The 57,671-nt window shown below is 42.9% G+C and carries 39 protein-coding genes and 3 tRNA genes (1 of these 42 running past the window's edge); 21 read left to right on the plus strand and 21 right to left on the minus strand.

Annotation, left to right across the window (positions count from 1 at the left end):
* Nucleotides 1-704: 704 nt before the first annotated feature.
* The 5 genes from BLS65_RS03285 to BLS65_RS03305 all read right to left on the minus strand — a co-directional run bounded on the left by BLS65_RS03285 (nucleotide 705) and on the right by BLS65_RS03305 (nucleotide 4,761).
* Nucleotides 705-1,916 carry a site-specific integrase gene (locus tag BLS65_RS03285; protein WP_092435825.1) on the minus strand — a complete coding sequence of 404 codons (1,212 nt, stop codon included), beginning with the start codon at nucleotides 1,914-1,916 and terminating at the stop codon, nucleotides 705-707.
* Between the two features lie 162 nt (nucleotides 1,917-2,078).
* Nucleotides 2,079-2,149 (minus strand) — tRNA-Gln (locus BLS65_RS03290).
* A 68-nt stretch (nucleotides 2,150-2,217) separates the two neighbouring features.
* A complete protein-coding gene (locus BLS65_RS03295; protein ID WP_092435828.1) occupies nucleotides 2,218-3,837 on the minus strand; it encodes a PspC domain-containing protein in 1,620 nt (539 codons plus the stop codon).
* Between the two features lie 10 nt (nucleotides 3,838-3,847).
* On the minus strand, nucleotides 3,848-4,174 hold the full coding sequence (locus BLS65_RS03300) for a PadR family transcriptional regulator (RefSeq protein WP_092435831.1): 327 nt from the start codon (nucleotides 4,172-4,174) through the stop codon (nucleotides 3,848-3,850).
* Between the two features lie 5 nt (nucleotides 4,175-4,179).
* Nucleotides 4,180-4,761, minus strand: a complete 582-nt coding sequence (locus BLS65_RS03305) for a PspC domain-containing protein (protein ID WP_125869755.1) — start codon at nucleotides 4,759-4,761, stop codon at nucleotides 4,180-4,182.
* 323 nt (nucleotides 4,762-5,084) lie between these two features.
* Between BLS65_RS03305 and BLS65_RS03310 the strand changes: the two genes are divergently transcribed.
* The gene (locus BLS65_RS03310) at nucleotides 5,085-5,900 is read left to right on the plus strand and encodes a DUF2797 domain-containing protein (protein WP_212590495.1); all 816 of its coding nucleotides are present in this window, start codon (nucleotides 5,085-5,087) and stop codon (nucleotides 5,898-5,900) included.
* A gap of 111 nt (nucleotides 5,901-6,011) precedes the next feature.
* On the opposite strand, the gene BLS65_RS03315 is transcribed toward BLS65_RS03310, so the two are convergent.
* The gene (locus BLS65_RS03315) at nucleotides 6,012-8,321 is read right to left on the minus strand and encodes a cache domain-containing protein (protein WP_092435837.1); all 2,310 of its coding nucleotides are present in this window, start codon (nucleotides 8,319-8,321) and stop codon (nucleotides 6,012-6,014) included.
* A gap of 448 nt (nucleotides 8,322-8,769) precedes the next feature.
* Between BLS65_RS03315 and BLS65_RS03320 the strand changes: the two genes are divergently transcribed.
* The 3 genes from BLS65_RS03320 to tsaB all read left to right on the plus strand — a co-directional run bounded on the left by BLS65_RS03320 (nucleotide 8,770) and on the right by tsaB (nucleotide 12,268).
* Nucleotides 8,770-10,164: a TolC family protein gene (locus BLS65_RS03320; RefSeq protein ID WP_092435839.1), complete on the plus strand. Its 1,395-nt coding sequence runs from the start codon at nucleotides 8,770-8,772 to the stop codon at nucleotides 10,162-10,164.
* Nucleotides 10,165-10,225: 61 nt separating this feature from the next.
* Entirely contained in the window at nucleotides 10,226-11,557 is a 1,332-nt protein-coding gene (locus BLS65_RS03325; protein WP_092435841.1) for an efflux RND transporter periplasmic adaptor subunit, read from the plus strand.
* 6 nt (nucleotides 11,558-11,563) lie between these two features.
* Nucleotides 11,564-12,268: a tRNA (adenosine(37)-N6)-threonylcarbamoyltransferase complex dimerization subunit type 1 TsaB gene (gene tsaB, locus BLS65_RS03330; protein WP_092435843.1), complete on the plus strand. Its 705-nt coding sequence runs from the start codon at nucleotides 11,564-11,566 to the stop codon at nucleotides 12,266-12,268.
* Nucleotides 12,269-12,344: 76 nt separating this feature from the next.
* Here the strand turns inward: tsaB and BLS65_RS03335 are convergent, their stop codons facing one another.
* Together BLS65_RS03335 and BLS65_RS03340 are read right to left on the minus strand one after the other, a co-directional pair.
* Nucleotides 12,345-15,125, minus strand: coding sequence for an endonuclease (locus tag BLS65_RS03335; RefSeq protein ID WP_092435844.1), 2,781 nt, complete (start codon nucleotides 15,123-15,125; stop codon nucleotides 12,345-12,347).
* A gap of 96 nt (nucleotides 15,126-15,221) precedes the next feature.
* On the minus strand, nucleotides 15,222-16,298 hold the full coding sequence (locus tag BLS65_RS03340) for an endonuclease (protein ID WP_092435846.1): 1,077 nt from the start codon (nucleotides 16,296-16,298) through the stop codon (nucleotides 15,222-15,224).
* Between the two features lie 359 nt (nucleotides 16,299-16,657).
* Here BLS65_RS03340 and BLS65_RS03345 point away from each other — a divergent pair.
* The 3 genes from BLS65_RS03345 to BLS65_RS03355 all read left to right on the plus strand — a co-directional run bounded on the left by BLS65_RS03345 (nucleotide 16,658) and on the right by BLS65_RS03355 (nucleotide 18,568).
* Nucleotides 16,658-16,729, plus strand: a tRNA-Arg gene (locus tag BLS65_RS03345).
* A 247-nt stretch (nucleotides 16,730-16,976) separates the two neighbouring features.
* A complete protein-coding gene (locus BLS65_RS03350) occupies nucleotides 16,977-17,474 on the plus strand; it encodes an Lrp/AsnC family transcriptional regulator (protein ID WP_092435848.1) in 498 nt (165 codons plus the stop codon).
* A gap of 317 nt (nucleotides 17,475-17,791) precedes the next feature.
* Nucleotides 17,792-18,568: a histidinol-phosphatase HisJ family protein gene (locus BLS65_RS03355; protein WP_170829988.1), complete on the plus strand. Its 777-nt coding sequence runs from the start codon at nucleotides 17,792-17,794 to the stop codon at nucleotides 18,566-18,568.
* Between the two features lie 174 nt (nucleotides 18,569-18,742).
* Here BLS65_RS03355 and BLS65_RS03360 read toward each other — a convergent pair whose 3' ends face one another.
* On the minus strand, nucleotides 18,743-19,552 hold the full coding sequence (locus BLS65_RS03360; protein ID WP_092435853.1) for an alpha/beta fold hydrolase: 810 nt from the start codon (nucleotides 19,550-19,552) through the stop codon (nucleotides 18,743-18,745).
* 255 nt (nucleotides 19,553-19,807) lie between these two features.
* A complete protein-coding gene (locus tag BLS65_RS03365; protein ID WP_092435856.1) occupies nucleotides 19,808-21,199 on the minus strand; it encodes an aminopeptidase P family protein in 1,392 nt (463 codons plus the stop codon).
* A gap of 184 nt (nucleotides 21,200-21,383) precedes the next feature.
* On the opposite strand from BLS65_RS03365, the gene BLS65_RS03370 reads away from it, so the two are divergent.
* The 4 genes from BLS65_RS03370 to BLS65_RS03385 all read left to right on the plus strand — a co-directional run bounded on the left by BLS65_RS03370 (nucleotide 21,384) and on the right by BLS65_RS03385 (nucleotide 26,384).
* Nucleotides 21,384-22,907 carry a GH3 auxin-responsive promoter family protein gene (locus BLS65_RS03370; RefSeq protein ID WP_212590496.1) on the plus strand — a complete coding sequence of 508 codons (1,524 nt, stop codon included), beginning with the start codon at nucleotides 21,384-21,386 and terminating at the stop codon, nucleotides 22,905-22,907.
* A 2-nt stretch (nucleotides 22,908-22,909) separates the two neighbouring features.
* Nucleotides 22,910-23,719 carry a hypothetical protein gene (locus BLS65_RS03375; protein WP_092435858.1) on the plus strand — a complete coding sequence of 270 codons (810 nt, stop codon included), beginning with the start codon at nucleotides 22,910-22,912 and terminating at the stop codon, nucleotides 23,717-23,719.
* 26 nt (nucleotides 23,720-23,745) lie between these two features.
* Nucleotides 23,746-24,360: a deoxynucleoside kinase gene (locus BLS65_RS03380; RefSeq protein WP_092435861.1), complete on the plus strand. Its 615-nt coding sequence runs from the start codon at nucleotides 23,746-23,748 to the stop codon at nucleotides 24,358-24,360.
* Between the two features lie 215 nt (nucleotides 24,361-24,575).
* Nucleotides 24,576-26,384, plus strand: coding sequence for a YfbK domain-containing protein (locus BLS65_RS03385; RefSeq protein WP_092435863.1), 1,809 nt, complete (start codon nucleotides 24,576-24,578; stop codon nucleotides 26,382-26,384).
* Nucleotides 26,385-26,482: 98 nt separating this feature from the next.
* On the opposite strand, the gene BLS65_RS03390 is transcribed toward BLS65_RS03385, so the two are convergent.
* The 7 genes from BLS65_RS03390 to BLS65_RS03420 form a co-directional block, all read right to left on the minus strand.
* Nucleotides 26,483-27,865: an aldehyde dehydrogenase gene (locus BLS65_RS03390; RefSeq protein ID WP_092435943.1), complete on the minus strand. Its 1,383-nt coding sequence runs from the start codon at nucleotides 27,863-27,865 to the stop codon at nucleotides 26,483-26,485.
* A gap of 63 nt (nucleotides 27,866-27,928) precedes the next feature.
* Nucleotides 27,929-28,759 (minus strand): SDR family oxidoreductase, encoded by an 831-nt coding sequence (locus tag BLS65_RS03395; RefSeq protein ID WP_092435865.1) that lies wholly within the window; start codon nucleotides 28,757-28,759, stop codon nucleotides 27,929-27,931.
* A gap of 38 nt (nucleotides 28,760-28,797) precedes the next feature.
* Complete coding sequence (locus tag BLS65_RS03400) at nucleotides 28,798-29,373, minus strand: TetR/AcrR family transcriptional regulator (protein WP_092435868.1); 576 nt, start codon at nucleotides 29,371-29,373, stop codon at nucleotides 28,798-28,800.
* Nucleotides 29,374-29,528: 155 nt separating this feature from the next.
* Complete coding sequence (locus BLS65_RS03405) at nucleotides 29,529-30,011, minus strand: GyrI-like domain-containing protein (protein ID WP_092435870.1); 483 nt, start codon at nucleotides 30,009-30,011, stop codon at nucleotides 29,529-29,531.
* A gap of 83 nt (nucleotides 30,012-30,094) precedes the next feature.
* Entirely contained in the window at nucleotides 30,095-31,630 is a 1,536-nt protein-coding gene (locus BLS65_RS03410; RefSeq protein WP_092435872.1) for a M28 family peptidase, read from the minus strand.
* Between the two features lie 163 nt (nucleotides 31,631-31,793).
* Complete coding sequence (locus tag BLS65_RS03415; protein ID WP_092435875.1) at nucleotides 31,794-33,062, minus strand: PAS domain-containing sensor histidine kinase; 1,269 nt, start codon at nucleotides 33,060-33,062, stop codon at nucleotides 31,794-31,796.
* Between the two features lie 36 nt (nucleotides 33,063-33,098).
* Nucleotides 33,099-33,896, minus strand: coding sequence for a PhzF family phenazine biosynthesis protein (locus BLS65_RS03420; RefSeq protein WP_092435877.1), 798 nt, complete (start codon nucleotides 33,894-33,896; stop codon nucleotides 33,099-33,101).
* 425 nt (nucleotides 33,897-34,321) lie between these two features.
* Between BLS65_RS03420 and BLS65_RS03425 the strand changes: the two genes are divergently transcribed.
* Together BLS65_RS03425 and BLS65_RS03430 are read left to right on the plus strand one after the other, a co-directional pair.
* On the plus strand, nucleotides 34,322-36,640 hold the full coding sequence (locus tag BLS65_RS03425) for a GAF domain-containing protein (RefSeq protein WP_092435879.1): 2,319 nt from the start codon (nucleotides 34,322-34,324) through the stop codon (nucleotides 36,638-36,640).
* Nucleotides 36,618-37,982, plus strand: a complete 1,365-nt coding sequence (locus tag BLS65_RS03430; protein ID WP_212590497.1) for a deoxyguanosinetriphosphate triphosphohydrolase — start codon at nucleotides 36,618-36,620, stop codon at nucleotides 37,980-37,982. The genes BLS65_RS03425 and BLS65_RS03430 overlap by 23 nt, the downstream gene beginning before the upstream one ends.
* Nucleotides 37,983-38,027: 45 nt before the next feature.
* On the opposite strand, the gene BLS65_RS03435 is transcribed toward BLS65_RS03430, so the two are convergent.
* Nucleotides 38,028-39,389: an exonuclease domain-containing protein gene (locus tag BLS65_RS03435; RefSeq protein WP_092435883.1), complete on the minus strand. Its 1,362-nt coding sequence runs from the start codon at nucleotides 39,387-39,389 to the stop codon at nucleotides 38,028-38,030.
* 102 nt (nucleotides 39,390-39,491) lie between these two features.
* The gene (locus tag BLS65_RS03440) at nucleotides 39,492-42,254 is read right to left on the minus strand and encodes a PAS domain-containing protein (RefSeq protein WP_092435884.1); all 2,763 of its coding nucleotides are present in this window, start codon (nucleotides 42,252-42,254) and stop codon (nucleotides 39,492-39,494) included.
* A gap of 306 nt (nucleotides 42,255-42,560) precedes the next feature.
* On the opposite strand from BLS65_RS03440, the gene BLS65_RS03445 reads away from it, so the two are divergent.
* The 3 genes from BLS65_RS03445 (at nucleotide 42,561) to BLS65_RS03455 (ending at nucleotide 47,554) form a co-directional block, all read left to right on the plus strand.
* Entirely contained in the window at nucleotides 42,561-44,699 is a 2,139-nt protein-coding gene (locus BLS65_RS03445) for a tetratricopeptide repeat-containing sensor histidine kinase (RefSeq protein WP_092435886.1), read from the plus strand.
* A gap of 11 nt (nucleotides 44,700-44,710) precedes the next feature.
* The gene (locus tag BLS65_RS03450; RefSeq protein ID WP_092435888.1) at nucleotides 44,711-45,457 is read left to right on the plus strand and encodes a LytR/AlgR family response regulator transcription factor; all 747 of its coding nucleotides are present in this window, start codon (nucleotides 44,711-44,713) and stop codon (nucleotides 45,455-45,457) included.
* Nucleotides 45,458-45,571: 114 nt separating this feature from the next.
* Nucleotides 45,572-47,554, plus strand: coding sequence for a right-handed parallel beta-helix repeat-containing protein (locus BLS65_RS03455; RefSeq protein WP_092435890.1), 1,983 nt, complete (start codon nucleotides 45,572-45,574; stop codon nucleotides 47,552-47,554).
* Between the two features lie 298 nt (nucleotides 47,555-47,852).
* Here BLS65_RS03455 and BLS65_RS03460 read toward each other — a convergent pair.
* A tRNA-Asn gene (locus BLS65_RS03460) sits at nucleotides 47,853-47,926 on the minus strand.
* A 459-nt stretch (nucleotides 47,927-48,385) separates the two neighbouring features.
* On the opposite strand from BLS65_RS03460, the gene BLS65_RS03465 reads away from it, so the two are divergent.
* The 4 genes from BLS65_RS03465 to BLS65_RS03480 all read left to right on the plus strand — a co-directional run bounded on the left by BLS65_RS03465 (nucleotide 48,386) and on the right by BLS65_RS03480 (nucleotide 53,114).
* Nucleotides 48,386-50,290, plus strand: coding sequence for a GAF domain-containing protein (locus BLS65_RS03465; protein WP_092435892.1), 1,905 nt, complete (start codon nucleotides 48,386-48,388; stop codon nucleotides 50,288-50,290).
* A gap of 28 nt (nucleotides 50,291-50,318) precedes the next feature.
* Nucleotides 50,319-50,846 (plus strand): FISUMP domain-containing protein, encoded by a 528-nt coding sequence (locus tag BLS65_RS03470; RefSeq protein ID WP_092435894.1) that lies wholly within the window; start codon nucleotides 50,319-50,321, stop codon nucleotides 50,844-50,846.
* Nucleotides 50,847-51,317: 471 nt separating this feature from the next.
* The gene (locus BLS65_RS03475; protein ID WP_092435896.1) at nucleotides 51,318-51,860 is read left to right on the plus strand and encodes a hypothetical protein; all 543 of its coding nucleotides are present in this window, start codon (nucleotides 51,318-51,320) and stop codon (nucleotides 51,858-51,860) included.
* Between the two features lie 264 nt (nucleotides 51,861-52,124).
* Nucleotides 52,125-53,114, plus strand: a complete 990-nt coding sequence (locus tag BLS65_RS03480) for an adenosine kinase (RefSeq protein WP_092435945.1) — start codon at nucleotides 52,125-52,127, stop codon at nucleotides 53,112-53,114.
* 81 nt (nucleotides 53,115-53,195) lie between these two features.
* Here BLS65_RS03480 and BLS65_RS03485 read toward each other — a convergent pair whose 3' ends face one another.
* Nucleotides 53,196-54,137, minus strand: coding sequence for an NAD(P)-dependent oxidoreductase (locus tag BLS65_RS03485; protein ID WP_092435898.1), 942 nt, complete (start codon nucleotides 54,135-54,137; stop codon nucleotides 53,196-53,198).
* 581 nt (nucleotides 54,138-54,718) lie between these two features.
* On the opposite strand from BLS65_RS03485, the gene BLS65_RS03490 reads away from it, so the two are divergent.
* Nucleotides 54,719-57,671, plus strand: partial view of a PAS domain S-box protein gene (locus BLS65_RS03490; RefSeq protein ID WP_092435900.1) — the 5' portion only. Its footprint extends 590 nt past the window's final position; the window shows 2,953 of its 3,543 coding nt (coding positions 1-2,953); it begins with the start codon at nucleotides 54,719-54,721; the stop codon falls past the right edge of the window.

Raw genomic sequence — 57,671 nt, forward strand, 5'->3', positions numbered from 1 at the left:
CTTTGGCCACATGCTTATAATTTCATAGCAACTTACCACCGTAACAGAAGCCTTTTTGCAGGTTTTTGCCGCTGTATGGGGTCATGATTTAATCGTTGCTCTGTGTTTGTTAGGGTTGCACTTCATCCTCGGGAGATTGTCTCTTTATTCCCTACTCCTCTTATGTGTTCTACTCAAAAAACTATGTGCTCGATGGAATGCGCTGCAAAATAGGTTAATGTGATGTTTCGAACACATAGAACACATGATTTCCGCTATTTTCACTCCCCTCATAAGTCCGAACAATACAGGTTTATCAACGCTTGATTCTGCTGTAATACGTCGTATTGCTTACTATAATTGCGATTAGGCAATTGGATGTTGAGCGTTCATTAATAGCTATATACGGAGGCTATTCAGTTTGTTATCCTATTAGAATATGAGTAAGGTGCAGTAAATGAGCGCTAAGTGAATTTTGGTCTATTTCTTTATCGCTCAATATCAGTAGTTTGCTACATTTTGTGGTGTTATTAATACGCTGATTGTGTTATAATATGCATTAAATGAGCGCATAATATAATTTAACACATTTCATAGCGCTCAATATCAGTGATTTGATATAATTAATTGCATGTTTTTTAGTCTCGCTGTTTTGTAATACTCAGTAAATGAGCGCAAATGGAGTTGTTGGGTTATTCATTGCGTGGATACAGATCACCATACGATTACTTGGATGTATTACTATCTACCTCTTCGAAGCATTTGTTAAGTGCATCAATTGCACTTTCCTTAGATTTTAGTGAGGTTTTGGCATAAATCTGTGTGGTTTTCGAATCGTTGTGACCTAGTAGTTTTCTCACGGTTTCTAGATGAACCCCTGCATCAAGCAATTGCGTTGCAAAAGTATGTCTAGCGCAGTGAAAAGTTATTGTCTTAGTAATGCCAACCAAATCCATTGCCTCTTTAAGATAACGGTTAAGTGGTTGGTTTGTATAAACTTTGAATAGTTTGTCTTCATCGAATGTTTTATTGGGTATAAGTTCAAGAGCCATATTGCTAAGGGGTATTTGAATTGCCTCTTTAGTTTTGTGCATTACAAACTGTAGGTACGACTTGCTTGTTCCATTCTCACTGACGTGAATAATGTGCTTAAAGCGAAGCTCAGATATATCCTTAAATCGGATACCCGTGTAGCATGCAAAAAGAAAGGGAACTAAGGCTGTTTTGATCGTTTTATGCGTATTGGGACTATAGTGAATTGCTTTTAGTTTTAAGACCTCATCGTTTGTTAGGTATTCCCTTGTTCCATCCTGTGCCGAGAATTTGAACTTTCTAAAAATATTGTCAGCGATCAGTTCTTCATTTATTGCCTTGTTTATTACTGCTTTCATAAAGGCGAATATTCTTGCCCTCGACGATTGGCTATTGCCATCCACAATGTTCATGTGTTCTTCAAATCGCTGTAAGAATGCAAGATCAATGCTTGTAAGAGAAATATCACCCTTTGCAAATTGCTTTACCTTGGATATACATGATTTACGAGTTCTATAGGTATCATAAGAACCATTATTTCGATACATTGACTCCACATATTCCGTTGCGTAATCTATAAATGACAAGGTTTTCTGGCTGTGCGGAACTTGATAGGCAACATCGAAAGCATCAAAGGTTAACTGTTTCCGGTTTATTCGGTATTCAAAGAGAATCTCCTCCGCTCGTTTAAGGCATGATTCAAGGGTCAGATTCTTGTTGAAATGGGCTGGGTCGCCCTTTCTTACCTTACCATTCTTTTTGTCCCAGTAGCTGGACTTAACGGAAATACCAAGCGAAAACTTTTTGGTCTTCCGATTAATAGTAATTCTTAGGTAGAGTGGATTTGTTCCGTCTTTTCTCTTAAAATCTTCTCGAGAATAGATTTTTGCTGAGTAGCTTTCCATAGAAATTGTTCTTAGCGATTGGGAAACGATTGGGAAACATTTCGCCAAAAACAATGGAAATAGGCCTTGAAATTCTTAAACCGATAAAAGTAAAAAACCCCTGAAAGGGGCGTTTTTACTAATCTCGTTGAACATCAGTTTTGCAGACTGGAGTTTTAGAAGTTGACCTACCAGGATTCGAACCTGGACTAACTGAACCAAAATCAGTAGTGCTGCCATTACACCATAGGTCAGTGCCGCATTTTATTGCGGTGCAAATGTAATACAAATCCTCTTTTTTGCAAGATGTTTTCAAAAAAAACTACTCTTTTCGAGCGATTTCTCTTAGCCCATTCTCCGTCATTTCGTAGTATTTGCCTGACATATAGCCCGAAACATAGGTGTGGCTATAGGGCGAATTGTCCAATAATTTTTTCGTGTTGGCATCAAAGTAAACAATGCTTCCCTCGGGAAGTGTTAAGTTGATGGTTCCCTTCTGAAACCGCCACTTGTTGGTTTTGGAGAAGGTTATCACGGGGTCGAGGTTGAGGGTGGTTCCATCCTGTGTAACCGAAATGTCCACTGCCTCAGCATTTACAATTGCTTCTGGCTTATTCTCGCCACAGGCAAACCGGTCGAGCCAAGCCGAGATGGGCTGATCTTTCCCGTTCTCTATGTTCAGGTTCGCTAGCCTAAGTAGGGTTTTTCCATCGGAGTAAAGGAAAAATGGTAGATCATCCGAATCGTCATCGTTTCGGGAGTTGAAATCGCAGCAGTCGTCTATCAATGCCATATCGTTGGCACGGATTATTAGGGTGTCTGTTTTTTGGGCTGTTATGCTTTGGTTGGTTTTTACCCAACTGTTCTTCTTAAACTCTTTTATTTCCGAGATGCTGAAGAATGTGCCCACAATTAGCGCTGCAAACCAGAGCCCAAGTGCACTGTAGCCAATAAGTCGGTCGTTGGCTTTGAACCGGAAGGCCAGCCGCAAACCAAGGTAAATGAGCCCCAGTGTTGGTATTAGAATAAGCGCGGTGGCAGGAATAGTAACGCCCCAGAATCCATCGGTTCCCACAAAAATTGCGGCAAGCTCTCTAATGTAAATATCGCAATGGGTAGTCATATTGGTTACTAGACTACCACCTGCATCAACAAACATTAGCATGAATAGCGCAATTACGAGTATTACTCCTACGGTAATAAAAATTAGGGAGAATATGGCAAAAATTACCTTAATGAAAACTTTCAGAACCTTGACGATGGCCATGAGAAGTTCACCTAGGAAAAGTCCCAGTTTTTCCAAGAATCCGCCATGTCCGGTACGGGCTTTCATGCTGCCCGATGCCTCTTTGAACTCCTGTGCTACCGAACTTTTTACACCGTTGATGTCGAATGGCTTACCATTCATCTCCATTAGCTGGCGATGCGATTTTGCCTTTGGAACAACTACCCACAAAATGAGATAGAGCAAAATGCCAAATCCATTAAACCAGTGATGCTTCAGTATTGGGAAAACAAACAGGATAATGAAGGCCACACGGAACAGAATTGGGTCGGTATTGAAGTAGGTGCCAAGTCCGGAACAAACTCCCGCAAATACCCTGTTAGTTCCGTTGCGGTACAATCTTCGGGAATACCGTTCCCTTGGCTCCGCATTCTCTTTAGTTGTGGGTTCATCTCCAAACTCAATTTGGTCAGGAAGGCCAACGCGTTCGATTACTTTTCCAACAATATCAAAGGATATTGGCTTGGTGGAACCATCGTTTAGTTCCACTAATATTTCGGCAATTCGCGCCTCAATATCCTCTGTAATTTCAGAGGCATCTTTCCTTCCGGTTAGGTGCTTTCTAATATCGGATAAATAGGCACTAAGGCTATGGTGAGCGTTTTCTTCGAGTTGAAACGAAACTCCACCAACTGTTGCATGAATTATCTTTTCCATGGTTATGAGTCTATTGTTCGCGTATCTTTTTTACGGTATCCACCAGCTCTGTCCAAGCCTGGTCGAGGTCGGAGAGAAATTCTCGTCCTTTCTCGGTAATAGCGTAGTACTTCCTTGGTGGACCTTGAGTGCTCTCCTCCCAGCGGTAGCTGAGCAATCCCTGGTTCTTCTGCCTGGTGAGCAGCGGGTAGAGCGTTCCTTCCACCACAATCATTTCCGACTCCTTGAGCTGCTGAATGAGGGAGGAGGCATAGGCATCCTGCTTCGAAAGTATGGAGAGTATGCAGTACTCCAGCACGCCCTTTCGCATTTGGGCTTTTACGTTTTCTGCGTTCATGGCTCTTATTTTTTTTGTGAAAAGACTTCGTTGAACTCGTTGGTTACCGCCTTACGGATATTCTCCACGGTTATGGGTTCGCCTCTCATCTCCAGCTTTTGTGCAGGGGTAATCGCTTTCGGTATGGCAATCCAGAGCACGAGGTAAATTAGAATACCGGTTCCAGCAAAGAGAACCCCAAGGACAAATAGCAGTCGGAAAATTATGGGGTCAATTCTCCAGTAAAGCGAAATACCAGAGCATACACCTCCTAGAATACGGTTTTCGGTATCGCGATAGATTCTCCGATACGCTCTGGGTGTAACTACCGTATTCGTATCCGCGAATGTTTCGGCCTCATCGGGTTTTCCCATTATCTTAATAGCACTCTCAACCAACGAAATGGAAACTACCGTGCCAGCAACCTTTATGCTCGCCAGAAAAATTTCTGCAATACGGGACTCCATGTCGTCCAAGATTTCCCGCTTGCCCGGATCCTCAAATAAGTTGGCCTCCCACGACTCAAGGTAGGTTCTTAGAATATGGTATGCATCCTCATCAATTACGAATGCTTGACCACCAATGTTAACGTTCATAGTGTTTTTCATATCTTTTAGAATTAGGTGATGCACTGAATATGGTTATGCAAACATACAATTAAATATTACTACCATGCACAACAAGGTAGTAAAAATGTGACAATATTTTGACGAACGGATGCTTTATTGTTTCAAATTTGGATGGCGCGTTTGGTAGGAACGCATTAAGGTGCTGTAGATGTTGTATATAGTGAAAAGTTGTTTTGTCACTTCTGTTGTGCTGATAATTCGTTCGATCCATTTTATATTGAATTGTAAGGGAAATTTTTTTGGATGTCGGTTAATCGGCAGAGAGTCTTTTTGTTTTTCCTAAATTGCCAAAAATTTGACGTATGAGCAGTGTAGGTGTTTTACGGAAAATGAAGGTGGCGTATGCCGTTGGTGATCCTCAGGTAAACTATACCCTTGTGCTCGACAATGAGGATATTCCCATGAATAGGCTACTTGGAACGGCCATTCGATTGTCGTGGACAAATCGTATTCTGTGCCTGAATTGTGGTAAAACCACAAAGAAGAGTTTTGGCCAAGGCTACTGTTATCCCTGCTTTATTAAGATACCGGAAACGGAGGCTTGTGTTCTTAGGCCGGAGTTGTGTCGTGCTCACCTTGGCGAAGCTCGCAACATGCAATGGGCCGAGCAACATTGTCTTGCCGATCATTATGTTTACCTGGCAGTTTCCGGTGGGCTAAAGGTTGGGGTAACCCGTAAAAGCCAAATACCTATACGGTGGATTGATCAAGGAGCCTCTCGGGCAGTTCGCATTGCGCAACTTCCCAACCGATTTTTGGCCGGATCGTTGGAGGTTGCGCTCAAGGCATACTTTTCCGATAAGACCGATTGGCGCAAGATGCTCCGAGGTGTTGAACCCGAGGAGATTGATTTGGCTGGACAACGAACACTTTCGCGGGAGCTTTTTCCACAGAATCTGCTTGATTATTTTCTTCCTTCCGACGAGATTTATGAGATTAACTATCCCGTGTTGGAGTATCCTACCATCCTTAATTCGGTCAATCTTGAGAAGGTGGGGATAGTTGAGGGCGTTTTAACCGGTATTCGAGGACAATACATTATGCTCGACAAGCAAAGGGTTATGAATATTAGGACATTTAGTGGGTATGAAATAATTTTTGAAAAGGTTGATTTGTAGGTATACCGGTTTTTGAGTTCCTCTTCTTGCGAGTAATAAAATAGACAGATTATATTCAGAAAAAAAGCCACTGGTTTTCCAGTGGCTTTTACTTCGCTATACACAATGTGGTTAATGTTTTTTCTTTTGAGCGTCGGTTACGTCGGTAGCAATTTTAAGAATTGTAGTTATTTCGCCGTGCTCGTTAAAAATAGGAGTGTAGGTTTCGATCAGTGTCAAATCGATGCCGTTAATTTTTAGCTTTGTGGTGTGCTTCTTAATCTTACCAGCAAGTAAGGTATTCCAAAATTCATCGTATGTTTCTTCTTCGTAGGTAGACATGTCCACACCATCGGAATGGTGGGTACCTACAATGTTTTCACGGCTGACACCAAGCAGATCGAGGTAGGAGTCGTTTACGCTTCGAATATATCCACGAATATCGTATTCAATAACGTAGTTGGAAGCGTTAAGGGCATTAATCAATCCTTCCATTTCAGTTCCTTTTCGGGCCGACTCTTCTTGTGTTGCCTGCAGCTCTTCCATGTTCTGACGCATCTCCTCTTCTTGTGCTGCCATGATTTCGGCTTGCTGCTGCGATTGTTCTAGGAGAACCTTAGTTTTTTCGTTAACGCGAACCGAGTGAATTGTTGCCGCAATATTTTGGGCAATTTTCTCGACAAATTCGATTTGGTATTTTTCAAATTTATGAAGGGAGGCGATCTCCATAACACCGAGAATAACCTCTTCTGTTTTAAGTGGAACGAGAAGAAGGACATTAGGATTTGCATCGCCCAGTCCACTGGTTATTTCAATATAATCTTGGGGGATTTCGGTTAGGTATATGGTGTTGCGTTCGGCTCCACATGTACCAACAAGGCCTTCGGCCTCCTCGTATGTTTTTGTAAGGTATTTTTTTCGGTCGTAAGCAAAGGCTGCCACCATTTCGTAGAATACGTTATGCACATCGTCCTCGTTTTTCACAAAGATTCCACCCTGAATTGCATTTAGGTAGCGAACCAAATGCTTTATAATATTGTCGGAAAGGGTTACCATTCCATCGTTGGTTTGGCGTAGTATCTCAGTAAAGGAAGCTAAGCCTTGGTTGGCCCATTGAATTTTTGCCTCTTCCTCCTTGCGGGTTTCCTCTTCGAGTTTTGCTTTTCGTAGGCTGTCGCGCATGTTGAGCAGGGCTTTGCCTAAAATATCCTCATTGCTGAGCAGGTTGATGTCAACGGAGAGGTTCTCTTGGCCGATTGCGGTTGCAAAGTCAGCCTTATCAACCAATCCATCAATGGATATATTGAGCGCCTTGGTCATATCGTCCATTTCATCGCCAGTATGGATATCTTGCTTCATGCTGCGATCAACCTTACCGGTGGCCATCTGAGCCAGACTCTTAGTCACCTTTTCGATGGGAAGGGTGATGCTGTTGGCCAAATATGCAATAACCAAAACGAGTATGAGCAAACCTAAAATTCCGGTAATGATTGAAACATTATAGGCGTGGTTTGCATCCCTCAGCATCGATTTTAGGGGAACGGCAATGCCCAAAGTCCAAGGAGTCAGTGTTTGCCCCACCTGCATAGGTGTATAGGAATAGTAGTATTCTTCTCCATTTTCATTAAAATCGGTAAAAGAAACTTTCTTGCCCTTACGCATCTGTTCGAGAATTTTATACTTCTCGTTCATTTGCTTGCGGAAATCAAATTCTGATTGGTTTTTGCCAACTTTTGCGGTATCCGGGTCCGAAACAATCATTCCATCTCCGGAAAGCATAAAGGCGTAACTTCCCTCAAATGGTTTTATGTTTCGAACGTACTCCTGAAAGCGTGTGAGCAGTAAGTCTACTCCAATAAGGCCAATATATTTCCCTTTTTCGAACATGGGGCATACCAAGGTGGTCATCAATCCTCCTTTTTGGAGAAGAGAGATGTATGGTTCTGCTATGTTTTCAACTCCCGCAGCTTTCATTGCAGCGTAGTGCGGTGGATCGCCAGTAAGGCTTCTTATCTCCGATTTTGTCAAAATTTCACCGCCTTCGCGCCAGCAGAGGTAGAATTCTCTTCCGTAGGGTTTGTTCCATGTGGGATCGAGGTTGCTCAACTCCCAACTATCCCAAATGGCATCCATTTGCGGATTACGTTGAAGAACGTTTAGATACATTCCCGAAAATAATTTTTTCCATTCCTCCCGAGGAAGGTTACGGTATTCCAAGAACGACTGTGAGAAGGTTCTCACCACGGAAAAATCTGCATTCAACTTATCCTGAATGTTTAACGCCGATTCTTGTATTCGAGCATCCGCCAGATCGCGAGCGCTGGAAACGGCTATGTTTCGGGCCGAAATGCTTATGTAGCCTATGGTGGCCACAAAAATAACAATTGATGTGCTGAGGATGAAGAGTTGTATCTTCTGGCGGATTTTCAGTTTGATAACCATAGCGGTATATTTTGGCAAACAAGCAGGGTAAACTTACTACTTTTTTTAAAATGGTCAACGCTATTTTCGCGTATCCTTGCGATTATTGTTACATGTATACTGGTTGATGAGCGTTAGTCGATGGTATATTGTAGTTGTGTTGTTGGGAATTTGTTTTTTTTGTGTGATTACAAATCGTGCCGCAGTCCCTTTTATTTTAGCTGGAATTGTTGAATATCATTATCTTATTTTGATGTAATACCTCAAAACTAAGTGATTTCTACTGTAAAGAAAAACCTGATAACCATGTAAATTGATTAGGTTTGAAAGTATTTGAGCTTATGTTCCAACTTTTTTTTACTTTTATGAGCATCAAATTATCTTTATGCAGATAGTTTTTCAATAGGAAGCTAAACTATTAATTGTTACTATCATCCAATAACCTGATTTTTATCGAAAAAAAATTGCCATGCAATTACAACGTATTCAATTAAAATGGAGTGTTGTGGCATTGATGCTTCTTGTCGGCCACTCTTCTTTTGGACAGACAGAACCGGCCACAGATTCAACCACAAACGGTTGGAGTTTGGAGCAATGCGTTCGCTATGCACTCGAGAATAATCTCAGCATAAAGAGTCAAGATTTGAGCCTAAAGGTTCAGGAGAACACTTATCGAGCCTCGCAATATAGCCTTTTACCCTCGCTTAGCGCTGATGTGTCTCAAAGCACAACAATTGGAAGGGCGGTAGATCCTACCACCTACACTTTTGTGGATAAAACAGTAATGAACGGTAATGGTTCCATCAGCGCAAACGTCGTGCTATTTAATGGCTGGCAAAAACAAAACACCATCAAGAAGAATCGCTACGATTTGCTGGCAACCAGCAGTGAGTTTGAGAAGTTGAAAAACGATATTTCCTTAAATATTACGGCCGCTTACTTGCAGATACTTCTCGATGAGGAACTTTATCGGGTTAGCGAGGATCAGCTAACTCTTACCCAACAACAGGTTGCACAAACCCGCAAATTGGTGGATGCAGGTAAAGTAGTGCTTGGAAACCTTCTCGATATTCAGGCACAGGAGGCCTCTGAGGAGTTGCAATTGGTGAACTCTAAGAACAAACTCGCGCTTTCTAACCTACAGCTTATCCAGCTGCTCGACCTGACCGATACCACGTTCAGAATAGCTCAACCCGCTCTTGATGGCTTTGATATCGCTCTTGTTACTTCCGATTACAATTCGGTTTATCCTATTGCCGAGGGTTACTTGCCCCAGATAAAAACAGCGCAATTTAGGGTGGAAGGTGCCAAAACAGCTATCAGTATTGCTCAGGGAGGTTACTATCCGCAGCTAACGCTTGGAGCATCTTACGGCTCTAGCTATTCCGATAATCGCGATCAGGTAACGGTTGTAAATGGAGTGCCAGTATCCAAGAGTTATCCGTTTTTTGACCAGTTGCAGGATAACAAAAATTTGGGTGTCTACTTCCGGTTGAGTATTCCAATTTTTTCTGGTTTCTCTACGCGCTATAATGTGAGTAATTCAAAAGCGAATTACCATAGGTCGGTAATTGCTCTTCAGGTGGAAAAGAATAACCTTTATAAAGAAATACAGCAGGCTTCGTCCGATGCCGTTGCTTCCTATAATCGATATACTGCCAGCAACAAATCGGTGGAGACCTTAAACCAAGCATTCAAGTATAACGAGAATCGATTCAATGTTGGGCTAATCACCTCATTGGAGTATAATACGGCAAAGAATAAGCTGGCTAAGGCGCAAAGCGACTTGTTGCAAGCACGCTACGAGTATATCTTTAAGACAAAAATTATGGACTTTTACAGGGGGAATCCTATTAAGCTCTAATTTGCGTATAGTTAATGTTTGATTTTACTACAAAAAAAGACGATCGATAAAATTTTTCAAGATGAAAAAGAAAAACAACATTTTAAAATATGCGATATTGGGTGTCGTAATTGTTGCCCTGCTTCTTGTTGTCGGAAAGTCGGCTGGCTGGTTAGGCAAGGAAATTTCTGTAAAGGTGGCCATTGAAAGACCTACTAAGCGGACAATTGTGGAAACGATCACCGCCAACGGTAAAGTCCAACCGGTAAAGGAGGTCAAAATAAGTCCAGATGTATCGGGCGAGATTGTGGAGTTAATGGTTAAGGAGGGTGATAAGGTAAATAAGGGTGATCTTCTTGTGAAGATTAAACCTGACACCTATGTTAGTGGAATGGAGAGAGCTGAGGCTGCTCTTAATTCTTCCAATGCTCGATTGTTACAAACTGAGGCACAACTCCAAATGGCAAAACTTGCCTACGATAGGAACAAGGAGTTGTTTGCTCAGAAAGCAATATCGCAAGCTGATTTCGAAAGTGCCGAGTCGCAATTTAAGGTTGCCAAAGGCGATTATGAAGCGGCTAGGTTTAGCGTTAAGAGTGCCGATGCCACCGTAAAAGAGGCTCGTGAAAGCTTAGCAAAAACTACCATCTATGCTCCTGTGTCGGGAACTATTTCTAAACTCAATGTTGAAAAAGGTGAGCGCGTGGTAGGAACCATGCAAATGGCTGGTACTGAACTAATGCGCTTGGCGAACCTGAACAATATGGAGGTTCGTGTGGATGTAAATGAGAACGACATTGTTCGTGTTAAGTATAACGATACGGCACTAATTGAGGTGGATGCCTACATGGGTAGGAAATTTAAAGGAATTGTTACCCAAATTGCAAACTCGGCTAGTGTTCAGGGTGGTTCGGCCGATCAGGTAACTAGTTTCGAAGTAAGAGTTCTGTTATTGGAGGATTCTTACGCCGATTTAACAAAAAAGGGGATTGCTAACCCGTTTCGTCCGGGTATGTCCGCCACGGTTGATATACAAACTGAGCGCAAGGAAAACGTTATGACCTTACCTATTCAGGCCATCACTATTTTGTCCGATACTACCAAAATGGATATGGAAAAGAAGTCGGGTAGCAAAGAAGAAAAGAAACCAGAGGCTAAAAGCGGCTCGGTGGATGCCAAAAAAAGCGTTAGCGATAAACCGGTTGAGGTTGTCTTTGTTGTGACTAAGACAAATAAGGTAAAGCACTATGCTGTTAAAACGGGTATTCAGGATGATTCCTACATTGAAATTATATCGGGCCTCACCGATTCGATGGAAGTAGTTATTGCTCCTTTTAGTGTAATTTCGCGGCGGTTAAAAGATTCTGTTTTGGTTCAAAAGGTGCCAAAAGATAAACTGTTCGAAAAGGAATAATAGTTAATGGCCTTAGTTTTAACGATTGAAACAAGCACTGATGTGTGCTCGGCTGCCCTCTCTAAAGATGGGCAGCTTTTGTGTTACAGAGAAAATAGCGAAGGATTCTCTCATGCTGCTTTGCTTGCGGTTTTTATAGATGAACTTCTGAAAGAGGCGGCTGTAACACCAAAGCAACTTAGCGCAGTATGTGTGGGCCGAGGTCCTGGTTCTTATACCGGTTTGCGAATAGGCGTTTCTACAGCCAAGGGGATCTGCTATGCGGCCGAATTACCCCTAATTGCAGTAGATAGTTTGCTTTTGATGTGTTACGGTGCAATGGAAATGGCCAAAACCAGATTGGGTGACTCTAACTCCTTTTTGCTTTGTCCTATGATTGATGCTCGTCGCATGGAGGTTTACAGTGCGCTATACGACGAAACTTTTCAATTGGTCGATCCTGTAAAGGCCGTGATTATTGAACCTTCCAGCTTTGCCTCGTTTTTGGAAAAAGGAAAGGTTGTGTTTTTTGGCAATGGCGCGGCTAAGTGTAAGGAGTTTATCGATCATCCGAATGCGATTTTTCTAGAAGGTAATTACGCATCAGCAAAAAATCTTATTACTCCGGCATTAGATGCTTTTAAAAACAGTGATTTTGTGGATGTAGCCTACTTTGAACCCTTCTATCTAAAGGATTTTGTCATAACTACTTCAAAAAAGAAGTACTTTTAAAAACGGTAATACGTGAGATATAAAAAGCAAAGCCCCGGAAATTTCCGGGGCTTTGCTTTTTGGTGTGTGTAATGTATTATCGTGATACCGTAATCTTCTTTGTTATCACTGTGTTTCCTGTTTCAATACGAACCATGTAAATACCGTTGCGAAGTGCAGAGATATCGATAGTTTCGCCTGATGCAACCATCTTCTGGGCAACTTGCTTACCTGTAAGTTCGTAGATTCCGACCTTTGCGCCGCTGTGGTTCGCTAGGGAGATGGCTAACTCGTTGGTTGCAGGGTTCGGATATAGGGTAACTATATCTTTAGCGGTCTGTTCAACTCCGGTTGTGAGATTCACTGTTTGTATTTCGGAGGTGGTCTTTAGACCGAGATTGTCCATAGTCTCCACCTTAAAGAACAATGTGCTAGCTTGTGGTGCCGTTACCGTTGTACTATAGTTGCTTCCTGAAACTAGAATCATTGTAAGTGAATTGATTAAGTTGTCTGCAGAAGTTCCGTGAAGAACATTAACCACAGCAATTGATCCATCACTATCCGTTGCTGTTGCGCCGATGGTAATGGACGCTCCCTGTTGAGGCGTTGAAGGTGTTACCGATATGTTCGATATCGTGGGTGCTTGGTTGGTTGTCGTTGCAGCAGTTACAGTAATAGTAGCCGACGTAGTTGCCAAATTGAGATTGTCGGTAGCTTCTACTTCATAGTAAAGCTTTGTCACGTTAGGGAACTCAACGGTTGCCGAATATGTGTTTCCTGATGTTAGAGTCATTGTTGCACTCTGGTCGAGGCTTGTTGGGTCTTGGCCATAGTTTAGCGAAACGCTACTAATTGACCCATCAGCATCGGTAACGTTGGCCGAATAGGTAACGTTCGTTCCCACTGCAGGACTTGTAGGTGTATGTACTACTGCAGAAATAGTCGGAGCTTGGTTAGTGACCGTTGAAGTTCCTACAAGTAAAATATCATCAACACCCCAAAGTGATGCAGAACCAGCAGTTGTCCCGGAGGAAACATACTTAAATCCAATATAGAACTGTTTTCCTTCGAGTGAAGTGAGGTCAATATTTCCACTGGAAACATATGCATTTGAGTTAGATGCCGGAACGGTATAGGTAAGTTTGTTCCACGTTGCAGTGTTTGGGTTTCCCGTACCGCTGTAGTCGGTCGAATAGCATACGGTCAGGGTGTTAGGGTAGTTTGCGTCCGTGAATTTAGTTTTCACCTTAAAGGAAAGTGCTATGCTCTTGTAGTTTGTAGCATCTACCTTCTTGGTAATAAGCCAATCTTCACTGGCAACATCTCCGCCAAAACCATTGATTTCAAAAGCATTGCTAACACATGCCCAGTTCTTATTTGATGCAACACTGTAGGCCAACCAATCGGAAGGTAGACAGCTAACAAAATCTTCAGAAAGCAGGTTGGTCGGTGCCACACTATTGGCAACAGTATAGCTCTCTGTTGTCGATTTTTCAGTAGCAGGTGTTGTGTTGGTTGCCGAAATGTAGTAGTAAACCTTAGCACTAACGGCCTGTGCGGGGATAGTCGCGGTGTAGATGTCGCCACCAGTAGTGCTCATTGCAATTTCGGTAGTAGGCGTAGCGGTTAATCCCCAGAATAGTGTCACGCTATTTAGCGCAGTTGCCGAGTTCACTTTTGCCGAGATTAAAACCGTGTTGGTTTCATTCGGTGCTGTTGGGGTTGTTGTTAAATTTGAGATTACAAGGCTGTTCCCAACTTTGTAGGTTTTGGTTATCGTCGTTGAACTTCCTCCATCCACATCTTGGGCAAAAACGGAGTAGTAAACGGTTGTGTTAAGTGCCTGTGCAGGAATTGGTGTCGCAGTCTGGTAGGTATCACCGGTTGTTTTGGTCATGGCGATTTCTGTTGACTCCATTGCTGGTGTGTTGCCCCACTTTAGCTTAACCACCGAAATCGTTGTTTTACCGATAACTGTTGCTGACAATGAAACCGTGTTTGTTTCGTTTGGAAATTCTGGCGTTAGTGCCAATGCCGATATTGAAACGCCCGAAGGGGTTTGTCCTCCCCATACATATTCGGCATATTCCGGATGATCGATGTATGGATTACGGTTTTTTTGGATACCGTAAACCGCATTGTTTCTGTCTATCTCCTTTTGGCTAACTGGATCGCTCTGAGCCCACTTCAACAACAGTTGAACGTAAGCCTCCTTATAGGCAGGGTAACTATTGCCTGCAAGTATTTGCTGTGCTTCGGTGGCAATGGATGCCCAACCGGTAATTTTATCTTCGTAGCAGGTGGCCATGTAGAAGTAGGTGCGGGCAAAGTCACCCTTGTAGGTATCGATGGGCTCGAACACGGTTCCTGTTAAATTGGTTGTAGGATCGGCTGTGCCAAGCATGCTTCCATTGGTGGATTGCCAAGTTGCAGAACTTACCTCACCAAAAATGTAGTTGCTGCGTTTTCCGTTTACGTATCCATCCGTTGGGTAGAGGTGAAAGAGATCGGAGTACATTGGAGTCGCTTCGGCAAACCAACTTTTTGGAAAGGAGTGTTCACGGTTGTAGCAATTATTTTCCCCGCTGTAATTCCCGCATTGATCGGTTACAAAGGTGTATTCGTAGGCGGGTGTTCCCCCTGGAATGTCGGAGTACATATCCCAAACTTTACCGTTGGCTTTCTTGTCGGTTGTTTGGAAGTCGGTCCAGAGATTATCGTAACTACGAACAGTATGATTACCAATTATTCCAAAAAGTGCTGTTTTTAGTTCCGCACCCGATTTTCCATCGGCGTTGGTGTAGTAACCTGCCGGCGCTTGTGCCCATATGAGCAGTGGTAGTAGCCAAAATGAAAGGAGGAGTAAATTTTTCTTCATAAAAAAAGTGCATTTAATAGAGGGGCGGAATTCCCTATACCGTCGAATTTACTCGGCAGTACAGGGAATCCTATCCTGTTGTTTAGTTTTGTGTATTTACTTCTGGATGGTAATCTTTTTTACAATAACGGTTTTGTTGCTTGTGATCTTTACAAGGTAAATTCCGCTATTCAGCTCACCAACTTGGATTGTCTCACCGGAGTTGAGGTCGGTTGATCGTTTTACGCATTTTCCGGTGAGATTGAAGATCTCCGCAGTAAATGGTTTCCCGTTTTGCAACTCAATGGTGAATTCGGAAGTTGCCGGATTTGGGTAGATAGATATGGTTGATGCTGTAACTTCGCCAATAGCCGAGGTTGGATTCCAAACTTTTTCAGCGTATTCAGGATGATCGATGTAGGGATTACGGTTGTTTTGGATACCGTAAACAGCATTGTTGCGGGCAATCTCCTTATCGCTAACGGGATCGTTCTTAGCCCAAGTCAACAGCAGTTGAACGTAAACCGCTTTATAGGCAGGGTAGCTGTTGCCTGCAAGTATTTGTTGTGCTTCGGTGGCAATTGATGCCCAACTAGCAATCTTATCCTCGTAGCAGGTGGCCATGTAGAAGTAGGTGCGGGCAAAATCACCCTTGTAGGCATCGATGGGCTCAAACACTGTTCCTGATAATCCGGTAACAGGGTCGGCTGTGCCAAGCATGCTTCCGTTGGTGGAGGTCCAAGAAGCAGAACTTACCTCCCCAAAAATGTAGTTGCTACGTTTTCCGTTAACATATCCATCTGTTGGATAGAGGTGAAAGAGGTCGGTATACATGGGGGTTGCATCATTAAACCAACTCTTGGGAAATGAGTGTTCGCGGTTGTAGCAATTGTTTTCCCCACTGTAATTTCCGCATTGTTGGCTTATAAAGGTGTACTCATAAGCGGGTGTTCCTCCGGGTATGTCGGAGTACATATCCCAAACCTTGCCATTGGCTTTCTTGTCGGTTGATTGCATATCCGTCCACAAGTTGGTGTAGGTGCGCTCGGTATGGGTTTTGATTATTCCAAAGAGTGCAGTCTTTAGATTGGCACCCGATTTCCCTTCGGCGTTGTTGTAATACCCGGCCGGTGCCTGGGCGAGGAGATTTAGTGATACAAGCCAGATGGCTAAGATGAGTAAAAGATTCTTCATACAGCGCGGCGTTAATTATTATTGAATTGTGTTCATTCCGCTTTTCTTCGTGAATATTACATAATCTATTTTTAGAAGAAAAGGAAGCGAATAAACAACTTTTATTTCACCTATTGGTTTTTTTACGCAAAATATTTTTCTTGGTTCATTAATTTGTCTCTTTTCTGCCAGAGCGGATTCGGAATTGTAAGTTCGAATCTATGACTGCACTGTTTTCTGGGTTAACAGTAGTTTGTTTTTAGGCATAGTTTACTAGCGGTTAGTTGCACTATGCTGGCTCTATTTCTGTTTGTGCCGCAAACCATTGGCTGAAATGCCATTTTTAAATATTTTTTCCTAAATTTGCGCACTCAAATAATGGCCCCATAGTTCAAGGGATAGAACGGAAGTTTCCTAAACTTTAGATTCCAGTTCGAGTCTGGGTGGGGCTACTAAAAAAGTGCTCCCTGTAAATTCGACAATTTACAGGGAGCACTTTTGTTTTGGCACGATTTGCATAGTGATAAAGTTTCTGAAATTTATGGATATTTGAGAGGTTTGGAAAGCTAAGCTCATTTAAAATAGTAGGTAAAACTGGCTTTGTACTCATCCTTTTTGTTAATTTGATTATAAATAATAATAAAAAGCCCTAAAAAAATAACAATCTATTACTATATTGCTAATCTAAATTAGATTGCCATGGCCGATAAGTTTGAAGTTGATGAGATTGACAGGAAAATACTCTCTTTTCTGGTTAAGAATGCCCGGATGCCATTTTTGGAAATTGCCCGAGAATGTGGAATTAGCGGCGCTGCCATTCACCAGCGCGTTAAAAAAATGGAAGAGGCCGGAATCATTGCAGGTAGTCGCTTAACTGTTAAGCCAAAGGCATTAGGATTTGATGTTTGCGCATTTGTTGGGGTGCAGCTCTCCCAATCGAATCAGTACGACGGAGTTATTTCGGCCCTTAAGCTCATGCCAGAAGTGGTAGAGTGCCACTTTATAACTGGACCGTATGCCGTTTTGCTGAAACTTTTCTGTCGCGATAACGAGCATCTCATGGAGGTATTGGTTAATACCATCCAGAATATTCCGGGAATTTCCAATACCGAAACCTTCATTTCGCTCAATCAGGCTATTGAACGGCAAGTTTATGTGAAGGATCCAAGCCCAAGCCCTAAAAAGGCAAAAAAATAGTGACCGATTTTTATCGTTAGTTATTGCTAAGCCAAAAGCGGTGGCTTGGTTTATCATGTCCTCTGTATTGTTCAAATCGTTGATTATATTCGTTTTAACTCACTTTATTAAGTTTGGATTGGACTGTTTTCCTAGCGTAAGATTGCCGGTTGAGGAAAATATGCTCATTGTCTTTCCAATTGATGTTGCGCCGAATTGGCAAATTGCTCTCTTTTTCAAATAAAATTTGCGTTTCATGTTTCACCGCTTACTATTTTTCCTATTTTAACGTTTGATTACAGTTAATAATCTACGGTTTCACATAAAAATAAATGCCTATGTTCCCCGTTGACTACCATATGCATACTAACATCTCCGATGGAAAGGCCGATCACCTCTCCATGCTCCGGGCTGCCGAGGCGGTTGGGTTAAGGGAGATTGGTTTTTCTGATCACGTCACCTTTTTTGATGCGGCTTGGAGTGCCAACCGCAAGCGTCTCGACGAAATGGTGGCTGCGGTAGACGCCGTTCACCAAACGTCTAAGTCGGTTATAGTAAAATTGGGTGCCGAGATGGATTATGTCCCCGGCAAAGAGGCTCAGATTGTTTCCATGATCGACAACCTACCCCTCGACTACGTAATTGGTTCCGTTCACTTTATGGGTGATTGGAATTTTGATACTAATCCTGAGGATTATGCAGGGAAGGATTTTGATAAACTCTACAACGATTATTTTATTCTGATTCAAGATGCGGCACGATGTGGTCTTTTTGACGTAATAGGTCACGTTGACCTCATCAAGAAGTTCTCAGTATATCCTAGTTTCCCAATGCAGGATATCTACGAGAAAACCGCTACTATTTTCAAGCAGAGTGGAGTCGTGGTTGAGGTGAATACCAGTGGAATTACAAAGCAGTGTAAGGAGATTTATCCCTCTTACGATTTTCTGAAGGAGTTGAAGCGCCAGAAAGTGCCAGTTACCCTAGGCTCAGATGCTCATACTCCCGAAGCTGTTGGTCAGCATTTTAACCATGCGATTGGGCTCTTAAAGTACGTTGGATATACCCATGTGGTACAGTTCATCAAGCGACGTAGAGAAAAGATTGCGTTGTAGGTGAAGCGAGTTTCTCGTTCGAGGATTTTTTCCTACATCAGAAAGAAGTTTGAGCGGAAGTTGTAAGAGTTGTTTATGAGATATTTTTCAGGGCCGTTGCATGCAACGGCCCTGTTTTTATAAAGGCTTTTAATTACGGGCACGACCGGTTTGGTGGTAATCTACTCGCGACCGTTAGATTGTTCCAAATACTTTCTTTTCAAATTCAGAGATGATTTCAATACTCCGTTTTTCCTCTTCAATAAAGCCCATATGACCGCTGTTTTCGAGTATCACGGTACTGTGCATGGAGAATTTGTTGGCAAGTTCAGAGGCTACCTCAGGAACAATATAGCTGTCCTTCGCACCAAAAATCATGAGGACCGGTTGTGTTACTGTTTTTAAAAATTCGGTGGAGTCGGGTCTACTCTTCATTCCGTTGAGGTTGGCAATGATTCCTTCGTTTTCGGTTTCTAGCGCCATAAGGGTTGCCTCTTCTACCATATCGGTGCATCGCTTCAGATTCTCCTTGGCAAAGGCATTGGGGATATGCGTTTTTACGATCAACTCTTTTTTACCGGCTTTTATGAGTTCGATTTCCCGATCCCGATTGGCCTTCTTCTCCTCGCTGTCGGGATTTGGAGTGGAGTGGAAGAGGCATAGTCCTGCGAGTTTTTCGGGGTATACCTTGGCAAATGCCAACGCCACGTAACCGCCCATTGAATGACCCACCACGAGGCACTTCTCAACTTTTTGCTCGAGAAGAACTGTGTTTACCGCACCAGCTAGGTGGTCCATGGTGTGCTCCGATCCTACGCTACCGCTAAAACCATGTCCAGGAAGGTCGAGTGTAATTACGCGATGCCCCTGCTTTATGAGTTTTTCTGTAAAACTAAACCAAATCTCTTGCGATTCTAGGTAGCCGTGAAGCAATAAAATCGGGTTTCCTTGGCCGTTATCGGCATACATTACTATGCCACCGTTGTATGTAATTGCTTTTTCCATCGTTTTCGTTTTTGCAAAGGTAGGGAAAATTGCTAAGGGGCTAAATTGAATATTTGAAGATGAAAAAGTTGTGCAAATTGCTAATGCGAGTCTGACAAGAGAGACAATAATTCGGCGAAGAGGAGGTTGCCGACTGACGAAATCCTATTTATTCAATTGCTAGATATATAGTTATTTCACATAGAGTCTGCCTTGTCGTAAAATAGAAAAGGCCACCCACATGGGAAGCCTCTTCTATTTGTGTTGGAAACAGGATTAGCTATTCATAACCTCTTCAATTTCCTCTGTAGTTACCGGAATACGCTTTTTCCCAAGTAGCCGTGCTCCCTTATCGGTAATGAGCAGGTCGTCCTCAATACGAATGCCGCCAAAGTCGCGGTACTCTTCTACCTTATCGTAGTTGATGAACGAAGCGTTAATTTTTTCGCTCTTCCACTGGTCGATAAGCGCTGGAATAAAGTAGATACCCGGTTCAACGGTGAGAACGAAGCCTGGTTCGAGTCTTCTTCCGAGGCGAAGGTAAGCTGTGCCAAACTGGTCGATACGCGAAACTTCATCGTCGTATCCTACATAGTTTTCGCCCAAATCCTCCATGTCGTGCACATCGAGGCCCATCATGTGTCCCAATCCGTGTGGGAAGAACATTGCGTGAGCACCATTGCGAACGGCTTCGTCTACGTCGCCCTTCATAAGGCCTAAATCCTTAAGGCCTTGTGTTATTACTCTTGCGGATTCGAGGTGAACACTCTGGTATGTAATTCCCGGTTTTGCAATTTCAATAGCCCGGTTATTGGCGGCTAGCACAATATCGTAAATCTCCTTTTGTTTTTTGGAGAATTTTCCACCCACAGGAATGGTTCGTGTGAAGTCAGAGGCATAGTGCATTTCGGATTCGGCACCAGCATCGGTAACCATTAGCCTTCCAGCCTCTAGTTTGTCAGCGTGGTTGTGGTTGTGGAGCGTCTCTCCGTGTTGGCTTAGGATAACGGGGAAGGAAACCATACCGCCGCCACCAAGGGCAATACCTTCAATGTGTCCGGCTATTTCGCGTTCAAATACTCCGGGTTTTGCCATTTTCATTGAAGCCACGTGCATCTGATAACCAACGTTACAGGCCTTTTCTATCTCTGCAATCTCGCATTCTTCCTTGATGGAGCGCAATGAAATGGTGGCTTTTATGAGTTTCTCGGAGGTGTAACTCTTAATGAAGTTGGGGTGGATTCCCATAAGATTGGAGAGCTGCAGAATACTGTTGGCGCGGTAGGGTGGTAAAAAGTGAATTTTACGGCCATGCTTAAGCGCGCTGTTTATAGTAGTTGCCAGTTCCTTAAGTGGGTGAACGCTTACAACTCCAATGTTTTTGGCCATATCGGTGATGGTTGGCTGTGGTCCCATCCAAATTATGTCGTCTAGCGTATAATCGTCGCCATAGATACAATCGGTACCAGCTTCTATATCCATTACTGCCGCTAAGCCCGGATGATCGAGGCCAAAAAAGTAGAGAAAATTGCTATCCTGTCGATACTTGTAGGTATTGCTAGGGTAGTTCATCGGTGCTTCGGTGTTGCCCAAAAAGAGCAAAATTCCGGTTTTAAATTTCTTACGAAGCTTTTCTCTACGGGTAATGTATGTTTCTTGACTGAACATGATTATGTGGTTTTTGGGTTATAAGATTAATGAAAGACGCGGTGCTAAGTTATTATCTAAAATCAAAATATCAAAGAATGATTGCATTTTGAAAGTTATAGATTGTTAAATAGCCTTGAAATATGGTGCTGTTTACATGGCCAAAATTATTATATTTGGTCGTTAATAACCAACCAAGAAATGTATGGTCATTCCGCTGGTGAACTCAATTTACCGCTGGTTAAGTTTCCGAAGTATAAGTAGAATATCCCAATCTACAGAGAATCCCTTCGATACCCAAAAACAAGTGTTGTTCAGTCTGCTTAAGAAAGCTCGGCATACCGAAATAGGTAAGGAATTTGACTTTTCTAATATTACCTCCATTCGTAAGTTTCAAGAACAGGTACCTATCCGCGATTATGATGAATTGAAGTCGTATATCGACCGGATGCGAACCGGACAAAAGGATGTTCTTTGGCCTGGAGAGATGCGGTGGTTTGCAAAATCGTCGGGTACAACAGGCACAAAGAGTAAGTTCCTACCTGTAAGTAGGCAAGCACTCAAGGAGAATCATTTTCGTGCAGGGCGTGATATGTTTACCTACTTCATTAAGGAGTTTCCCGAGAATGAGTTGTTCAAGGGCAAGTGCCTGACGCTAGGAGGTAGCCATCAAATCGATCACATTGGCGGATCTCAGTCCGTAGGTGATCTTTCGGCCATTCTTATTGCCAACATGCCTAAGTGGTCCAACTTCTATCGAACCCCAAAGCGCGAAATTGTGCTCATTGCCGACTTTGAGGAGAAACTCGAGAAGATGATCAAGGAGGTTGTTTCCCAAAATGTGACTAGCTTGGCCGGGGCCCCGTCGTGGAACCTGGTTTTGATTAAACGAGTTTTGGAGGTTACCGGCAAAGATACCTTGCTGGAAGTGTGGCCCAATCTCGAACTATTTATCCATGGTGGCGTAAGCTTTAGCCCTTACCGTGAACAGTTTCATAAGGTTATTCCTTCGTCCTCGATGCGCTATATGGAGACCTATAATGCGTCGGAGGGTTTCTTCGCTTTTCAGGACGATCTTAACCGCAGCGACATGATGCTGCTGCTGGATCACGGTATTTTTTATGAATTTGTGGCCGTAGAAGATATCGATAAGGAGAAGCCTAGGGCGTATACTATTGGTGAAGTTGAGCAGGGAAAAAACTATGCTATTGTTATCTCCACCAACTCCGGACTTTGGCGATACCTTATTGGCGATACCGTGATATTCACCTCCACCTTCCCTCATCGAATTAAAATATCGGGACGAACGCGTCACTTTATAAATGCCTTTGGCGAGGAGGTTATTGTGGATAATGCCGATGTAGCTATCAACGCCGCCTGCGAAATGACGGGTGCCCGTGTTGTGGAATACACTGCTGGGCCTATTTTTATGACAGATACATCAAAAGGTGGCCACGAATGGCTTATTGAGTTCGACGCACCACCTGCCGATTTGGAAGAGTTTATAACCATCCTCGACGAGAAACTTTGCTCTGTAAACTCCGATTACGAAGCCAAACGATATAAGGGGATTACCCTTGATAGGCCTGTTGTGCATGCACTTAAAAAGGGTGTGTTCTATAAATGGCTTGATTCTAAAGGGAAAATGGGCGGTCAGAATAAGATTCCTCGACTTTATAACAGTCGAGAGTATGTAAACGAACTTATCGATCTTAACGAATCCCTATAGCCATGCTCCACGTTGGTCGGGTTCGCATTGCACTTATTACCGTTTTAGTGGTAGGTGTTTTGTGCAACCGGGGAATGGCTCAGCACTACTACGAAACTAGTGAGCCGCCTACTATCGTAGCCGATATCATGGATAACTGTTATGTGGTGGAGGGTAGCCGGGTTTCCAAACTCGACTCAACATTGCTTCTCAAGAGCCGCTATAGTTCCTCGTATGGTGCTATTGCCCAGATTGACGCCAGCGATCCATTTAAGTTGTTGTTGTTTCAAAAAGATTTCTACCGAATAACTTTTCTCGATAATGCATTGGCTCTGCTGGGCGAGTCTCTTTTCCTTCCCGATGCGGGAGCAAATTCTCCCCTTTTGGCCTGTAATATGGCCGATGGTGGCTACTGGGTGTTTGATGGAATTCAGACGAAATTGCTCTTTTACCGATCAGGACCCAACTCCTCCTTTTCTTCCAATGATTTAAGCGTATTGTTGGGTGATGTTATGCCATCTCAGTTGCAAAGTTCTAACGGGCTAGTGTTTTTAGGTATTCCGAACAAGGGTATTGCCGTGTTCGATAAGTTTGGAGGTTACAAGCATTTAATTGCTATTCCAGAAGCTTCAGAAAACTTTGTGGCTCAATTTGGGAAAATTTATTTTTCTGATGGCAACAAAGATGTTTGCTCGGTGAATGCCACAGGATTAGGCGATAAGCATATTGTTTTGAAAAAAACGTTTGATTATCAGCGTTTTGCTGTTGGGAAAAAATACCTTTTTTTTGTAAACGGGAATAGGGTCTTTACCTCTCCTTTTTTGGATGACTAATTACGATTGCAAATAAATTCAACGCCATGCATATAGCCATAGCCGGGAATATTGGATCCGGAAAAACTACGCTTACCTCCATGCTTGCCAAGCAATATGGTTGGAAGGCCGTCTTCGAAGATGTAGACGAAAACCCGTACCTCGAAGATTTTTATCAGGACATGAAACGGTGGTCATTCAACCTCCAGATCTATTTTCTCAATAGCCGCTTTAAGCAGGTGATTGATATTCGAAACGGGTCGCAAACGGTTGTTCAGGATAGAACAATTTACGAGGATGCTACCATTTTTGCTCCGAACCTTCACGACATGGGGTTAATGACCACGCGCGATTTCGAGAACTACCAGTCGCTTTTTAAGTTGATGACCTCACTCGTTCGACCTCCTGACTTGCTGATTTACTTAAAAGCTTCAGTGCCAACACTCGTTAGCCAGATTCAAAAACGCGGTCGTGAATACGAAAATGCTATACGGTTGGATTACCTCGCTGGCTTAAATGTGCGTTACGATATGTGGGTAGAGGGTTATAAGTCAGGAAAGGTGCTTATTATCGATCGTGATAACGTAAACTTCCATGAGAAACCGGAGGACATGAGCCTGGTGATGGATAAGGTTGATGCCCAGCTGCACGGTCTTTTCTAGCAGTGGGCGTTAAAATACAACGCGTGGTGTTGTATCGTATCAATGGACGGTCAATATTCGAAAAGGGGATTCCGCGAGGGATCCCCTTTGTAAATGATGATTGATTACTAGATTAATCGGATTTTATTTTTTCCTGTTTGTGGAAATATTTCAATCGTGAATCATTAGTTTAAGAAGCGCTTTTCTACATTTCGTTAAACTAACTCATAATCATCATGAAAAAGATCGTAGTGCTAATGTTAATGGCCGCTGCAGTGGCGTCGGCTTGCGCCCAAAATATCTCAATTTCAGGAAATGTAATCTCTATTGTCGATAAAAGTCCAATTGTTGGTATCATCGTCAGGGTAAAAGGGACCTCAATGTTAGTAACAACAGACTCGAAGGGTTTTTTCCGCTTTGATAACGTGAGTTCTCGTGGAACACTGCTATTCTCTGCCCCTGGTTTTTCCACACGGATTATTCCTATAAAGGGCCGAAAGTCAATGACTGTAATGCTGACTCCAGAATCGTCTCCCATAATGTGGGATTCGGAAAAACTTGTTATTTGTGAAGATATGAGTGGGGGGAGTATGCCTGCGTCTTTGATGAACAAAACTGAATCAACCGATGAATCCTACTCCAAAATTTCGGAAAATGGTTTTAAGCGAACTACCGATTCTCCTCTTTCAACTTTTAGCATTGATGTAGATAGAGCTTCGTGGGCCAACGTGCGTCGTTTTCTAAACCTTGGTCAACGCCCTCCACAGGATGCTGTTCGAATTGAGGAGATGGTGAACTACTTCGACTACAACTACCCGGAACCCGCAGATAAAACTCCCTACCGAATATCCACCGAGGTGGCTGCATGTCCTTGGCAGGAGGGAAACCTCATTATGCGAATAGGAATTCAGGCCAAGCGCGTTGCTACCGACAGCCTACCCAGCAGCAATCTCGTCTTTCTGCTTGATGTTTCGGGTTCCATGTCTGACGCCAACAAGCTTCCGTTGGTGCAATCGGCCTTTAAGTTGCTGGTGAATAATCTTCGAGCTAAGGATCATGTTGCCATTGTGGTGTATGCTGGAGCTGCTGGGGTGGTGCTACCTTCTACTAGCGGCGATAAAAAGACTAAAATACTGGAAGCCATCAACAATCTATCGGCAGGTGGTTCAACCGCTGGTGGGGCGGGCATCCTGATGGCCTACAAAATTGCACAGGAAAACTATATCAAGGGTGGAAATAACCGTATTATCCTTGCTACCGATGGTGATTTTAACGTGGGTGCCTCAGGGGATGCCGACATGGAGCGTCTCGTTGAGGAGAAGCGTAAGAGTGGTGTGTTTCTTACCTGTCTTGGTTTTGGCATGGGAAACTACAAGGATAGCAAAATTGAAACGCTGGCCGATAAGGGCAATGGTAACTATGCCTATATCGACAATATTCAGGAGGCAAATCGGATGTTTGGTAAGGAGTTTGGCGGAACACTCTTCACCGTGGCAAAGGATGTAAAGTTACAGGTAGAGTTTAATCCAGCAGTTGTTGAGGCTTATCGATTAATTGGTTATGAAAACAGAATGCTCAATGCTCAGGATTTTAAGGACGATGCTAAGGATGCAGGTGAGTTGGGCTCGGGTCACACCGTAACCGCCATATATGAGGTTATCCCAAAAGGGGTTAAGAGTCCTTTTGTGAAGGTGGTAGATTCGCTGAAGTATCAAGCCACCAAGTTAACCCCCGAAGCCAAAGAGGGCATGGAAATGGCTACTGTGAAGACCCGATATAAGTTACCCGAAGGAGATGCCAGCATTCCTTTTGAGGTTGCGGTACCTTTCCGCAAGGGGAAAATTAATGTTGCTTCCGAGAGCCTTCGCTTCTCGAGTGCTGTTGCCATGTTTGGCATGCTGCTCCGCAGCTCAGAATTTAAGGGAACTCTTACCAAGCAGCAAATTGTAGATCAGGCAAAGTCGGCTCGCGGCACCGATGGAGAAGGCTACCGTGCCGAATTCATTCGGCTGGTGGAGGCCTACAACGATAAAATTACCGATTAGGTTTAAACGAAAAAAAACAGGAGACCTAATTGTCTCCTGTTTTTTTTATGGTGCGCCGAGCATGGCGAGTATAATCAGGTTCCTTTGGTCGCCCTGTTTTATCCAAACAGACGATGAGCCCACTTCATTTTCGATTCGGTGTACGGAGCATACCGTAAGGAGGGATCGATGAAGGTATTGGTTTTTAACATGCTTTTTTTGTGGCTGAACACTTCGAAGCTATACTTACCATGGTAGTTGCCCATTCCGCTGAAACCGACTCCACCAAATGGCAATTCTGGGTTTGCAAGGTGAATAAGGGCATTGTTTACACATCCTCCACCAAATTCAATATTCTCTATAATAAACTTTTCAGTGTTATTATTTGAAGTGAAAATATAGCAAGCCAGCGGGTATCTGTTCTTTCGAATGAATGGAACAACCTCTTCAATGTCTTTAAAGGTGTAAACGGGCAATATTGGACCAAAAATCTCCTCGGTTGCCATCGGATGATCTGCTGCCACTCCATCGACAATTGTGGGCTCCATGCAAAGGGTTGTGTTGTCGTATTCTCCTCCGTGAAGTATGTTTACGTTGTTGAGGTAGGAGGTCAGCGTATCGAAGCGACGCTTGTTTACTATATGGGTTAGGTTTGGGCTTGTAAGTGGTTTTTCACCAAGAAACTCCTTGATATAGAATTTCATCTTCGCCACAAATTGGTCCTTAATGCTTTCGTGTACCAGAAGATAATCGGGACACACACAGGTTTGTCCTGCATTGAAGCACTTGGCCCACATAAGCCGCTTGGCTGCCACATCAATATTCACATCCTTATCTACTATTACTGGACTTTTGCCGCCAAGTTCAAGAGTTACCGGTGATAGATGTTCGGCGGCCATACTCATGATTTTCTTGCCTACAGGAGCGCTACCGGTAAAAAAGATGTGGTCGAAACGGAATTTTTCAATCAGCATTGGACCAATCATTGCTCCGGGGCCTTGCACCACGCTTATATAGGCGGGATCGAACATTTCGGTTATAAGTCTTTCAACTACACTCCCTGTATTCCTCGTATTGTCCGATGGCTTTATAATTGCACAGTTACCGGCAGCAATAGCACCAACAAGTGGTGCCATAAGTAGCTGAAAGGGATAGTTCCAGGGACCAATAATAAGGACAACACCGAGCGGTTCGGTGTATATGCGACTTGAGGATAGCTGCAGTGCAAGCGGGGTAGTGAGTTTCTCTGGCTTCATCCAACCCTTAAGGTGCTTGATTGTATGGTCTATTTCCTCATACATAATCCCAATTTCGCTTAAGAAGGCTTCGAAGCGTGGTTTGTGCATATCGCTATGAAGGGCATCGAGAATTTCAGATTCATACCGTCTTATTCCTGCCTTTAACTTTCTTAGCTGCTCTATTCGGAAATGGTAACTTCGGGTGGCACCACTATCGAAATAGCCGCGCTTGCTGTTAAATGACTGGTCTATATTTGTCTCCATATTTTTTTCATGATTATCTTGAGAGCGTCTCATTGACTTTATTAGCCTCTGTCACGGCAGGAATCACCGGGTTTTAAAGCCTTTTTCAACCTGCCTTTTCACTATTGTGTTGAACCAGGATAGGGGCAATATCCAACGGATGGCTAGCAAAAGCGGTCCGTTGCCACCAACCGGATAGCGAAGCATATAAGAACTATCGTTAGCGGCCTTAAATACCTTTTTGGCAACGACTAGTGGTCCGGTTGCTGTTTTGCCAATCTTAAGCATGTTGTTGTGCGCCACATCGACGTACGAATCGTACGCATTGAGTCCGGGTTTACTGGCAAAGTCGAGCGAGCGATCGTAGAAATCGGTTTTGATTGCACCGGGTTCAATGTTCTTTACCTTGATATTGAACTGGCGCAACTCAAACTGAAGCGATTCCATAAAGCCTTCGAGTGCCCATTTTGTTGCGTGGTAAACGCTATAAAGAGGAAAGGTTAACAATCCTCCCATGGAGGTGGTGTTAATAATTGTGCCTCCTTTGCGATCTCTGAAATAGGGGAGAATGGCGCGGGTCACATTCATCACGCCAAACACATTTGTTTCGAACTGTCGCTTGATGTTTTCGTTGCTCATGGCCTCAAATGCACCCACTAGTGCATAGCCAGCGTTGTTGAATACCACATCTATTCCCCCAAATGCGCCAATGGTTTCGTTGATGGCTTCGCTAATACTGGTCTCATCCATTACATCCAAGCGGAATAGCTGCACGTTTTGTAACGTGTTTATCTCATTTTCTTTTTCGGGGGAACGCATGGTGGCCGCAACGTTCCAACCTTTTTTTGCAAAGTAAATTGCCGTTTCCTTGCCTATGCCCGTTGAGGCGCCTGTGATTAAAATTGTCTTTTGCATATTCTATTTGTTTAAAGCGAATATATGTTCATCTAAAATTATTGTTTTACGCTGTCCCATGCCATATTGAAGCATTCGTGCTTCAGCTCTGCATCAAGTGTTTTTCCGCGCTTAACGGTCATTTTAATGATTTCGTGGATTGCACCTTCCATTTGTGCCTTTAAAATTTCAATATCCAACTGCTTAACTAATCCGTTTTTTTGACCATCCAAAAGAAATTGGTTAAGAGGCTTAAATAACTCTTCTACTTGGTTGTAAATGCTCTCTTCTATATAACCACTGTAGAGAAATTGTTCCACAAAAAGCATCTTCTCTGGATTTTTTAAACAGTAATTGAAGTAGGCAAACCACCTGTTTCTATAGGCGGTGTAAAATGTTTCCGTTACAAGATTTGGGTTGGTTAGTAGGGCGATTATCTCTTTTTTGGTCTCGAGGTAAATGTCATTAATGAGTTCGTCCTTGCTTTTGTAGTAGATGTAGAGCGTGCCGGTTGCCATGCCTGCTTCTTTTGCCACATCGGCCATCTTAAGGCCCGAGAAGCCGGTCTCTATAACCAACATCATGGCTGCCCTGTGGATGGCTTTTGCCTTATCTGGATCTTTTGCTTTGGGCATGATAAACGATTCTGTTTTGCAAACGAAGATGAATATTTCTTCACTAACAGCGATGGCGATCAAAATGTTTGCTTAGGGATGTTTTTTTAAAAATACTCTTTCGGCGTGGTCTTGAATATCTACGTAAAGACCTGCATTTCTGCTGATCACCTACATTACCGTTTTACCCTTATCGGTATCCATATTTCCTCCTCCGAGTCAGGATCGTCGTTTTTATACTTTTCTCCCAGTATTTCGAAGTGTGGTCGGTTGTCTAGCAGGTAATCGGATTTTGGCAACCACGTTCCGAATATGTATTCAAAGGCTTTTGATCCAGCACTGGCGGCACCTTTGTAAAGAAATACGGCATAGAGTCCACTGAGTAAAGTATAGGTTTCCATTTCGCAGGGAGTTGTGCCGAATGCGGAAACTTCAACGGCTGCCCATTTTTCGAACGGAGTGTTTGGGTTGAAGTTGGCGAAGAATGAAGCGCCATAAATTTCCAAGGAATAGAGATTGGTGCCGATGCTGAACGGGATCTCTTTTCGTCTCGGCATAAAACTTCTCCACAACTCCTGTGTTTTGTTGTTGGCAAAGGAGATTGTTTCTCGTTTGCCAACCAATTTTATTTTGGGATGGTTCCTAATTGTTGGCGTCATGATCCACTATTCTCATTCATCTGCGAGTATGCGGGTTGTTTGGCTCTGCATGCAAAATAAACATTATTTCAAAACATGAAGTATTAGTCCATAACATCTTTATTAATAATGGGTAATGATTTAAATGGATTTTGATTATTTGCTAATTCCCAAAGCGTAAGGAATACCAGTTTGGATCTTTGCAGCATTGCCCCAACGTTTATTTTATCAACCATATCGGTGGATTTGTGCAAATCATCGTGGGTTCCGTTGGTGAAGAGGATCGAAGGAATGTTTTTCTTATGGAAATTGAAGTGGTCGGAGCGGCTAAAGAAATCGCTGTAGGAGGAACCATCCGTTGAGATCAGGGATAGTTTTGTGGATATGGCATTGATGCTATCTGGTATGCCAAACAAGGGTTCATTCACCTTACTATTGCCTGTTAGTGCAATCACGTATCCTTTAGCAAATTCTTCGGTGTCAAATTTTGAACCAATACGTCCAATCATATCAATGTTTACGCAAGCAATGGTCTTCTCGAGAGGATAAGCGGGTTTTTCTACATAGTATTTCGATCCATACAGACCATCTTCTTCGGCAGTTGGAAAGAGAATAACCACGGATCGGCGTGGGCCTTTCCCTGCTTTTTTTGCTTCGTTAAGGATTCTTGCTATTTCCATTACTGCTGCTACTCCCGAAGCGTTATCGTCGGCACCGGGGTAGATCTCTCCGCGGTAGTTCATGCCCAAGTGGTCGTAATGGGCGGAGAGAACCACATATTCATTCTTTAAATCGGAACCCTCAATAATGGCCACAATATTGTTTGCGTCGGCTAATTTGTATGAATTATTACCTTTGAATGATAGAGTGTTGCTGAATTCAAATGAAGAGATACTACAACTAGATTCGCTTTCATACTCCAGCTGCTTTATGGTCTTGTTTGCCGGTTCTAGGATCTTGTTTGCTAGCAATTCGTTTATTCTAACCGAAGCTAGCGTTTGGCTTTCCTCTGTTGAATAGAAATTTAAGCTTTCGTTGGAGTAGTGGCTAAATGTATTAAATCCATTACTTACCATTAAGATTGCCTTTGGTTTTTGTGAGGCAATATACTTCAGGTTTGGCATTTCCGATGCGTTGTGGCACTTTACTCCATACTTACTGGTGGGCCCTTCGCCATCTAGCACCATCACGATCTTTCCCTTTATATCAATGTTGGCAAAATCGTTGAAAGTAGAGTGGTATACTCCGTATCCGGCAAAAATGATATCACTGCCCGATATCACCGAATCTTGAAAAGCGCTGTTACTATAGCTGTAACAGTCGGTATAGTTGAAGTTTGATAGATTGAAGTGTTTGTTAGACTTATATTTAGTAAATGCCTCTATGCTTTGCTTGTATGATCCATTATATCCTTCTTTTATGCTGTTTTTTTTGAGTTGCTCAGCCAAATAATCGGCGGTAAGCCTTGCCCCTTTTTTATCCGATTTTCGGCCTGCGAACTCAGCGGAGGTCAGACGTGTTAATGTGGTTTTCATCCTTGTAGAATCAAGTCGGTTGGCGTATTGCAGTGCAGTTTGGTCTTGTGCGTTCAATACGGTTGTCAGCAGTAGTAGCAGTAAGGTCATGATTCTAACTTTCATATTTGCTTGTTTATTATGTTAATGCATTAGTTCTCCTCGCAAATAAATTACGAATATATCGATCCATTGCATCAACCAAAGATTATGGATTAATAGGATTGTTCTGTGGTTGATATCGATCCAACATGTATATATACTTTAGGTAAAAGCTATATAACTTACATTATGAGCACTTATTCGGAATTGTTATGTGAAATGTAGATCCTTTACCCTCCTCGCTTTCTATTCTGATTTCGCCTCCATGCTTTTCCACAAAATCTTTGCAGAGCAAGAGTCCCAGCCCTGTGCTTGGTTCGCCTTCGGTACCAAATCTATTGGTTTGTGTCTTGAGCTGAAACAGGTTTGAAATAATTGCTGGGCTCATTCCAATACCTGTGTCTGTCACAGATAATTCAACATAGTTGGTTTCGGTGATTTTTGCAGAAAGGGTTATTTTTCCATTTTTAGGGGTGAATTTAGTGGCATTTGAGATAAGGTTGCGTAAGATGGTTTGCAGCATGTTTTTATCTGCGCAAACTTCTATGTTCTTCGGGCAATTGCAAATGATCTCGAGGTTTTTATTCTTAGCCGCATCTCCCATCATTGCAATGCTTTCCTCAATGTTGGGCCGCAGCTGCATGGCCTTTGGTTCGAAGGGCATCAGTCCTTGTTGAATTCTGGACCATTGAAGGAGGTTCTCCAGAAGGCGATAAAGATTCGTAGCAGAGTTTCGCATGCTTCCAGCTATTACTTCCAACTGCTCCATGGATAAGTTGTGAAGTTTCTCTGTCATGATTTGGGTTAGGCCCAGAAAACTGTTGAATGGGCTCCGTAAATCGTGGGCAAGAATGGAAAAGAATTTGTCTTTTTCGGCATTAATTCTTTCTAGCTGATCATTTTTATTTGAGATTTCCTGTTGCGCATCTTTCTGTTTAGTAATGTCATATAAAATTCCTGTCCAAATGGTGTCTCCATCGGGTAGTCGCCTTGGAAGCGATTCCAGATGTATCCACCGGATCTCCTTTTCAATAACGAATCGACCCTCCCAAAGAAAAGGGGTTGTGTTCAGGTTTGCTTCCACATTTTTTCTTGCAAATTCTGCTTTGTCCACATCGAGAACTTGATCGAGGACAAGGCCTGGATTGTTTTCGATGATCATTCTATTAAGTTTCAGAATTTCAAAAAACCGATCGTTAAAAAAATCAAAACTATAGGGAGAACTATTTGAGTCCTGCCAGTTGGTTTCGTTCAACCCCTTACTGAAGTATACGCGCAAACGATAGATGCCCGCGGGTTGTGTATTTGCTAGGTCTAGGTAGAGGTTTTGTTGCTGAGCAAGTGCCGCCTCAGTTTTTTTGCTCTCGCGCTTCGATCTTCTCAGGTCGTCAATTTCTGCTTTTAGGCGGGTAATTTCTTCCTGAAGTTCTTGGTTGTTTTTCGCTGGAGAGTTCATGTTGCATCATTCAAGTTGATCTGTTATTAAAGAGGATTATTCTATGAATATTGACCCTGCAAGGAAAAGTATGGCATTACCGCTTATCTCTACCCTGTCGTCACAAAGTTTACAGATCAAATGACCCTCTCTTTTCGATATCTGCTTCGCGGTGAGTAATTCTTTCTTGAGCCTCTTGGCCCAGAAGGGTGTGAGCAGTGTGTGGGCCGATCCTGTAACCGGATCTTCGTCGATCCCCTCGCCGGGTGCAAAGTAGCGTGATACAAAATCGACTCCTTTCCCCGGTGCCGTGGCAATAACACCTATTGTTCCCAATAACTTTGATAGCATAGGAAAGTTTGGGTTCAGCAGCGCCACCTGCTCTTGACTTTCGAAGAGAAGAAGCAAATCGGAGGGACCTTGGTAAACCTCCAATGGTGCCATGCCCATAGCATTAATGGTCTCTTCGCCAATGGCAGCTCCTCGCAGCGTTCCTGTTGGGAAGTTAAGCGTAAGGAGTTGATCGGTTTTGCGCACCGACAGGTTGCCTGCTCGGGGCGAAACGAATAGTATTTCCTTTGCATCGGGTTCGAAAAACTCGAAGAGAACAAAGGCTGAGGCAAGTGTTGCGTGGCCGCAAAGGTTTACCTCTACCGTTGGTGTAAACCAACGGATGGCATATTCTCCTGTGTTTTTTTTAATTACAAAGGCAGTTTCGGAGAGGTTGTTCTCGGCAGCAATGCTCTGCATTTGGTTGTCGGACCGCCATTCGTTGAGGATGCATACTGCCGCAGGATTTCCACGGAACAGCTTGTCGGTAAACGCATCTACTTGAAATATTTTTATCTCTTGCATCTTTTTTGTGTTGGCTATACCTCATAAAAATAGTAGAATTATTAATACAAATCGGGTCTGTTGGTCAATCGACATATATTGAAAGATTCCTTATAGGAAGTTATCTGAAGGAAAAGCAGTTAGTTTTATCGGACTTCTAGAGAAACGACCTATCCTCGGAAGAAACAAATGGTTGATAGAGTTGGGCTATGTTAGGTCGTTACCGTTTAAGAAGTTATCGTAATCGTCGAATTACTGCAAGTATATTGACGTTATCACCGTTTATAATAATAGTATAGATCTTGCCAGATTGCGTTCCTGATTGCCAAAAATCCCAAAAATAAGGCATGGTATTTTATATCTTTGTTTTCTCGCTTAAAATCGTTTAATTTACGTCATTGTCGCATATTGTATGCCATGGCATATTAACTGAAATACACCATTCCATGAAGCTTAATCTCAACATACAACAGAGGATTCAGCTGTTTGTGACCCTTTCGGTTGCATTAATTTTTGGACTAGGACTTGCCTTTATTGGCAATAAGGCCATTAAAACAGCACGGCGCAACGCCGTTGAGCTTACCCAAGAAACGCTCCAGAAATACTCTCTCGATATCGAAAAACAGATGGGCGCCGATATGGAATCGGTAAAAACCCTTTCACAGGCAGTTAGCATCTACAAGACTTTCCCAGGCGATTCATGGAAACCGGTTGTACAAAATATGTATAAAGCTGTGCTTCGTGCCAACGAAAATGTACTGAGCGTTTGGGATTCCTGGGAGCTTAATGTAATTGACTCCTCTTACACGAAACCATATGGACGCTACGTTTATGAGGTTTATCGTGAAGGGAGTGAACTCAAAGAGAACCAAATGTTCAAGAGTATGGATGGCGATCCACCGCTCTATATCTTTAATAAAACCGAGGGTCAGCAAGGATTCGAAACCATAAATGTTCCCTATTTCTATACCTATACTGGGCGCCAGGAAGATAATATCTTGATGACTAGTCTGGTTTCCCCAATTCTGGTTAAGAATAAGTTTACAGGAGTAGTTGGTTTCGATATTAGTTTGGAGCGATTCCAAAACCTGGTTAGAACCATACAACCTTTTGAGGGAAGTTACGCAGTGCTTATATCTACCGACCTAAAGTATGTAGGGCATCTCGATCAAACAAAACTTGGACAAGATATTGCCGAAGATTTTCCCGAAGATTTTGTGATGCAGGGAATGGATGTTAAGATCCAAAACGGTGAAAAGTTCAATTTCTTTGGGAATGGACCCGACGGTAATAGTTACTACTTTGCCTTCAACCCGGTTTGGGTCGAAAAGGCTAGGACTCCTTGGATGCTTGGTATTGCCGTTCCGAAGTCGACTATGCTCGCCGATGCACGAAGCACCACATGGGCACTTGTTATCGTTGGGTTGATTGGCTTACTTGCTATTTCGTTGTTGGTTTGGTGGATTTCTCGCCAGATTACCGCCAATATTTTAGGTGTAACTAACTTGCTTGGAAAACTCTCAAAAGGTCATTTGGATAGTTCCATGACCGTGGATATTCATACTTCTGACGAGATTGGAATTATGGCAGAGGCGCTCAACGACTCGGTTGTTGGGCTACTCAAAAAAGTTGAATTTGCTAAGAAAATTGGTACCGGTCAGCTTAATACAAACCTCGAACTCCTAAGCGAAGAGGATGAACTTGGTACAGCCTTAGTGGAAATGCAGCGCAGCCTGCTCGCCGCGAAGGAAGAAGAGGAAAAGCGCCTTGTAGAAGAAGACCAACGGAGCTGGACTAATGAGGGGCTAGCTAAGTTTGGAGATATTCTTCGCCAAAACAATGATAACTTAGATAACCTAGCCAACAGCATATTGAGTAACCTTATTACTTATGTGGGAGCCAATCAGGGTGGTGTGTTTATTTATAACGACGACGATAAGGGTAATGAATTTTACCAAATGGTTGCAGCCTATGCTTACGACCGGAAGAAATTTCTGAAAAAGGATGTGTTGGTTGGTGAAGGACTGGTAGGAACATCGGTTCTCGAAAAGAAAACCATCTACATGACTAACGTCCCTGAAAACTATATTCAAATAACCTCAGGAACAGGGGAGGCTCGTCCTCGCTGCCTGCTCATTGTGCCGCTTCTCATCGAAGAAAACGTCCTTGGCGTAATTGAGATGGCATCCTTCACTCTGTTGGAACCCTACAAAATTGAATTTGTAGAGAAGGTTGGCCAGAGTATCGCCTCCACGCTTCAGTCGGTAAGAATTAATCTTCGAACCCAAGCATTGCTCAATCGCTCGCAGCAGCAAGCCGAAGAGTTGTCGGCTCAGGAAGAGGAAATGCGCCAGAATATGGAGGAGTTGCAAGCAACCCAAGAGGAATCGGCACGCAAGGGAAATGAGATGCAGAGCTACATTGAGGCCCTGAATACCTCTACCTATGTTGTGGAGTACGATCCCGATGGCACCATAATTAATGTTAACGATCTCTTCCTTGAACTGCTCGGGTTGGGTCGTGAGGAGGTGGTGGGCACGCACCATAGCGATAAACTCCAGCTCTCCAGCATCCAGCAAAAGGAGTATGATAAGTTCTGGATGGATCTTCGGGCCGGACGTCAGCGCAAGGAGACCAATTCATTTAAGGTGGCAGGAGTATCCTATACTTTTGAGGAAACCTATACCCCAATACGGGATGAGTCGGGGCTGATTTATAAGATTCTGAAGATAGCCAACAACATTGCCTCAAAGGGACATAAGTAAGCTAATGTTGGAATGGAATAGGTTGCTGATGCCCACGCGGCTTGGCAAGGAGGAGGAAGTCTTACCCGAACAGGAAATCCTTGGCCGCACGCATTTTCAGCGCGACTACGACCGCTTGATATTTTCGTCGCCGTTTCGTCGGCTGCAGAATAAAACACAGGTTTTTCCGCTGCCCGGCAGCGTTTTTGTGCACAACCGCCTCACCCATAGCCTAGAGGTGGCTAGCGTGGGTCGATCGCTCGGAACAATTGTCTATGAGAAATTACATCGGCAGCTGGGGAGTAGCGGTCTCGAAATGCCAATAATTGTTGCAACGGCATGCCTAGCTCATGATTTGGGCAATCCGCCATTTGGCCATTCCGGCGAGGACGCCATCCGCCATTTCTTTAAACAAAACCGCGATAAATTTCAGAATCGCCTCACCGCATCCGAAATATCAGACTTGGAATGGTTCGAGGGCAACGCCAACTCTCTGCGATTGCTTACCCACACCTTTAAGGGCCGACGTTCGGGTGGATTTGGTCTTAGCTACGCCACCCTAGCCTCGCTGGTTAAGTATCCATGGGAATCAATATCGATGCCCGAGGGGAAGAAGAAGTATGGCTACTTTCAGGCAGAGAAGGCCATTTTCGAGCAGATTGCGGCCGCTACGGGACTGGAACGACACGTTGGGCAGGATTCCTTTTGTCGCCACCCATTGGTATACCTAGTGGAGGCCGCCGACGACATTTGCTACAATATCATGGACCTTGAGGATGCGCATAAGCTCTCCATCCTCTCCTCCGAAAAGGTGATGGCTCTGCTCATGGCTTTTTTTGAAGGTTCCTCCAATGCCGGAATGCGCAAAAAAATAGACGAAACGCTAAAGACCGTAACCGATAGCAACGAGCAGGTTTCCTACCTGCGCGCATTGGTTATAAGCAAGCTGGTGGCCGAATGTGGGGAAGTTTTTGTTCGGAATATGCCTTTGATTATGGACGGAAAGCCTACCGATCCCTTGCTGAAAGGGTTGTGCCCCGAAAGCCTAGCGGCCATTAAAACCATAGCTCAGTTTTCGGTAAAGGAGATCTACAACCACCGTACGGTGGTGGAGATTGAGCTCGCCGGGTTTAAGATACTCACCACCCTACTCGAAATATTTACCAATGCCCTGCTGCATCCTGAGAGCGACTACTCGCGCAAGCTACTTACACGCATTCCCGAGCAGTACGATTTGGATAACGAAAGCCTTTATCTAAACCTGCTCTCCATCGTCGACTTTGTATCGGGCATGACAGATACCTACGCGCTGGAACTCTATCAAAACTTAACGGGAATAAGCATTCCTGGGATTTCTAGGTGAGAAGAGGGAATCCTTGTCAGGTAGGTGGCTTTGGTAAGGGTTTAACTAAAAGCCGATTTTTTTCACTCCCGGAGCCGCAATGAACGATTTTATAATCGTTCGGGCATCTCGGTTGTCGGGAAAGGATTTAATGCAGTCGTGGAGCATAGAAACGTCCGAAAGGGAGTTCTTTTCGCAGAAACCCCAGCCCATAAGTTTTCCACACTCTATCTTCACTACGGTTACTTTTTCGGGGTCGGGGCCTTTGTCTAGCAAGAAGAATGAGGCTTGCGGCAAGTCCGATTTTGTTATGGCTTCGTTCACTCGCCGGTTGTAGTCGGCCGGGAGTTCCTCTCCCTTGCAGGCCCCTCGGCAAAGTCCAATCTGGTTGTGGAAACAACCTTCGGATGCGGTATAAAGTCCGCAAAGCTTTTGGCAGAGGGCAAACTCTTCCACCATACGGAGCAGGGATTTTTGTCCGGCGGCGATAGAGGCAAAAGAGGAAATTACAGTTCCCTCTTCGGGTTTTGTGCTTATCTTGAGGTTGAGGTATCCATTGGAATCGGTGGTTGCGAATAGGCTACTGCTGGTTCCTTTTCGCCGTTGAGCGCGGTTGTAAACCGGTATTTCCTGCTTGATGTTATAGGACTCCAACAGGAGTGCCACCATTTCGCTTCCGGTTATCTCCCAAGTAATATCGGCCGTGGCACTGACCATCTCCGTGTCTCTACGCGATTTTGCGCCTGTAATGTGTTGTGCTATACGGCTGCGGATGTTTAGACTTTTTCCAATGTAAATGATTTCACCCTTGTCGTTCCAGAAAAAGTAAACCCCGGTTTCGTCGGGGAGGGCTCCTAACACCGTTGAGGTAATGTTGGGGTGTAACTTTTCGCGCGACACTACACTCCCGTTAACTGGAATGATCTCTTCGCCCTTGTTCTTCTCCAATAATAGTCGAAGAAGCTTTACGGTGGCTAATGCGTCACCCGAGGCTCGGTGTCGGTCTTCGAGCTGAATTTGGAGCGATTGGCATAGGTTGCCTAGGCTGTAGGATGGAAGCCCCGGAATTAGCTTGCGGGTCCAACGAACGGTGCATAGAGTGGAGCGGTTGTAGGTATATCCCAGTCTGCGGTACTCATTTCTAACAAAACCGTAGTCGAAGGGAGCATTATGGGCAACAAAAACTGCACCTTCGGTGAGTTTAACAAGTTTTTTTGCCACCTCGTAGAATTTTGGTGCGTTAGCTACCATGGCATTGGTTATGCTGGTAAGCGCGGTTATGTATGGCGGAATGTTTGTTTCCGGATCGATAAGGGTAACTAATTCGTCTATTACGGTCTCACCATCGTACAGATAGGCGGCAATTTCAATTATTCGGTCGTGGAGGGGATTTCCACCGCTGGTTTCAATATCTACAACAACGTACATAGTATGAATGCAAAAAGCAGCCGCTGGTTTAAGTATACAACGGCTGCTCAAGTTTTTAGTTACGAATGATTTGTGGAGAATTACAATTCAAATAATCGTTAATTATCCGTTTTTTACAGCAATGCAAATTACCTTTTCAACAATGCCTTCGCTGTTGGTTACAGGTGAGTAGGTTTCGCTGAGGGTTATTTTTTTACCATTTTGTGTCCCGGTGTAGTTCCGGTTTACAACGATACCTCTTAGCAAGTCGGCCCAGAACTCCTTTTGTGCTTCTGCTGTTTCGTTCATTGCAAAGAGCTCGTTCTGGTGTTTTCCCAAAACATCAATGGACGATTTTCCAAGCAACTCCAGCATAGCATTGTTTGCGGAGATTAGGATTCCTTTTGTTGAGTAGTGGGCTACTAATGTGTTAATATTGATTGCCGTGGCTAGCGCTTTGTATTCATTATCTTGGGCTTCCACTTTTTTGCGCAGGGTGTCGGCTTCATTTGCCTTCTCGTTTGCAATTATTTCGGCTTGTTTTAGTTCCGTAACAATTTTGCTAATACCCCAAACCCCAACCACATCTCCAAGATCGTCGAATAGGGGCATTTTAGTTGTTGATACCCACTGCTCACGCCCATCGTCGAACTGTTCGTGTACCACATGGTCGAGCACGGGTTTTAGGGTGGTCATGATTTCTCGCTCCTCATTGAATGCTTTTTGAGCATGCTCCTTGGAGTGGAAATCGAAGTCGCTTTTTCCAATTAGGTCTTCGGTTGATTCGGCCTGGAATAGTTTCACCATCGATTTGCTAATTCGAATAAACTGGCTGTTATTGTCCTTGAAGTAAACAAAGTCGGGGATGTTGAGCATGAGGGCATCCAGGAGAGCTTTTTCGTGCCTCATTTGGTCTTTTAAGCTCTCTTGATCGTGCCGCTTACGCTCGGTTTCCTCTTGAATGGCTTGAAGCTCCTCTATGTTTTGGCGCATCTCCTCCTCTTGAGCAGCCAACTCTTCGGCTTGCTGCTGAGCTTTTGCAAGTAATTCGGAAGTGCGAATATTGATTTTTGCTGTGGAGATTGTTGCTGCAATACTTTCGGATACCTTTTCCACAAAGGCTATTTGGTGCTCCGAAAACTCTGAGAATCCTGCAATTTCAATAACACCGTAAATGGTTTCGTTTACCTGCATTGGAATGAGAAGCAATTCAGCGGGATTTTCTTTCCCTAATCCGGATGTAATGGAGATGTAGTTGTTGGGGACTTTAGTCATGTAGATGCGCTTCTTTTCTTGGAAGCAACGACCTATCATGCCTTCGCCCAACTCAATAGTTTTTTCCAAATACTTACGCCTATCGTAGGCATAACTGGCTGTCATTTCAATCAAGGAGTGGTCTGGATCGGTGTCGTTTATGACAAAAATTCCCCCTTGGTTAGCCCCAAGGTAGTTTACTAGATTTTGAATAATCTCGTAGGAAAGTTCTTCGATATTGTCGTTGTTGCGGCGGAGAATTTCTCCGAAGAGGGCCATTCCGCTTGTGGCCCAGCCTTGGCGTTGCTCCTCTTCTTTTCGGAGAAGTTCATTCTGGTTTGCTTCCTTTAGGCTGTGTCGCATATCGAGCAGCGATTGTCCCAATAAATCTTGAGGCCCTAGCAGCTTAAATTCTGCATCGAGGTTGCCGTTGCCAATTTCCCGTGCGAATACCTCAGCGTTGTTGAGGCCATCGATGAGGTTGTTCATGGAGTTGCCCAGCTCTTCCAGCTCATCGCCGGTGGTTATAACAACCTTTTTATCGGCATCAATATCGCCCTTGGCCATAATGTTGAGTAAATCTCGGATGGAGAGCAATGGATTTATGATGTTTCGGGCAATTAGCCAAACAACAATTCCAAGAACTCCTAGGCCAAGTATAATTACAAAAAACGAAAAGTAGAGCAAGTCAGTGGCTGGTTTCATAATCTCATCAACTGGGACGAAAAGCCCAAGAGACCAAGATTGCTTGGCTTCACCTACTTTAATTGGTCGAAGAACGGTGTAGTCGTTTCTTTCGTTGTTCTCGGAGAAAAACTCGGTACCAAAACCGTCAGTAATTCTTTTGTCGAGTTTGTGTTCAGATGTGATTTGCGGGTACACTTCCATCAATTTCTTTCCTACCAGCGATGGGTCAGTATGGGCAATAATAGTACCGTCGTTACCTATCAAGAATGCCACTGTGCCTTCATAAGGCTTTATGGTGACTATTAAGTCCTGAAACTTCGATAAAATAATGTCTACCCCAACCAGTCCGGCAAACTTGCTTCCGCTATTTATGGGCGTGCAAATGCTGGTAAGTAGAATTTCTGGTCCCTTGTTTATGGCGTATGGATATGGGTCGATAATTGCTTGCTTGTTCTCTGTTTTTATTTTGTAGTAGCTGCTGGTGAGTATGTTTCCTGCTGTATCTTTGAGTTCTACACTGCTTAAAATATCTCCATGATCTTCGTAAACAGTTGTGGCAACTCTTCCATAATCTTTAGTGTAGCCGGAATACAGAGCAGAATATTCCCAACTCATCCATGTGTAGAGGTATTTACTATTTTTCTTTTTGGCAGTACGCAATACATCGAGGTAGATGGAATCGCGCTGTGATGGCGCTAATTTATTGAAACCACTCATTGACTGAGCCATTGCACGGGTAAAGCCCAGATCGCCTTCGAGATCGGCTTGTATAAGCGCTGCTTGCTTTTCGGCTTCGAGGGTAACCGCCGCAATTGCACCGTTTACGGCCATCTGGCGAATTTTATAGCCAACAGAAATGCCTAACATAACGATCACCAATGTGCCGGTAAGGATAACCAGCACCAGCATTTTGGTGGAGAGCTTTAATTTTTTGAATGATATCATCTTCCCGAGGATTATGTTCGGTTTACAAAAAAAAGCATGATAGCGTAAGGGTTTTACTGCCCAAACTATCAGGGCGAAATATAAACAAAATTGGCGATGCAATTGAAGTTATCATCTCCGGTTAAAAATATGAAATGTTTTACTACCGTGGTGCCATTGGGCTTATTTCTTTTAGTCATTATTATCTAATGCTTTTCTTGGTAGCAAGCAGCACTCCTTGTTTCGACCATTAACGGTTAGTTTTTGTAAGGAATATATACATCTGGTTATTAATTAGTATCTTCCGTAAAATTAAAATCCTAATTGATGAAACAGTTTTTGCTTCTCAGTTTTCTACTATTTGCGCGAGGCGCCATTGCTTCACCTATCGATAGTTTAACGAGAACATTTACGGGATATGAAACCAAGGAAAATGTTGAGCGGGCCTGTAAGTTAAGCGATGCTTACATTTTTGTTTCAATAGTGGAAGCAAAGGTTTGGGCACAAAAAGCGCTCTTGCTTTCCAGGAAAGTTGGCGATAGCGAATTGTTATATCAAGTTTATAAGGCAAAGGGGATGGCGTTCTACCATAGTTCCGAGTTTGATTCTTCTCTTTATTTTATGAAGCAAGCACTACTACTCGGTGTTAATGGTAACGACAGAGAGAAGGTTGCCGCTTGCTACAATCGCCTAGGGACTATTTTTAATAATCTAGGAGAAACGGATAGCGCGACTATTTACCTGCAAAAAGCGATTGATAACTACACCAAATTAGGAAACAAAGCAGAGGCTGCCGCCAGTCAATCAAATTTAGCGCTGGCCTATTTTTATGATGGACAGTATGTAAAGTCTCTAAATAATTACTTTGCAGCGTTGGCTGTTGCAAAGGAATACAGAGATACTTCTCGGCAAATATCAACGTTTACTAATCTTGGGTTATTATACCAAACACTTGGCAATTTCCCTTTGGCTATAAAGCATTATACCGCGGCACTCTATTTGTCGAAACAGATAAATAACAAAAAGTATGTTGCTCTTATTCTGCAAAATATCGGCAGCGTATATACCGATAGTAATAAGGACAAGGATGCGCTAACTTTTTACCAAGAATCATCACAGATTTATCTCGACATGGGTGATTCCCTTAAGTATGCATCAAGCCTAATCAATATCGCCTCTGTATATGGAAACACTGGAAAAATCAACGAATCGCTGAAGATGAATCTTGGTGCACTTAGAATTGCGCAACAATATAAAGATGAATACCTTACTTCGTTATTGTATTACAATATTTCCTCTGATTATAGTGGGCTGAAAAGGTATAATCTTTCTCTTCAAAATGGACATCGCTCGTTGACAATTAGAGAAAAAGTGGACGATGCCGAAGGAGTAGCCAAAAGTAGGTTGCTGCTTGGACAGGTCTATTATTATGTGAATAATTTGAAACAATCGGAGTTTTATTTGCTCAAAAGCAATAAAATCGCAGTCGAAAATGGTTTTTTGAAAATTTCAGCTGAATCTGTGCGGGAACTTTCAACACTATATGAGGCGAAAGGCGATCTCACCAAAGCGCTTGGTTTTCTGAAAGAGTATAAGATTCTCAGCGATTCAATATTTAAAATCACTTCGGAGGAGAATTTGAATGCATTGAATGTAAAGTTTGATGTCGAGAAAAAGCAGGAGAAGATAAATAGCCTATCGGGCGAAAATGTTCTGAAGAGTAAACTTATTGTCAAACAGAGATGGCAAATATACTTTGGCAGTTTGCTTGCTCTTTTTGTCTTGGCGTTTGTGGTGTTGGCCTTGCGGCAGAATAAAACTAAGAATAAGTTGAGGGAGATATCGTTGGAGCAGCGGTTGTTGCGTAGCCAACTTAATCCGCACTTTATTTCGAATGCATTGGCTGCCGTTCAGAATTATGTAATGAAAGCAACTCCGAATGAGGCTGCATCTTATATTGGCTACTTCTCCAAGCTGATGCGCTCTACACTTGAATTTTCTATTAATGATAAAGTGTCGCTAGAAGAGGAGGTCGAGTATATCAATAATTATCTGCGCCTACAGCAATTACGCCTCGACAACAGCTTTGATTATTCAGTAAAGGTCGACCAAACTATTGATCTGTTTGACACTGAGGTGCCATCGATGTTGGTTCAACCCTTTGTAGAAAACGCAGTGGAGCATGGCGTAAAGTCTCTTGGACGTCGGGGCATAATTGAAGTCTCGTTTTCACCAGTTTCGGAGGGTGTGCGGGTTTCCGTTCTCGACAATGGAGCAGGAATGGTCGCTGCCCTTGAGAATGGTCACCAATCGAGAGCCATCGGTTTGGTTAAGGAGCGATTGATGAAAGCTTGTATTACAAGCAAGAAAAGGTTTACCTTTGAAGTTATTGATCGAAAGACTATTGATATAAACCTGACAGGAGTAGAGGTTGTTTTTGTTGTTCCAAATACTTCAAAGAAATAGTAACCAATTAGATGCCTACTTTCGCTATTATTGATGATGATTCCGCTTCAAGGAATGTGTTACAAAGTTTGCTGTGTAGCCAATATCCTGGGGCGCAGGTTTTTTCGGCCGATGGCGTTCAGTCGGGACTGCAGCTGCTGAAGAATTTGGTTCCCGATGTTGCCATTCTAGATGTTGAGTTGGCTGATGGTCTTATCTTCGATTTGCTGAAGCAGTTACCTACTATTCCGTTCAAACTGATTTTCGTTTCAGGATTTAATAAGTATGCGCTGGATGCAATTAAGTTTAGCGCCTTCGATTACTTGCTGAAGCCTGTTGTACCTGCTGAGTTCTCGGCGGCAGTATCGAAAGCTCTAATTAGTAGTGCAGGCCAATCGGAGGAATCATATCGCTTGATGGTAAATAACTTTTCGGCCGATAAGCACGAAAAAAAATTGATGCTTCGCACTGCGGATAGTGTCTTTGTGCCCACTCTAAGTTCAATTGTTCGATGCGAAGCCGATTGGAGTTATACCACTTTTTTTCTGCACGATAAAAAGAAAATACTGATCACGAAAGCCATTAAAGAGTATGAGGAGTTGCTTTCGGGGTATGGCTTTATTCGTGTTCACCAGAGCCATTTGGTAAATATCGATTGTGTAGACCATTTCGATAAGCGCGATGGCGGGAGTCTTGTGATGGTTGATGGCTCCACCGTACCTGTTGCAAGCCGTAAGCGCCAGCAAGTTCTCAACGAACTAGCCAATATAAGTCTTTAGCGCATCTATGAATTAACTTAGCGCATCTCGAAAAAATACATGCATATCTATTAATAGCCTGAGGGTGGCCTTGCAATGCAATATTTTTGCCACAAACCCATAAAAAATCAGACTATGAAAAAGATTATTACCATTACAACAATGCTTCTATTGGGGCTCGTTGCTTTTACTTCTTGCGAGAAAGAAGAGGAAAAACCTACAGGAAATGGGGAAGGAGAGATTCTCTCGTTTTCATTTTCGGGAATAACCGGCGCAACTTCGTCGATTGATAAAGAGTCAAGAGAGGTTTATGTATTTGTTCCGGCCGGAACTTCATTGGTTGCGCTAGTTCCTCAGATTACCTTATCGGAAGGTGCAACGGTGGCACCAGTGTCCGGTGCAACTCAAAATTTCTCATCTCCGGTAAACTATGTGGTGAAAACTTCGAAAGGGGAATACGTCACTTGGGTGGTTTATGTTCTTGTAGGAGCTGCTAATGATGTTGTAATTGTGAACTCTAACATTACAACAAATACAACATGGCTCTCTACTAATAGCTACATTGTTGAGGGGACCGTCTACGTTGATGCCGATTTGGTAATTCAACCCGGAACATGGATTCGCTTTAAACCGGATGCCGAATTGGTAGTTGGGCAGAATCAAAATGGTTCGTTGCTAGCTGAAGGCAATCCAACGCAAAAGATTCATTTTACCGCGTTCGACGTAAATGCAACTCCCGGGAATTGGGCCGGTCTTCGATTTGAAACATCGAACAAATCATCAGTATCTTCTCTAAAGTACTGCATTGTTGAGCTGGCTGTTGTTGGAGTAAACGTTTACAATACCTGGTTGAAAATAGACAACTGCTTAATTCAGAAGATTCAGACCAAGGGCATTGATATGAGCAATTACAATCACACTGCTTCTGCCCCCGATATTACCGCAAATGAAATTAAGGATTGTGGAGACCATACCATTATCACAAACAGTAACAGTGTTCACTTTATTGATCCCAACAACAAGTTGACCTCGACCACAAAGGGTGTTGAAATAGTAAACAATTATTCGTTAGCGAGTGCAACATGGAAAAAGCTTAGCGTCCCATACTTCGTCAATGATTATGTTCGAGTGAATGGCAGTTTAACGATGGAGGCCGGATCGGTATATAAGTTCTCTTCAAGTGGTGCTATTGAGTTTGGTGGAAACAACAACACAACCGTTATTGCAGAAGGAACGCCAACCAACCCAATTACCTTTACTTCAGCCGCAACTTCACCAACGGCAGGGAACTGGATTGGACTATATTTTGGCGATAAAACCCAACCAAACACTGCAATGCGCTACTGTATTGTTGAGTATGCTGGTAAAGATAATGCATCGATAATTGTAGAAGGCTCTTCTATTGCAATGACCAACTGCACTATTAGAAATGGAAATAACTATGGAATTGATTTGGCATATAGTGGTTTAGTAGGACAGTTTGTGGCGTTTACTAATAATATAATTTCCAATATTGCATCACATCCAATTAATATTTATGCCGAAGCAATTTATACTTTAGGCATAAACAATGCAATTACAGCAGGCACAGGTTTTGGTATTCGTGTGGATAATGATCATAGCGCTACTAACTTCCAAAATAGAACATGGGAAAAGCAAATTGTTCCCTTTTACATGGAAGAGGGTTTGTATGTGTATGGATCGCTTACTATAAAAGGCGGTAATACCTTCCTTTTTAACAGACAGGGTCTGTTCTTCACGGTTGGCACTTACTCCGGTGGAATAGTAAGCACCTTAAAGTTAGAAGGAACTGCATCCGATCCTATTAAGTTTAGTTCTGCCGCTGCATCACCCGTAGCCGGTAACTGGAGTGGTATATTATTCCTAGGTTCTGCGTCGGCTTGTTCAATGAGTTATACCACCGTAGAGTATGGTGGATATGATAGCTATTATCTTGGAAATGTTTCAATAGAAAATAGTGCAGTAACGATGAATAACTGCAACATTAAAAATTCAAGCCACTATGGGATTTATACCATTGATGGAGGCAGCTTTAATGGTAGTGGCAATACTTTCTCAGGAAATGTTTTGGGGAATACTTTCAACCACGTGAAATAGTTTCAGATAGGTTATAGGTTATGTGAGGCAGCCATTCTTTGGCTGCCTTGCTTTTTTTAAAAACAACAATACTCTTTCACATGTCAACACTCACCGGAATCTAAAAATATTACCAGGCCTTTATCCAAGGATCCGATGGATCTGCACAGTGATTGGCTATTCTGATGCGGGTTGGAGACGCAGGAACGGGGAAACTACTGCAATTATTTTGGTTGGTGATACCCATGTGCGACGTGGTTGTCAATGATATGGATGGGTATGTAAAAAGGAAAAGCCCTAACTTTCGTTAGGGCTTTTGCTCCTCTTTTAGGACTTGAACCTAAGACCCCCTGATTAACAGTCAGGTGCTCTAACCAACTGAGCTAAAGAGGAATGTTTTCCTGTTATTGCGTGGCAAAAGTAGCAGGTTTTTTTATATCCTGCAAGAGGTGCTGGAAAAAAACCGTAAATATTTTGAATTTTTTCTATTCGCGTTGCTTGTCGCTGTTGGTTTTTAAGGCAAAAATCCCAAATACACACTCTGGTTTGTATGTGTAAATTTCAGATTACCAACGCTTCGTTTCCTTAATACTATGCGGTGGCTTGTCTTATTTGTTTTTTTGGTAAGAGCAATAATTTTTTCAAAAAAAATCACAAGCGAGATTGTGGGTTCAACTGAATCTTTAGATTATGGCACTGGAATATGCTTTTCTGAATGACATGGATTTTTTCAGAATTGGAAATGGTCGAAAATACAACCGCGCTACACCTATTTCTTCTTAAATCCTTAATGTTGGCTTAAAGCGATAGTGGGGTTTTGGAAATACTTTTGTCTATCCTAAACCAAATCCGATGATGACTATCTTAAACTATCTTTTTAAGGATAATCCAAAGCGAAAATTGCTGGCGTTTGCCCTTGTGTTTGTTATGATTGCTGCCGCAATAGGGTTGTATGTGGTTAACTCCATTTCGAAAATTAATAGGGCGTATCAGCTAACGGCGGAGGTGCAAAAAGCGCTTAACCTTGTTAACAAGGCCGACCTCGATAAGAAGGAATTTCTGCAGGCAGCGCTTTCCGGCGGGGGAGCATCAACCGCTGTGTTAACAAAGAACCAATTCGATACTACGCTCTTACAGGTAAAGAATATTATTACCAACCAGGTTATGAGTTCGATACTGAGTAGTAGTCAGGAGGTGGCAGTGCAGCAAATCTTAACCGATGTAGCGAAATATAAGGCAATGTTTCATAGGATTATCAACCTTAACACGGTTAAGGAAAATCCTTCCACCGGCCTTACCAATCAAATGAACGTTGCATTGCAGGCGGTGGAGTTTAGCGATTTGCCGGTAAACATGGTTCCCGTTGTTTTCCTAAAAAGATGTCAGGCTGATTTTGAGGAGAAGCGCGATCTGCGCTTTTTTCAGAGTTTCCAAGAGGAATCGGCCCTGTTTCTTTCGGATGTTGAATCGTTTAATGTAACTACATCGGCAGCGAGCCTCAGCAAAGAGACGTTGTTAAAGAACATGAGGGGTTATGTGAGCACCTTTGAAAAGATTGTTGGAATAGAGAAGGAAATTGGGTTGTCCGATAAGGATGGGCTTAAGGGCAAGTTAGCTGCTACGTTTCAAGCCCTCGATGCCAATATGAACCATCTGAACAAGATTATTGAGGCTAGGTCGCTATCCATTGCCGAGAGTGTTCGCTACTCCATTGTGTTTCTATTCTTATTTATAGTTGTTGCCATTGTTTTAATACTTCGATACTTCATACGGCAGGTCTATAATCCGCTAATTGAAATTCAGCGGTCGGCCGACCAAATTGCGCATGGCGACTTGAACATCAACCTTGAAAAAATTCGAAAGAATAACCTGCTTAAGGAGATTGTTGGAACCTTTGGGAAGATGGTGAACAAGTTGGAGATTACCCTTCACCAAATAGAAGAGATTGCCAGACTCAACCTCAGTAACGAGATTGAGTTAAGTTCCGAAAAAGACATGATTGGGAAATCGTTGGCCAACGTTCAAAAGCAACTTTACAAGTTTACAGAGGATGAGCGACTTGCCAAGTTGGAGGATGAAAAGCGCAGTTGGGCAACCGAGGGGCTGGCCATGTTTTCGAACTATCTTCGCGGCAATGGTGACCTAAAGGGCATCTCGCAAAGCATTATTTCAAACTTGGTGAAGTATTTAAAGGCCAACCAGGGCGGGTTGTACATTGTGAATATCGATGAGGAGGGAACGAAGTATATTGAACTCATGGCCTGCTATGCCTATGATCGACTTAAGCATATAAATAAGCGAATAGAGGTAGGTGAGGGGCTTGTTGGCCAATGCTATTTTGAGGGGGAGAGCATTTACATGAATGACGTCCCCGAAAGTTATGTGAAGATATCCTCGGGTCTTGGCGATGCAAATCCAAGATGCATCCTAATCGTTCCTGCCAAGATTAATGACAAGATAGAGGCCATTCTCGAAATTGCCTTATTTATTGAGCTAGAGGCGTATCAGATAAGTTTTGTGGAAAAACTGGCCGAGAATATCGCCAGTACCATTTGGAGTATTCAGGTCAACGAAAAAACAAAGCGGCTCTTGCAGGAATCTCAATTTCAAACCGAGGATATGAAGTCGAAGGAGGAGGAGATGCAGCAAAACATCGAGGAGATGGCATCCATTCAGGAGGAGTTGAACCGCAAGGAGAAATACTATCAGGCTCGCATTGAAGAACTGGAGATGGGCCTTCATGTTAAGTTGAACTAATTGTAATTATTCGTAATAACATAAATTCATGAATCGAATTTTCTATTCCGCTTTGTTTGCTATGCTTTCGTTTGGATGCACTGGCATAGTTACGGCTCAAGATTTTGAAACGATTAAGATTGGCAGTCAGGTTTGGATGGCCAAAAATTTAAGCGTTGAGGTTCCCGGCAGTTGGTGCTACGACAACAACCCCGAAAATTGCAAAAAGTATGGGCGGCTCTACACCTATGAGGCTGCGCTAAAGGCTTGCCCCAAGGGTTGGCACTTGCCTTCGAGTGCCGAGTGGTCTGTTTTAGCCAATTTTTTGGGCGGCGAAGATGTGGCCGGAAAAGCACTCAAGATTGGCGGTAAGTCAGCGATGATGCTGCCCTTGGGTGGTAATCGTATCCAATCGGCTGGTTTTGGGCTTGTTGGTACTTATGGCAGCTACTGGTCCTCCACGAGGTACGACAGCACCCATGCATGGTATATGTATATCACCGACAAGAATGATTACATCACCTTGACTTACTTTACTACCGCTTATGGATTTAGCGTGAGATATATTAAAAACTAGTTGAGGCCATAATAGCTATTTTTTGTATCGCTGATTCCTCTTATTGATTAGCCCTGCTGTTGCTGGACGGGAATCTGTTTTATCGGCAGGCGTCTCTATGTCTTGCTTTTATTTCATCAAAGTTTCAGGTGAAAATTGGCTTTGCCATTTTTGTCTAATCCTCTAAATTTGAATCAATGGCTTGTTTTTGGCGTTTGTCTTTTTCGTAGAATTGAAACTTTATGCCACAGGGAAATGAAGATTAACTGTTTGATAGAGAAAAAAATGTTTTATATTTACTGTCTTTTTCAAAATTGGCTGATTTTGTTGTCTTTTTTTGGATTCTCAACGGAACGCAAAAACAAAGCACTGTTGGGTGTTCTGTTTTTGGTCAATTGACTTGAATAGAGTTGGTGTCGCTTACGACATTTGAGATGGAAGTAAACTTAACGGGTTGTGTAATTTTAATGTTGTAATTATTTTTCTTTAATCATGGACAAATCAACCGAAGGCGTAACGTTAGTGGCAGGTGCCATTGAGGACGTTTTAAAAAATTACCAAGATAAAAAACAGGATTACAAGGAGCTTTTTGATCTGGCTGCTGGCTTTGATTTGGCAAAACCGACAAATAAGATTCCTATTGATGTCTACATTAAGATGTGCGATTGGATTGAGAACAAACTTGGGAAGTTTAACCTTATTCGGATTGGGCGGAATATTGGGACGTCGACCTACGATACCATGGTCACCAATAATATGATTGCCGGAAAAAGTTCGCCCATTGAGGTGATGAAGGCGCTGATTATTACTGCCCATAAGGGTGTTCAGGACCCCAAAAAGCGCGGTTGGGAAATTGTTAGCCATACCGATAAATCTATCCTAATGCGGAAGACTCAGAACTTTAACGCAGTTATGCAAGTTGGGCTACTCGATGCACTTATAAGAAAATCAGGGGTTTCTGGTGTTCGGGTTGATCTTAATAAGGAGGTGCGCAACGGAGCGGATTTTGATGAGTATTTGATTTCTTGGTTGTAACCCGATTCAAGAGTGAGTTGGTGGGCCGATGATCAAAATAGTTGAATCATCGTCAAAATTATAACAGGATATTAACACCTCATCGTTACTGATAATAGTTCATAAAACTCTTATTCTGCTTGGGAAGCGGTCTGCCAGAGTAGTTGAAATGAGTTTCGGTATTCCTGCCTTGAACCAATGAATTTATGAAAAAGCGCGAAACGGTTTTTTCTTTAAGGGGATCGGTTTACCTTTGTGCGTTTTTTGATAATGAATGTTGCAGCAATGAACGGAGAGGTTATTGGCTTAGGGAACGCGTTGGTAGATTTGCTTACTTCGCTTGAAAACGATCATCTTTTAAGTGTTTTGGGTTTACCAAAAGGGAGCATGCAGCTTGTGGATGAAGAGGCCATGGAGCGAGTGCTAAAAGCAACCAGCGGCTTAAAGCGCACACGTGCTAGTGGTGGCTCTGCTGCCAATACCATAAATGGGTTGGCTATGCTCGGGGTGAAAACCGGCTACATTGGTAAGGTGGGCCGAGATGAAACCGGAACGTTTTTCAAAAACGATTTAATTAAATCCCAGATTAATCCCATTCTCCTTGAAGGCAATGCACCTTCGGGTGTCGCTATTGCGCTAATCAGTAAGGATTCGGAGCGGACATTTGCAACCTACCTTGGCGCTGCTATTGAGTTGTTGCCAAGCGATCTTACGAAGGAGATGTTCCATGGGTATAAATACTTTCACATCGAAGGGTATCTTGTTCAAAACCAAGGATTGGTTCGTCGGTCCATGGAGTTGGCTAAGGCCGAAGGGTTGAAGATTACCCTCGATTTGGCGAGCTACAACGTGGTGGAGGGAAACCTCAGCTTCCTAAAAGATGTGGTTGAAAAATATGTTGATATAGTATTTGCTAACGAGGAGGAGGCTAAAGCCTACACAGGCATGGAGCCTGCCGATGCGGTGGTTGAGATTTCGAATAGTTGTGAAATTGCAGTTGTCAAGGTTGGTAAAAACGGATCGTATATCCGCGCCAATGGTATTACCCACAAGGTGGAAGCGGTGGAAGCAAAAACTATCGACTCTACTGGAGCCGGTGACCTTTACGCGGCCGGATTCATTTATGGTTTACTGAAGAGTTACCCGCTCGATATTTGTGGCACCATCGGGTCTATCTTGGCTGCTAACGTGATTGAGGTACTTGGACCAAAAATGGACGATGTGCGTTGGGCCGACATTCACCACCTTGTGAAAAGGGCGGTGGAAAAGAGGTAAACGGTTATTCGTACTTACGATATCGGGGTGTTCGTTACAAACGACACCCTTTTTTATTACTGGTCCCCCGTTCCTTTTATATCATACTACATTCATTGGCTTTCCATTTAGCCAGCCAACAGTATTCTCAATAATTATCTCGGAACGAATATCAATGGCCTCATTGGTGGCGAAGCCAATGTGGGGCAGAAGAATGGTGTTGGGTGCATCCATCATCGGGTGCGCTTTTTCAAGAGGAGGCTCCTTTTCGTAAACGTCGATGGCGGCACCAGTAATGGTTCCGGCTTTTAACGCGGCAGCCAATGCGGGAATATCCACCACGTTCCCTCTTGCGGTATTTATGAGCAGTGCCGATGGTTTCATCATTTGGAATGATTCACTGTTTATCATTCCTGTGGTTTCGGAATTGAGCGGAACGTGTAGCGAAACAATATCGCTCTCCACGAGCAACCTGCTTAATGATACCTGAGAAACTCCGGGTATGTTTTTTTTACTTCGATTGTATGCCAATACTTTGCACCCAAAGGCCAGTGCCAGTGCAGCTACTCGCTCTCCGATAGCTCCAAGTCCAACAATTCCAACTGTTTTTCCCGAGAGTTCTCCGCCAAGAAACCCCTTTCTGTCCAATCCGGAGCGTAGGTTTCGCTCCATCTCCACTGTTTTCCTCAAGAGGGAGATTGCACTGCTTATGGCTAGTTCGGCCACGGCATTGGTGGAATAGCCGGCTGCGTTACATACGGTGATGCCAAGTTCCTTGCATGCGGTTTTGTCCACATGGTCGGTGCCAGTAAAGGCTATGTTGATAAACTTAAGTGCAGGGCATTGCCGGATAACCTCGCCCGGTAAAGGTAGGTTGCTGATAATTACAACATCGGCGGCTTTTATCCTCTCGAGCAGCTCGGTATTGCTATCTGGGCGAGTATTGAAAAAAGAGAGTGCGTGTCCATGCTCTTCGAGGTGGTTCTTGAAACGATCCAATTTCTCGGTGGTTAGACCAATGGGCTCGGCGATGGTGATATTCATGGCTAATAATTTTGAAGAGCAACAAAGATAGCTGATGTACACCAAAATAAAACTATGAAGGAATCAAGGATTTCGCGTTTAACATTGTAAGAATTCAACTCGCAAGTCTATCTTGGGTTAACTCCATTAAATTGATTTGGCATCAATTGCTCAGAGAAATGAGGCTGAATGAACTGGATAGTCTTTCGGGGCGTTGCCAAAATTTAAAATCTCTTTTTTTCATCGATTAATTTTTTTTTAATACGCGACTATACATGTTAATGATTTGATATTTAGCAGTTATTTGCGTTGTGGATTGTCGTATATAAGCTCTTTTCGGTATCAAAAAGGTTCTGCTATTGATTATTGTTTATGGCTTTCATACCTTTAAGAACAAAAATATATCGGCTATGAAAAATTGACCTTTATTCGTTGTATTATTTGTTCGCTTTGCCAAGTATGGCTTTGGGCAAGAGTTTACGGTGAAGATTGTTGCCATGCTTGATATTCTGGTTTACGATTGAGTGAGGAATCTTTCTGGATTTTGGCAAAAAATTTGGCCTTGAGAACGCATTACTAGTCAATTAATACCACCTTTTCGAATGAAACATAAACTTCAGGATTTAATAGACATCAAGCAGTTTCAATCGCTTCAGGATATGATGAATGAAGTGTATTCCTTTACAACTGCAATACTCGATTTGGAAGGTAATATTCTCACTGCTTCGGGGTGGCAGGATATCTGCACTAAGTTTCACAGAGTGAACCCCGAGTCCTGTAAAAAATGTGCAATTAGCGATTCGTATATTCTCAGTCATATTCACGAAGCCAATCCCGGCGTTCGTTACAAATGCATGAACGGAATGTACGATTATGCTTTCCCCATTATAATCGACGGAACTCATTATGGCAATTTTTTTACGGGACAATTTTTCTTCGAAAAACCCGATGTTAAGTTTTTTATAGATCAAGCCAAAAAATATGGATTTGACGAGGTTGAATATCTGCAGGCATTAGAAAACGTACCTGTAATTACCGAAGAACGATTGAATAGTCTGACTCTGTTTTTAAAAGAGTTAATTCAAATAATTTCTAGTGTTGGGTTACGAAACATAAAGCAAACGGAAGCGAATAGTGCTCTAATAGAATCGCAGGAATTGTATCACGATCTGGTTGAAACCGCTCAGGATCTTATTTGGCAAGCCGATGCCGATGGGAGATATACTTATCTTAATCCTGCATGGGAGGACGTATTTGGATACAAAATTGAAGAAATGATTGGTAAAAGGTTTGTTGATTTTCAAACCAAAGAATGGGCCGACCGTGATTTAAAGGAATTTGAAAGGCTTTTGGACGGTAATACAGTTAAAGGATTGGAAACAGTTCATCTCGGGAAAAATGGAAAAGAAATTAGATTGATTTTTAATGCCAAACAGGTACGTGATATAAATGGAAAAATTAGCGGTACCAGAGGCACAGCTTTTGATATTACTGAGCGAAAACAGGCCGAAGAAGCCCTCGCACAAGAGAAACTTTTTATCGAAGCTCTTTTGGAAAGTCTTCCTGGATATCTTTATGTCTATGATGATCAGGGAAATCTGATCAGATGGAATAAAAAACATGAAACGATGACCGGTTATTCTGCGGAAGAACTGTCTCACATGAATATCTCGAAATGGTTCGAAGGCGATGATGCAATTCGGGTAGCGGCGTCAATTGAAGAGGTTATGACTACAGGATATGGCGAGGTCGAAGCGAATCTGCTGATTAAGGGTGGTGGAAAACTTCTAGTGCATTCAAACGGTGTGCGGCTGAATTTAAATGGGAAAACATACTTTACTGGGGTCGGTCTTGATATCACCGAACGCAAACAAGCGGAAAAAGCCCTTATAGAAAGTGAAGTGTTTTTGAAACAAACACAGGAAATCTCTAAAGTGGGTGGCTGGTCATACAATGTAGTAAGTGGTGAATCCAAATTTACTGATGAGATCTATAAAATTTATGGACTGCCAATAGGGTCTCATTTCGAAACTGAAGAAGGAATGAAATTTTATCATCCTGATGAACGTGAAATTATCACCGATGCATTTTCAAAAATCATCACCGATGGCAAAGCCTACGACCTGGAGATGCGATTTGTAAATGCAAGCGGGGAAAACCTTTGGGTAAGAACAATAGGGGAGCCTGTATTTGAAGGTGGTAAAGTTGTTAAGATTAACGGAATCTTGATGGATATCACTGATCGTAAGCAAGCGGAAGATAAATTAATTGAAAGCGAAAGCAAATACACATCTCTTTTTGCTTCTATGAATGAAGGAGTAGTTTTACACGAAGTGATTTATGATAATAAAAATAAGGCAGTCGATTATCGAATTATTGATTTGAATCCGGCATTTGAAATGCAAACTGGCATTCAGGCTGAAAAGGCGAGGAAACAGTTGGCAAGCGAATTTTATGCAATAACCCCGGCTCCATATTTAGATATTTATTCAAAAGTGGCTAATACACGAGAACCCACTGAATTTGAAACCTATTTTCCACCATTAAATAAACACTTTAGCATTTCTGTTTTTTCGCCCAAAAAGGGAATGTTCGCCACTGTATTTACCGATATCACAGAAAATAAGCTAAACCAGGAGCGATTAGCAAAAAGTGAAGTCCTATTCCGTACTGCCTTTGAAAATTCGGCTGTAGGAATGTGCTTAACAGCAACCGATGGCAAGTTTTTAAAAGTGAATTCAAAATTGTGTGAGATGCTTGGGTACTCAAGTAAAGAATTGCTTAATACTACATTTCAGGAAATTACACACCCCGATGATATTGATAAAAGCAATACTTCGGTGGCAAAAGCGGTTGATAAGCAATCAGATGTTTTTCGTTTCGATAAAAGATATATCTGTAAAAATGGGGCAGTTATTTGGACAGAAGTTTCAGCTTCACTATTAAGAGATCATGATGGTAGATCGCTCTATTTTATTACACATATTGTGGATATTACCGAACGTCATAGAGCAGTGGTGGCCTTAAAAAACCGTGAAGATCGGTTAAGCGCTATTATACGTGTTGCCCCAACAGGAATTGGCTTAGTTATTAATAGAGTGCTCATTGAAGTTAATGATGTTTTATGCAATATGCTTGGCTACAGCGCCGAAGAACTTATTGGTAACAATTCACTTCTGCTTTATCCGGATAAAGCAGAATATGAGTATGTTGGCGTGCATAAATATGAACAGATTAAAGAAAGAGGCACTGGCACTTTAGAAACCAGATTTAAAAAGAAGAATGGCGAAATAATTGATATTTTGATGAGTTCTACACCTCTGGATATTTGCGATCTAAAACTAGGGGTCGCATTTACGGCTTTAGATATTACCGAAAGAAGAAAGGCCCAATTAGAAATTCAAGAACTCAATAAAGATTTGGAACATAGAGTTACTATACGAACACAGGAGTTGGCAGACTCGAATAAGGAATTAGAGTCTTTTGTCTATTCTGTATCGCATGATCTCCGGGCTCCTTTGCGATCGATAATGGGTTTTTCTGAAATTATTTCGA

Origin of the sequence: Williamwhitmania taraxaci (genome assembly GCF_900096565.1) — a bacterium.
GTDB classification, from domain to species: domain Bacteria; phylum Bacteroidota; class Bacteroidia; order Bacteroidales; family Williamwhitmaniaceae; genus Williamwhitmania; species Williamwhitmania taraxaci.

Bases quoted from the DNA above. Each gene is read 5' to 3' on its own strand.
- BLS65_RS03285 (WP_092435825.1), bottom strand. From the start codon at position 1,916: ATGGAAAGCTACTCAGCAAAAATCTATTCTCGAGAAGATTTTAAGAGA.
- BLS65_RS03295 (WP_092435828.1), bottom strand. From the start codon at position 3,837: ATGGAAAAGATAATTCATGCAACAGTTGGTGGAGTTTCGTTTCAACTC.
- BLS65_RS03415 (WP_092435875.1), bottom strand. From the start codon at position 33,062: ATGAACTCTCCAGCGAAAAACAACCAAGAACTTCAGGAAGAAATTACC.
- BLS65_RS03410 (WP_092435872.1), bottom strand. From the start codon at position 31,630: ATGAAAGTTAGAATCATGACCTTACTGCTACTACTGCTGACAACCGTA.
- BLS65_RS03320 (WP_092435839.1), top strand. From the start codon at position 8,770: ATGCAATTACAACGTATTCAATTAAAATGGAGTGTTGTGGCATTGATG.
- tsaB (WP_092435843.1), top strand. From the start codon at position 11,564: ATGGCCTTAGTTTTAACGATTGAAACAAGCACTGATGTGTGCTCGGCT.
- BLS65_RS03340 (WP_092435846.1), bottom strand. From the start codon at position 16,298: ATGAAGAATCTTTTACTCATCTTAGCCATCTGGCTTGTATCACTAAAT.
- BLS65_RS03420 (WP_092435877.1), bottom strand. From the start codon at position 33,896: ATGCAAGAGATAAAAATATTTCAAGTAGATGCGTTTACCGACAAGCTG.
- BLS65_RS03350 (WP_092435848.1), top strand. From the start codon at position 16,977: ATGGCCGATAAGTTTGAAGTTGATGAGATTGACAGGAAAATACTCTCT.
- BLS65_RS03445 (WP_092435886.1), top strand. From the start codon at position 42,561: ATGAAACAGTTTTTGCTTCTCAGTTTTCTACTATTTGCGCGAGGCGCC.
- BLS65_RS03325 (WP_092435841.1), top strand. From the start codon at position 10,226: ATGAAAAAGAAAAACAACATTTTAAAATATGCGATATTGGGTGTCGTA.
- BLS65_RS03310 (WP_212590495.1), top strand. From the start codon at position 5,085: ATGAGCAGTGTAGGTGTTTTACGGAAAATGAAGGTGGCGTATGCCGTT.
- BLS65_RS03365 (WP_092435856.1), bottom strand. From the start codon at position 21,199: ATGTTCAGTCAAGAAACATACATTACCCGTAGAGAAAAGCTTCGTAAG.
- BLS65_RS03435 (WP_092435883.1), bottom strand. From the start codon at position 39,389: ATGTACGTTGTTGTAGATATTGAAACCAGCGGTGGAAATCCCCTCCAC.
- BLS65_RS03465 (WP_092435892.1), top strand. From the start codon at position 48,386: ATGATGACTATCTTAAACTATCTTTTTAAGGATAATCCAAAGCGAAAA.
- BLS65_RS03405 (WP_092435870.1), bottom strand. From the start codon at position 30,011: ATGACGCCAACAATTAGGAACCATCCCAAAATAAAATTGGTTGGCAAA.
- BLS65_RS03425 (WP_092435879.1), top strand. From the start codon at position 34,322: ATGAAGCTTAATCTCAACATACAACAGAGGATTCAGCTGTTTGTGACC.
- BLS65_RS03480 (WP_092435945.1), top strand. From the start codon at position 52,125: ATGAACGGAGAGGTTATTGGCTTAGGGAACGCGTTGGTAGATTTGCTT.
- BLS65_RS03470 (WP_092435894.1), top strand. From the start codon at position 50,319: ATGAATCGAATTTTCTATTCCGCTTTGTTTGCTATGCTTTCGTTTGGA.
- BLS65_RS03395 (WP_092435865.1), bottom strand. From the start codon at position 28,759: ATGCAAAAGACAATTTTAATCACAGGCGCCTCAACGGGCATAGGCAAG.
- BLS65_RS03400 (WP_092435868.1), bottom strand. From the start codon at position 29,373: ATGCCCAAAGCAAAAGATCCAGATAAGGCAAAAGCCATCCACAGGGCA.
- BLS65_RS03385 (WP_092435863.1), top strand. From the start codon at position 24,576: ATGAAAAAGATCGTAGTGCTAATGTTAATGGCCGCTGCAGTGGCGTCG.
- BLS65_RS03380 (WP_092435861.1), top strand. From the start codon at position 23,746: ATGCATATAGCCATAGCCGGGAATATTGGATCCGGAAAAACTACGCTT.
- BLS65_RS03315 (WP_092435837.1), bottom strand. From the start codon at position 8,321: ATGGTTATCAAACTGAAAATCCGCCAGAAGATACAACTCTTCATCCTC.
- BLS65_RS03300 (WP_092435831.1), bottom strand. From the start codon at position 4,174: ATGAACGCAGAAAACGTAAAAGCCCAAATGCGAAAGGGCGTGCTGGAG.
- BLS65_RS03485 (WP_092435898.1), bottom strand. From the start codon at position 54,137: ATGAATATCACCATCGCCGAGCCCATTGGTCTAACCACCGAGAAATTG.
- BLS65_RS03450 (WP_092435888.1), top strand. From the start codon at position 44,711: ATGCCTACTTTCGCTATTATTGATGATGATTCCGCTTCAAGGAATGTG.
- BLS65_RS03305 (WP_125869755.1), bottom strand. From the start codon at position 4,761: ATGAAAAACACTATGAACGTTAACATTGGTGGTCAAGCATTCGTAATT.
- BLS65_RS03375 (WP_092435858.1), top strand. From the start codon at position 22,910: ATGCTCCACGTTGGTCGGGTTCGCATTGCACTTATTACCGTTTTAGTG.
- BLS65_RS03475 (WP_092435896.1), top strand. From the start codon at position 51,318: ATGGACAAATCAACCGAAGGCGTAACGTTAGTGGCAGGTGCCATTGAG.
- BLS65_RS03355 (WP_170829988.1), top strand. From the start codon at position 17,792: ATGTTCCCCGTTGACTACCATATGCATACTAACATCTCCGATGGAAAG.
- BLS65_RS03335 (WP_092435844.1), bottom strand. From the start codon at position 15,125: ATGAAGAAAAATTTACTCCTCCTTTCATTTTGGCTACTACCACTGCTC.
- BLS65_RS03370 (WP_212590496.1), top strand. From the start codon at position 21,384: ATGGTCATTCCGCTGGTGAACTCAATTTACCGCTGGTTAAGTTTCCGA.
- BLS65_RS03440 (WP_092435884.1), bottom strand. From the start codon at position 42,254: ATGATATCATTCAAAAAATTAAAGCTCTCCACCAAAATGCTGGTGCTG.
- BLS65_RS03360 (WP_092435853.1), bottom strand. From the start codon at position 19,552: ATGGAAAAAGCAATTACATACAACGGTGGCATAGTAATGTATGCCGAT.
- BLS65_RS03455 (WP_092435890.1), top strand. From the start codon at position 45,572: ATGAAAAAGATTATTACCATTACAACAATGCTTCTATTGGGGCTCGTT.
- BLS65_RS03390 (WP_092435943.1), bottom strand. From the start codon at position 27,865: ATGGAGACAAATATAGACCAGTCATTTAACAGCAAGCGCGGCTATTTC.